We start from the raw sequence: 54,057 nt of genomic DNA on the forward strand, positions 1-54,057 counted from the left end.
AACAACGGCTACAACGTCGTGAACATCGGCATCAAGCAGCCGGTCTCGGCGATCCTCGAAGCCGCCGAGGAACACCGCGCCGACGTCATCGGGATGTCCGGGCTCCTGGTCAAGTCCACCGTGATCATGAAGGAGAACCTCCAGGAGCTCAACCAGCGCAAGCTGGCCGCCGACTACCCGGTCATCCTCGGCGGGGCCGCCCTCACCCGGGCGTACGTGGAGCAGGACCTCCACGAGATCTACGAGGGTGAGGTCCGCTACGCCCGCGACGCCTTCGAGGGCCTGCGCCTCATGGACGCCCTCATCGCCGTCAAGCGCGGCGTCCCCGGCGCCACCCTCCCCGAACTCAAGCAACGCCGCGTCGCCAAGCGGGACACGCCCGTCCTCCAGGTCGACGAGCCGGAGGAGCCGGGCGGCCGGTCCGACGTCTCCGTGGACAACCCCGTCCCCACCCCGCCGTTCTGGGGCACCCGCGTGGTCAAGGGCATCCCGCTCAAGGACTACGCCTCCTGGCTCGACGAGGGCGCCCTGTTCAAGGGCCAGTGGGGCCTCAAGCAGGCCCGCGCCGGTGGAGCGACGTACGAGGAGCTCGTCGAGAGCGAGGGCCGCCCCCGCCTGCGCGGCCTCCTGGAGAAGCTGCACACCGAGAACCTCCTCGAAGCCGCTGTCGTCTACGGCTACTTCCCCTGCGTCTCCAAGGGCGAGGACCTGATCATCCTCGACGAGCAGGGCAACGAGCGGACCCGCTTCACCTTCCCGCGCCAGCGCCGCGGCCGCCGCCTGTGCCTCGCCGACTTCTTCCGCCCCGAGGAGTCGGGGGAGACCGACGTCGTCGGCCTCCAGGTCGTCACCGTCGGTTCCCGGATCGGCGAGGCCACGGCCAAGCTGTTCCAGGCCAACGCCTACCGCGAGTACATGGAGCTGCACGGCCTCTCCGTCCAGCTCGCCGAGGCCATGGCCGAGTACTGGCACGCCCGCGTCCGCTCCGAGCTCGGATTCGGCGGCGAGGACCCGGCCCAGGTCGAGGACATGTTCGACCTCAAGTACCGCGGCGCCCGCTTCTCCCTGGGCTACGGAGCCTGCCCCGACCTGGAGGACCGCGCCAAGATCGCCGACCTCCTCCAGCCGGAGCGGATCGGCGTCCACCTCTCGGAGGAGTTCCAGCTCCACCCCGAGCAGTCCACCGACGCCATCGTCATCCACCACCCCGAAGCGAAGTATTTCAACGCGCGCTGAGACGGACCGGCGTACACTGGACGGTCCCATACAGGCCGGTCACCTGATCCCCGGGGCATGTCCCCACGGGCGAGGTGACCGGCCTTATCGTCCCCTGAGAGAGGGTGTGCGCATTGACCAGCACCGTTCCTGCCACCGTCACCCGTACGGCCGACGGGCACGCCCTGCAGGCGGTGCTGCTGGACATGGACGGCACCCTCGTCGACACCGAGGGATTCTGGTGGGAGATCGAGGCCGAGATCTTCGGTGAGCTCGGGCACCGGCTCGACGACGCGTGGCGGGACGTCGTCGTCGGCGGCCCCATGAGCCGCAGCGCCGCCTTCCTCATCGAATCCACCGGCGCCACCATCGACCTCGCCGAACTCAGCGTGCTCCTCAACGAGCGCTTCGAGGCACGGATCGCCGGACAGGTCCCGCTGATGCCCGGAGCCGAACGGCTGCTGAGCGAGCTCTCCCGGAACAACATCCCCACCGCCCTGGTCTCCGCCTCGCACCGCCGCGTCATCGACCAGGTCCTGCTCACCCTCGGCCGCGACCGGTTCACCATGACCGTCGCCGGGGACGAGGTGCCCCGCACCAAGCCGCACCCCGACCCGTACCTGTTCGCCGCGAACGCCCTCGGCGCGCACCCCTCGCGCTGCGCCGTCGTCGAGGACACCGCCACCGGCGTCGCCGCCGCCGAAGCCGCCGGATGCCGGGTCGTGGCCATCCCCTCCGTCGGTCGGATCGAACCGGCGCCCGGCCGGACGATCGTCCGCTCGCTGGAGGACGTCGACCTGAGCTTCCTGCGTTCCCTCATCACTCCGATGAACTGAGTACGCACGCTCCGTACCGAACGGAATGAGGCGGGGCGGGGGTCCTGACGGAGGATCTTCCGCGCCCAGCCCCGGAGGCCGAAATTCCATCCCCCAGGGAAGCGTTGCGCAGGGTGACCTTGGTCACCCGCCAGGTGCCCGCAGGGCCCCCCGGCAAGCCCCGACGCCTCCCCATGTGTCCGGATTGATCAGCTCCTGCCCACATCTGCGAACTCTCCCGCATGAGCTGTCAGTCCGCACCCATCACCGTGCGATTACGCCCCAACTCCTGCCAGTTCCAGCCATCCCGTCCCAGGCCACTAATGTCGACGCGGGCACTACGCCGCACCTCAGCCGTACCGAACACACACCCCTGTGACCGGTATGCGCGTGGACCGATCGTCAAACACCGGCCCGATCGTTCCGCCCTGAACGGGCGACCGCCGCGCAGTGCCCTCTACGCCGCTTTGAGCAAGTGCCGGGTGAGGGAGTACTTCCAGAATGAACCGCAAGACCATGGTGCTGACGGCCGCCGCCGGACTGCTCACCCCCACGCTGGCCGCCTGCGGCACAGCGACCGGAGGAGCGGGATCCGGAGCGATCGTCGTCGGCACCACCGACCGGTTCGAGGCTGCCGACTACGCCCCCGCCCCCTTCGACCCCGCATACGCCTACGACGCCGGCGCCTGGAACATCCTGCGCCAGACCGTCCAGACGCTGATGCACACCCCGCGCGGCGGCGGCGAGCCCGTCCCCGAAGCTGCCTCCGACTGCCGCTTCACCGACACCGCCAACGAGAGCTACCGCTGCACCCTGCGCCCCGGCCTGAAGTTCGCGAGCGGCGACCCCCTCACCGCCAAGGACGTCAAGTACTCCATCGACCGCGTCCTCGCGATCAAGGACGAGAACGGCCCCTCCTCGCTGCTCTCCACCCTCGACAGCATCGAGACCAAGGGCACCGACACCGTCGTCTTCCACCTGAAGACCCCGGACGCGACCTTCCCGTACAAGCTCTCCACCCCCGCCGCGGGCATCGTCAGCGAGAAGCAGTACGAGGCCAAGAAGCTCCGCCCCGGCTTCACCGTCGACGGCTCCGGCCCGTACACGATGAAGGCCGAGGTCAAGGACAACCACCTCGTCCGCGCCGTCTTCACCAAGAACCCCCACTACAAGGGCGACATCAAGCTCCAGAACGACAAGGTCGAACTGCGCACCTTCGCCGACTCCGCCGCCATGGGCAAGTCCCTCACCGGCGGATCCATCGACGTCGTCTCCCGCACCCTGTCGCCCGCCCAGATCACCGAGCTCTCGGCCAAGCCCCCCAAGGGCGTCAAGCTGGTCCCGATGCCCGGCCTGGAAATCCGCTACCTCGGCTTCAACACCGAGGCCCCGGTCGTCAAGGACAAGGCCGTGCGCCAGGCCCTCGCCGCCGCCGTCGACCGCAACAACGTCATCTCCAAGGTCTACGGCAAGTCCGCGCAGCCCCTGTACTCGCTGGTCCCCACCACCGTCACCGGGCACGTCAACTCGTTCTTCAACAAGTACGGCGAGGCCAACACCCCCAAGGCAGCGGCCCTCCTCAAGGACGCCGGGATCAAGACCCCGGTCAAGCTGACCCTGAACTACACCTCCGACCACTACGGCGACGGCACCGCCGCCGAGTTCGAGGCCCTCAAGACCCAGCTCAACTCCACCGGGCTGTTCGACATCAGCGTCCAGGGCAACGAGTGGACCGACTTCCGGCCCGCCCAGAAGAAGGGCGACTACCCCGCCTACGGGCTCGGCTGGTTCCCCGACTACCCGGACGCCGACAACTTCCTCGCCCCGTTCCTGGAGCAGGACAACTTCCTGGGCACGCCGTACGCGAACACCGCGGTGCGCACCAGGCTCATCCCCGACGCCCGGCGCGCGATCGACCGTAACGTCGCCGCCCCCGCGATCACGGAGATGCAGGACATCGTGGCCGAGGACGTACCCGTCCTGCCCCTGTGGCAGGGCAAGCAGTACGTCGCCGCCCGCGATGGAATCACCGGAGTGGAGTGGTCCGTCAACGCCATCTCCGACCTCCAGCTGTGGGAGCTCGGCCGAGGTGTCAGCGGCTGAGACCGGCAACAACCGGCAGCGGGAGTCGCAGGCCGGCGCAACGTTCAGACCAGACTGTGAAGGACTTTCGCGTGAACCGACGTAACCAGTGGTTGGCGGCCCCGCTCGGCGCAGCCACCGCCGCCGCGCTGCTCAGCGGTTGCGGTTCGACCGACGGCTCGAACGCCGGCAGCGGCAAGGGCGTCGTGATGGGCATATCCGACAAGGTGAAGTCCACCGACCCCGCCTCCGGCTACGACCCGGGCTCCTGGCTGCTCTTCAACAACGTCTTCCAGTCGCTGCTGAGCTTCCCCAAGGGCGGCACCACGCCCGAGCCCGACGCCGCCCAGGCCTGCAACTTCGAGGGCGGCGACAGCAAGGTGTTCAAGTGCACCCTGCGCAGCGGCCTGAAGTTCAGCAACGGCAACAGCCTCACCTCGAAGGACGTCAAGTTCTCCTTCGAGCGCACGCTGAAGATCAACGACGCCAACGGCCCCGCCGTCATGCTCGCGTCGATCGGCTCCATCGAGGCCCCCGACGAGAAGACCATCGTCTTCCGCCTCAAGAACTCCGACGCGACCTTCCCCAGCAAGATCGCCTCCGGCGCCGGCGCCATCGTCGACAGCCGCGAGTACCCGGCCGACAAGCTCCGCGGCGACAACAAGGCCATCGGCTCCGGCGTCTACAAGCTCGACTCCTTCAGCGAGAAGAGCGCGAGCTTCTCCGTCAACGAGTCCTACAGCGGCAAGGCCAAGGCCAAGAACAGCGGCGTCACGCTCAAGTTCTTCAACGGCGACCAGGCCGGCCTCAAGACGGTCCTGGAAAGCGGGGACGTCGACTTCGCCTTCCGCGGCCTCGCCGCCAAGGACATCGCCGGCCTCGCCGCCACCAAGACCGGCGACCAGAAGGTCGACGTCGTCCAGGGCACCGGCGCCGAGGTCGAGCACATGGTCTTCAACGTCAACGACCCCGTCGTCGGCAAGCTGCCCGTGCGCAAGGCCATCGCCTACCTCGTCGACCGCGAGGCGCTCGTCAAGGACGTGTACGCGGGCACCGCCGTCCCGCTCTACTCGATCGTCCCCGCCGGCATCGCCGGACACACCACCCCGTTCTTCGACCGCTACGGCGGCAGCCCGCAGCCCGAGAAGGCCAAGGCCGTCCTGAAGGCCGCCAACATCACGGGCAAGGTCAAGGTCACCCTCTACTCGACCCCCTCGCGCTACGGCCCCTCCACCGACCAGCAGTTCCAGGTCATCGCCAAGCAGCTCAACGACAGCGGCCTCTTCGACGCCGAGATGAAGTCCGTCGAGTACGAGCAGTACGAGAAGGACATCCAGGCCGGCAAGTACGGCATCTACGTGAAGGGCTGGGTGCCGGACTACCCGGACGCCGACAACTTCACCCAGCCGTTCTTCGGCCCGGACAACGTCCTGCACAACAACTACGACAACAAGGAGATCAGCGGGACCATCATCCCGTCGACCTCCGCGAAGTCCGACCGCACCGCGGCCAACATGGACTACAACCGGCTCCAGGACATCGTCGCCGACGAGGTCCCGATCCTCCCGCTCTGGCAGGGCAAGCAGTACGCCGTCACCCGCCAGAACGTCACCGGCCTCCAGTGGTCCCTCGACGCCTCGACCGTCTTCCGCTTCTGGGAGATCAGCAAGGGCTGAGCCCCGCACACGGCAACGGGCCGGCAGCCGCGTGGAGCGGCTGCCGGCCCGTCGCCGTACGTCCGGCAGCGGCCGGAAAATCAGGGGAAAGCGGGGACGGCGGCGGAAAGCGGGGACGGCTACGGAGTGGCGCCCGGCCGCACCAGCCCCGACTCGTACGCGTACACCGCGGCCTGGACCCGGTCGCGCAGCCTCAGCTTCGTCAACACGTGACCCACGTGCGTCTTCACCGTCGTCTCGCTCACGAACAGGTCCGCCGCGATCTCCGCGTTCGACAACCCCCGGGCCACCAACTTCAGCACCTCCACCTCGCGCTCCGTCAGCGTCCCCAGCGTGTCCGGCACGCTGTCCTCACCCGACGGCAGGTGCCCCGCGTACTTGTCCAACAACCGCCGCGTGATGCTCGGCGCCAGCATCGCCTCACCCGCCGCGACCACCCGGATCGCCTGCACCAACTCGGTCGCCGGCGCGTCCTTCAGCAGGAACCCGCTCGCCCCCGCCCGCAACGCCTCCACCACGTACTCGTCCAGGTCGAACGTGGTCAGCACCAACACCTTCGCCGGCCCGTCCCGCCCCGGACCCGTGATCTGGCGCGTCGCCTCGACCCCGTCCATCCGCGGCATCCGGATGTCCATCAGCACCACATCGGGCTGCAGCGCCCGCACCTGGTCCAACGCCTGCAGACCGTCCCCGGCCTCGCCCACCACCACCAGCTCCCGCTCGGCCTCCAGAATCATCCGGAACCCGGTGCGCAGCAGTGGCTGGTCGTCGACCAGCAGGACGCGGATGGCCACGGAGGTACCTCGAATTCGTCGGGCGGCTACGGCGGACATCGCCCATTCTGCCCTGACGGCAAGATCAGGATTCCGCCGGGCGATCCACCACGACCTCCACCGGCTCCCCGGCCGGCCTCGGCACCACCGTCAACGGATACACCGGGGGAGTCCCCCCGAACTCCGGACACACCGACTGATGATCACACCAGCCGCACAGCTTCGTCGGCCGCGGCCGCCACTCACCCGTCTCCGTGGCCTCCCGGATCGCCTCCCACAACGCGTGCAGCTTGCGCTCCACCCGCTCCAGGTCCGCGACCACCGGATCGTAGGTCAACACGTCCCCACTGCCCAGGTACACCAACTGCAGCCGCCGCGGCACCACCTGCTTCAGCCGCCACACCACCAGCGCGTAGAACTTCATCTGGAACAAAGCACCCTCGGCGTACTGCGGCCGCGGCGCCTTCCCCGTCTTGTAATCGACGATCCGCACCTCACCCGACGGCGCCACGTCCACCCGGTCGATGATCCCCCGCAACCGCAGCCCCGACTCCAGCTCCGTCTCCACGAAGAACTCCCGCTCCACCGGCTCCAGCCGCGTCGGGTCCTCCAACGTGAACCAGCGCTCCACCAGCGCCTCGGCCTCCGTCAGCCAACGCGCCAGCCCGGCCCCCTCGTCCCCCTCCGGGAACAGCTCCGCCAGCTCCGGCTTCGCCTCCAGCAACCGGTCCCACTGCCCCGGGATCAACGCCTTCGCCCGCGGCGCCGTCCGCTCCTGCGCCGGATGATCGAACAACCGCTCCAGCACCGCGTGCACCAACGTCCCCCGCGTCGCCGCCGCACTCGGCTTCTCCGGCAGCTTGTCGATCACCCGGAACCGGTACAGCAGAGGACACTGCATGAAATCGCCGGCCCGCGAGGGCGACAGGGAACTGGGCGCCGCGGCGACCGGCGCCACGCCGACCTCGGAAGCACCTGGCACGGCACCGGGACTCGTCGTCATGCCCCAAACCCTACGGTCCACCGCCGACAGCACGCGCATACCATCGACGCAAAGCCCCCTCGCACTGCATGATCGGAGCATCACACCCCGCTACACCAGCACCTGAACCACACTGGAAACCCAAGCACCGAACGAAGGAAAGCCGTGGCAGACACCGACGAAACCGGCGAGCGCGCAGCCAAGCGCTCCGACCCGGGCGGCGGCATCCTCATGGGCCGCCCCTTCGGAGTGCCCGTCTACGTCTCCCCCAGCTGGTTCCTCGTCGCCGCCCTCATCACCTGGGTCTTCGGCGACCAGCTCGACCAGATCCTCCCCGACCTCGGACCCGTCCGCTACCTCGTCTCCCTCTTCTTCGCCGTCGCCTTCTACGCCTCCGTCCTCGTCCACGAGCTCGCCCACACCATCGCCGCGCTCCGCTACAAACTCCCCGTGCGCCGCATCCAGCTCCAGTTCTTCGGCGGAGTCTCCGAGATCGAGAAGGAGTCCGAGACACCCGGCCGCGAATTCGTCCTCGCCTTCGTCGGCCCCCTCCTCTCCCTCGCCCTCGCCGGGATCTTCTACCTCGGCATGAAGGCCGTCGACCCCGCCACCGTCCCCGGCGTCCTCCTCGCCGGCCTCATGATCTCCAACCTCCTCGTCGCCGCCTTCAACCTCCTCCCCGGCCTCCCCCTCGACGGCGGCCGCATGCTCCGCGCCGTCATCTGGGGCATCACCGGCAAACCCATGGCCGGCACCATCGCCGCCGCCTGGGTCGGACGCGGACTCGCCGTCGCCGTCCTCCTCGGCCTCCCCCTCCTCACCCACACGGGCGTCCTCGGCAACCGCACCGACGAGATCGGCGGCATGAACACCGTCATGGACGCGCTCCTCGCCGCGATCCTGGCCGCCATCATCTGGACCGGCGCCGGCAACAGCCTCCGCATGGCCCGCCTGCGCCAACACCTCCCCGAACTCCGCGCCCGCGCCCTCACCCGACGCGCCATCCCCGTCGAGAACGCCACCCCCCTCTCCGAAGCCCTCCGCCGCGCCAACGAAGCCGGAGCCCGCGCCCTCGTCGTCGTCGACGGCCTCGGAGACCCCATCGCCATCGTCCGCGAGACCGCCATCGCCTCCGTCCCCGAACACCGCCGCCCATGGGTCGCCGTCAGCACCCTCGCCCAGGACCTCACCGACGGCATGAAGGTTTCCGCGGAACTCACCGGCGAAGAACTCCTCGACCACCTCCGCGCCACCCCCGCCACCGAATACCTCGTCCTCGAAACCGGCGGCACCATCTACGGCGTCCTGTCCACCCTCGACGTCGAGAAGGCCTTCGTGAAGGCCATGGCGCGGCCCCAGTCCTGAAGCCAATACACTGGTCACATGTCCGAACCGACCGGTGCCGCCCGCCGACGCGGGCCCTTCGAGGTCGGGGACCAGGTTCAGCTCACCGACCCCAAGGGCCGCCACTACACGTTCACGCTCGAAGCCGGGAAGAATTTCCACACCCACAAGGGTTCCTTCCCGCACGACGAGCTGATCGGCGCCCCCGAGGGCAGCGTTGTCCGTACCACGGGCAACGTCGCATACCTCGCGCTGCGTCCCCTGCTCCCCGACTATGTCCTGTCCATGCCCCGCGGCGCCGCCGTGGTCTACCCCAAGGACGCGGGCCAGATCCTGGCCTTCGCCGACATCTTCCCCGGCGCCCGCGTCGTGGAAGCAGGAGTGGGCTCCGGCTCCCTGAGCAGCTTCCTGCTGCGCGCCATCGGCGACCAGGGCATGCTCCACAGCTACGAGCGCCGCGCGGACTTCGCCGAGATCGCCACCGCCAACGTCGAGCGCTACTTCGGCGGCCCCCACCCCGCGTGGCAGCTGACCGTCGGCGACCTCCAGGACAACCTGTCCGACACCGACGTCGACCGCGTCATCCTCGACATGCTCGCCCCCTGGGAATGCCTGGAGGCCGTCTCCAAGGCCCTCGTCCCCGGCGGCATCCTGTGCTGCTACGTGGCCACCACCACCCAGCTCTCGCGCACCGTCGAGTCCATCCGCGAATTCGGCTGCTACGCCGAACCGCAGCCCTGGGAATCGATGATCCGCAACTGGCACGTCGAAGGCCTCGCGGTCCGCCCCGACCACCGGATGATCGGCCACACCGGCTTCCTCGTCACCGCCCGCCGCCTCGCCGACGGCGTCGAGCCCCCGCTGCGCCGCCGCCGCCCCTCCAAGGGCGCCTACGGCGAGGACTACGACGGCCCCGGCAGCGACCGCTCCGCATAACGGCCCCACCCGGACCGGCCCGCCCACCGGGCCCGCCCAACACGAAGGCGCTGCGGCGCAGTTCCCCCGACCGACCGGGAACTGCGCCGCAGCGCCTTTTCGTTAGCCACGCACACCCTCCCCGCGCCCCGGCCCGAACCGCCCGGACCCAGCCGTTCCACCCCCCGTGTGACATGTGGCACGATGCTGGCTCCCCGTCACCCTTCGCACAGGAGACACCCCGCGTGCCGCACAGCCCCACCACGCCGGCGCCCACCCCGCAAGCCCCGGCGCACCACCGCGCCCGGCCCGCCCACTGGGCCGCCACGGCCACGGCCATCGCCGCCGTCATAGCCGGCGCGGGCCTCGTCCAGCCCGAACCCGCCACCGGAGCCACCCCGCCACCCAGCACCCGCAACGACCCACGAGCCACCGCCCCCGACGCACGGGCGGTCACCTACCCCCTCGACTGCAAGGGGCTGCCCCAGACCGTCACCGCCACCGCCCAAGGCGACCTCGACGGCGACGGACACCCCGAAACCGTGGCCGCCGTCCGCTGCCAGGCCGGCTCCGGCACCCCGCCCCACGCCCTCTACGTCCTCATCCAGGACCCCGCACCCGGCTCCACGCCCCGCGTCGTCGCCACCCTGCTCGACACCGACCGCCGACGGACCGCCACCGACCTCGCCATCCGTGACGGCTCCGTCACAGCACGTCTCCTCGGCTACTCCTCGCCGGACGTACCGCGCTCCGACCCCGACGTGAGCCAGCTCGCCAAGTGGCGCTGGACCGCCGGGAAATTCCGCCAGGAGCTGACGGACTCGTCCGCCGGAAGTGTTTGAACCGTCACTCCGCGTCCGGACCGAACACCTCGACCCTGTCCGAAACGCGCCTTACGTGGATGCAGTCACCCGGACATTCCTTCGCCGAATCCACCACGTCCTGGAGCAGCGTCAACGGAACCGGAGTCGTCGCCCCCGCCTCCTGCAGCAGCTCGTCCTCGGGGCTCTTCACGTACGCCAGACCATCAATGTCCAGCTCGAACACCTCAGGTGCGTACTGCACGCAGATCCCGTCCCCGGTGCACAGATCCTGGTCGATCCAGACCTCGAGCGGCTGCCCGGTCCCACCGACACCCTCCGCCGGGGCCTCCTGCTGCACGGTCATATCTCCTGCCGTTCCCTGCTCCGAGTGATCCACCCCGGCCACGACTTGAGACAAGTCGCGCGAGCCCTGACGGGTGTTGAACAGTTCGACCTTACAACCGGCTGCTTTCCGATGTTGATGGGTGGGTATTTCCTTGGCGTGAGGGAGTACGCAAGGGTGAAGATCGGACACACCTCTACCGTCTTTGTGATCTAGGGGTTTCAATCACCACCAGCCCAGGTAGGGTCAGGAAGCGTCCAGCTCCCCTTGGAGGAGGTGAGGACCGTGGCAGCCCACGACGACGACATCAACCGCGGCATCCGGCCCGGGCGAGGGTCTGAGGACCCCGCCGGCCAGGTTGCCTATCTCGAGCAGGAAATCGCCGTCCTGCGACGTAAGCTCGCCGACTCTCCGCGTCACACGAGGATTCTCGAAGAGCGGATCGTCGAGCTCCAGACAAATCTGGCAGGCGTCTCCGCGCAGAACGAACGACTCGCGAATACCCTCCGCGAGGCCCGCGACCAGATCGTGGCCCTCAAGGAGGAAGTCGACCGGCTCGCACAGCCGCCGGCCGGCTTCGGTGTCTTCCTCCAGGCGAACGAGGACGGCACCGTCGACATCTTCACCGGCGGCCGCAAGCTCCGCGTGAACGTGAGCCCCAGCGTCGAACCGGAAGACCTCCGGCGCGGCCAGGAGGTCATGCTCAACGAAGCGCTCAACGTGGTCGAGGCCATGGCGTACGAGCGAGCCGGGGACATCGTCACCCTCAAGGAGATCCTTGAGGACGGCGAGCGCGCCCTGGTGGTCGGGCACACCGACGAGGAAAGGGTGGTGAGGCTCGCCGAGCCGCTCCTGGACGTCACCATCCGCCCCGGCGACTCCCTACTGCTCGAACCCCGCTCCGGCTACGTCTACGAGATCGTCCCGAAGAGCGAGGTCGAGGACCTCGTCCTCGAAGAGGTCCCGGACATCGACTACGACAAGATCGGCGGCCTGGGCGACCAGATCGAGCTGATCCGCGACGCGGTCGAGCTCCCCTACCTCTACCCCGACCTCTTCAAGGAGCACGAACTCCGGCCCCCGAAGGGCATCCTGCTCTACGGCCCTCCCGGCTGCGGCAAGACGCTCATCGCCAAGGCCGTGGCCAACTCCCTTGCCAAGAAGGTCGCCGAGGTGACCGGCCAGCCCACCGGGAAGTCCTACTTCCTGAACATCAAGGGCCCCGAACTCCTCAACAAGTACGTCGGCGAAACCGAGCGGCACATCCGCCTCGTCTTCCAGCGCGCCAGGGAAAAGGCCAGCGAGGGCACCCCCGTCATCGTCTTCTTCGACGAGATGGAATCCCTCTTCCGCACCCGCGGATCCGGCGTCAGCTCGGACGTGGAGAACACCATCGTCCCCCAGCTGCTCGCCGAGATCGACGGCGTGGAAGGCCTGGAGAACGTCATCGTCATCGGCGCCTCCAACCGCGAGGACATGATCGACCCGGCCATCCTGCGCCCCGGCCGGCTCGACGTGAAGATCAAGATCGAGCGCCCCGGCGCCGAGGCCGCCAAGGACATCTTCGCGAAGTACCTCAAGGCCTCGCTGCCCCTGCACACGGACGACCTGTCCGAACACCAGGGCTCCACGGCCGAAACAGTGCACAGCATGATCCAGACCGTCGTCGAGCAGATGTACGCCGAAACCGAGGAGAACCGCTTCCTCGAGGTCACGTACGCCAACGGCGACAAGGAAGTCCTCTACTTCAAGGACTTCAACTCGGGCGCGATGATCCAGAACATCGTCGACCGCGCGAAGAAGATGGCCATCAAGGCCTTCCTCGAACAGAACCAGAAGGGCCTCCGCGTCTCCCACCTCCTCCAGGCCTGCGTGGACGAGTTCAAGGAGAACGAGGACCTGCCCAACACCACCAACCCCGACGACTGGGCCCGAATCTCCGGCAAGAAGGGCGAGCGGATCGTATTCATCCGCACACTCGTCACCGGAAAGCAAGGCGCGGACACGGGACGCTCCATCGACACGGTGGCGAATACCGGTCAGTACCTCTGACAAAAAGGGGCGGCTGCGGATGCCCTCACCGGGCAACCGCAGCCGCCCGTTTTACCACCCGCCCTTTTCGGCCGGTGACAGGGCGAATCCAATGACTGAAATGATCTCCCCACCAGCGCGCAGTGGTTCTAGGCTCTTCCGTACCGCCGGTCGCGCAGTGCGGGGACGGGCACCGCACACGACGCACCGGAGCACCAGCGGTACTTGAGCGCCGCTCCCGAACGGGAGCGCCGCCGGGCAAGGAGGGCCGCATGACCGTACGGCGAGTAATGGGGATCGAAACGGAGTACGGGATCTCCGTTCCGGGACACCCGAACGCCAATGCCATGCTCACCTCGTCCCAGATCGTCAACGCCTACGCGGCGGCGATGCACCGGGCGCGACGCGCCCGCTGGGACTTCGAGGAGGAGAATCCGCTGCGGGACGCCCGCGGCTTCGACCTCGCCCGCGAGGCCGCCGACAACAGCCAGCTGACCGACGAGGACATCGGCCTCGCCAACGTCATCCTCACCAACGGCGCACGACTCTACGTCGACCATGCGCACCCCGAGTACAGCTCACCGGAGATCACCAACCCGCTCGACGCCGTGCTCTGGGACAAGGCCGGCGAACGGATCATGGCCGAGGCGGCCGAACGGGCCGCCCAGCTGCCCGGCGCCCAGCCGATCCACCTCTACAAGAACAACACCGACAACAAGGGCGCCTCCTACGGCACGCACGAGAACTACCTGATGAAGCGGGAAACCCCCTTCTCGGAGATCGTGCGCCACCTGACCCCCTTCTTCGTCTCCCGCCAGGTCGTCACCGGCGCCGGCCGCGTCGGCATCGGCCAGGACGGCCGCGAGCACGGCTTCCAGATCAGCCAGCGCGCGGACTACTTCGAGGTCGAGGTAGGACTGGAGACCACCCTCAAGCGCCCGATCATCAACACGCGCGACGAACCCCACTCGGACGCGGAGAAGTACCGCCGCCTCCACGTGATCATCGGGGACGCCAACCTCTCCGAGATCTCCACGTACCTCAAGCTCGGCACGACCGCGCTCGTCCTGTCCATGATCGAGGACGGGTTCATCAACGTCGACCTGGCCGTGGACCAGCCCGTGCGCACCCTGCACCACGTCTCCCACGACCCCGACCTCCAATACCTCATCACGCTGCGCAGCGGCCGCACGCTGACCGCCGTACAACTCCAGATGGAGTACTTCGAGCTGGCCAGGAAGTACGTGGAGGAGCGGTTCGGCTCCGACGCGGACGACCAGACCAAGGACGTCCTCGCTCGGTGGGAGGACGTGCTGGGCCGGCTGGAGACCGACCCGATGAGCCTGTCGGGCGAGCTGGACTGGATCGCGAAGCGGGAGATCCTGGAGGGCTACCGGAGGCGCGACGGGCTGGAGTGGGACGCGGCGCGGCTGCACCTGGTCGACCTCCAGTACGCCGACGTACGGCCCGAGAAGGGCCTGTACAACCGGCTGGTCGCCCGCGGGAAGATGAAGCGCCTCCTGGAGGAGCCGGCGGTCGAGCGGGCCGAGAGCAAGCCCCCGGAAGACACCCGGGCCTACTTCCGGGGCCGGTGCCTGGAGCAGTACGCGGACGACGTGGCCGCCGCCTCCTGGGACTCGGTGATCTTTGACCTCCCGGGCCGTGACTCCCTCCAGCGGGTCCCGACCATGGAACCCCTGCGGGGGACCCGCAACCACGTCAAGGAGCTCCTGGACCGGTGTCGCACGGCCGAGGACCTGGTGCGGGTGCTTTCGGGGCAGTGAAGCGCGCCGAGGGGGCCTGAAAGGGCCCCCGGCCGGGAATCATGAAGGAAAGCCGGACGTTGTTCCGGACCACTTGGACAACTACGGGGACGAATTCCGAGCCCTCCTTGTAGGGTCCGGCGTAGGGTCTGATCTTGAGAGATCCCGAATCCCGGGGTCTCTCCACGTGAGCGTGCGAACCGAGCGGGGTGAGGTAGTCATGGCGACCAAGGACACCGGCGGCGGACAGCAGAAGGCGACGCGCTCGACCGAGGAGGTCGAGGAGGCCGCGGCCGAGGAATCGACCGACCTCAAGGAGCGCCAGGAAAAGCTCTCCGACGACGTCGACTCCGTACTTGACGAGATCGACGACGTCTTGGAGGAGAACGCCGAGGATTTCGTGAGGTCATTCGTGCAAAAGGGTGGCCAGTAGGGGTCGATGACATTCATTCGCCTTCGAATCGAAGGAGAGTCCCGGGTGGGGGATGGACGGGGCAGAGGCATCGAAGCGGTGTTCGCGTTGCAAGTCGCCGAAGCCTCGATCTGATTTCGCGGCCAATCGCGCGATGTGGGACGGCCTGCAGGCATATTGCCGAGCCTGTCAGGCGGACCAGCATCGCGAGCGGCAAGAGGCGAGGGGGCGGACGGTACGGGTCAAGGTGGCCGTACCGTCCGGCCACAAGCATTGTCCGCAATGCAAGGAGATCAAACCTCACTCGGAATGGGAGTCAAACAAATCCTCCTCCGACGGGTGGGCCAGTTACTGCCGGCTCTGCAGGGCTCAGCGAAACCGTGCCTCCTACTTCAAGCGCAAGTACGGAATCACGGAGGCCGAGCGCGAGGAGATGATCGCGGCTCAGGGCGGTCTCTGCCTGCTCTGTCGAGAAGGACCTGCCGAGCACGTTGATCACGATCATCAGACGGGTAAGGTCCGAGGCGTACTGTGCTTCAGCTGCAACGCAGCCCTGGGGCAGTTCAAGGATCGGCCGGACGTCATACGGCGTGCAGCCGCTTACGTGGAAGGAAACCTGTGGAACCCAACACTCGTAGCACAGGGCGTCTACCGGCAGCCTTCCTGACGCCGGGGTCGTCGTCCTTCATGGACTTCCTGGGCGCGCACTCGCCCGACATGCTGCCGGGGAACCGCAAGCTCCCCGAGGGTGTCGTCGAGGCGCCGCACGGGACGACCATCGTGGCCACCACCTTCCCCGGCGGGGTCGTCCTCGCCGGTGACCGGCGGGCGACCATGGGGAACATGATCGCGCAGCGGGACATCGAGAAGGTGTTCCCGGCCGACGAGTACTCCGCGGTGGGCATCGCCGGCACGGCCGGCCTGGCCGTGGAGATGGTCAAGCTGTTCCAGCTGGAGCTGGAGCACTTCGAGAAGGTGGAGGGGACGACCCTCTCGCTGGAGGGCAAGGCCAACCGGCTGTCGACCATGATCCGGAGCAATCTGGGCATGGCGATGCAGGGGCTGGCCGTCGTTCCGCTGTTCGCCGGGTACGACGAGGCCAAGGAGAAGGGCCGCATCTTCTCCTACGACGTGACCGGCGGCCGCTCGGAGGAGCACGGTTACGCCGCCACCGGTTCTGGCTCGATCTTCGCCCGCGGTTCCATGAAGAAGCTCTACCGTCCGGACCTGACGGAGGAGCAGGCCACCACGCTGGTCGTGCAGGCGCTGTACGACGCCGCCGACGACGACTCGGCGACCGGTGGGCCGGACCTGTACCGCCACATCTACCCGATCGTCACCGTCATCACGGACGAGGGGTTCCGCAGGTTGACCGACGACGAGTCGCAGGAGCTCGCCCGTACGGTCACCAACCGTCGGCTGGAGCAGCCCGACGGCCCGCGCGCCGCCCTGCTCTGACCATCCGCCGCCCCGTAGGAGCCCAGAAGAAAGGGACGGACAGCCGGTGTCGACTCCGTTCTATGTGTCACCCCAGCAGGCCATGGCCGACCGGGCGGAATACGCCCGGAAGGGCATCGCCCGCGGTCGCAGCCTTGTCGTGCTGCAGTACGCCGACGGCATCGTGTTCGTCGGCGAGAACCCGTCCCGTGCGCTGCACAAGTTCAGCGAGATCTACGACCGGATCGGCTTCGCGGCCGCCGGCAAGTACAACGAGTACGAGAACCTGCGGATCGGTGGTGTGCGGTACGCGGATCTGCGCGGGTACACCTACGACCGTGACGATGTGACGGCCCGTGGGCTGGCGAACGTCTACGCGCAGACGCTCGGCACGATCTTCTCCAGTGCGGGTGAGAAGCCGTACGAGGTGGAGCTGGTCGTCGCCGAGGTGGGTGCGACGGCCGCCGGGGACCAGATCTACCGGTTGCCGCACGACGGTTCGATCGTGGACGAGCACGGCTCGGTCGCGGTCGGCGGCAACGCCGAGCAGATCAGTACGTTCCTGGACCAGCGGCACCGGGACGCGATGACGCTGTCGGAGGCGTTGAAGCTGGCGGTGCAGGCGCTGTCGAGTCAGGCGAACGGTGCCGACAAGACGATTCCGGCTGAGCGGCTGGAGGTCGCGGTGCTGGACCGGACGCGGGCGCAGCAGCGGAAGTTCAAGCGGATCCGGGGTCGGCAGTTGGCGCGGTTGCTGGAGGCGGATGTTCCGGCGGCGGCTCAGGCGGATGCCGTGTCGAACGACGAGGCGCCGGAGGACGACGCCGAGTAGGAGCGGTCGAGCTGGTTCCGTGGTGCGTGGAGCCCCGGTGTGCCCGTGAGGGTGTGCCGGGGCTTCGTCGTGTCCGGGGGTGGGGTCAGGGGGTGGGGGCGGGGCCGGAGGAGTCGCGGACGACGAGGTGGACGGGGATGTCGGGGGCGGTCCACGGGGTGCCGTCGAGGGCGGCGAGGAGGGCTGTCATGCCTTGTTCTCCGACGCGTTCGGCGGGGAGGGCGACGGTGGTGAGTTCGGGTTCGACGGCGGTGGCGAGGGCGAGGTCGTCGAAGCCGGTGACGGAGATGTCTTCGGGGATGCGCAGGCCGAGGCGGCGGGCTGCCTTGCAGGCGCCGGCGGCGAGGATGTCGTCGTCGCAGACGATGGCGGTGGGGCGGGGTCCGGGGGTGGAGAGGGCGGTTTCGATGGCTCGGCGGCCGCCGTCGACGGTGAGGGGTGCTCTGACGGTGCGCAGTTCGGCGGTGGGGGTGAGGAGGGTGGTGAGGGCTTCGGCGCGGATGTGGAAGGTCCAGGAGTCGACGGCGGAGGCGAGGTGGAGGAAGCGGCGGTGGCCGTGGTGGAGGAGGTGGTGGGCGACCTGGTTCATGCCGTCGGCCATGGCGAGGTTGATGTGGGCGGCGGCGCTCGCGGAGGAGGGGTCGCTGTCGAGCATGACAAGAGGGAGGTCGTCGCCGCCGATGGCGTCGAGGGCGGCGGCTGCCATGGAGGAGGCGATGACTCCGTCGAGTGCGGCGCGGGCGGAGGCGAAGGGGTCGCGGGCGGGGCCGGTGCCGTCGGGGGAGGGGTAGAGGACGACGCCGAAGCCGTGTTCGGCGGCGATGCGGGCGGCGCCGGTGTAGACGCGGGCGAAGAATTCGTTGGTGAGGGCGGGGACGACGAGGAGGGCGGTGCGGGTGCTGCCGAGGCGGAGGTTGCGGGCGGCGAGGTTGGGGCGGTAGCCGAGGTCGGCGGCGGTTTCGCGGACGTGTGCGGCGGTGCGTTCGGAGACGCGGCCGCGCCATTTATCGCCGAGGACGAGGGAGACGGTGGCCTGGGAGACCCCGGCGGCGGCGGCGACGTCCCGGCTGGTGGGTCTCGTCACAGGGGGCTCCTGAAGTGCGAGGTGGGAGGTGGTGCGGGGGGTCCGTGGGCTGGACCGTGCGACTGCGGCCATGGTACGTATGACGTCGTCACGTTATACGTATTACTCCGGCTGGGTCCGGGCGGAAGGGGGCGGACATGGCCGCGGGGTACATGGAGCTGCTCAGGACCCGGCATGCCGCGAGGTTGCTGGTGGGCACGTTGGTGGGGCGGCTGCCGAACGGCATCGCGTCGATCGCGCTCGTGATGTTCGTGCGGGCGGAGGGCGGCAGCTACAGCCTGGCGGGGGCGTTGGCGGCGGCGTACGGGGTGGCCAATGCCGTCGGCCAGCCGTTGCTCGGTCGGGCGGTGGACCTGTACGGGCAGCCCCGGGTGCAGCTTCCGGCGGCGGTGGTGTCGGCGTTGGGCATGGTGTGGTTGGCGTCCGCCGGGATCGGGTCGGCGGCCGTCGCCTATGCGGCGGTGGTGGTGGCGGGGTTGTTCACGCCGCCGCTGGAGGGTGGTCTGCGGGCTCTTTGGCCGAGCGTGCTCGGTGGCAAGGAGGGGCGGGTGCACGCCGCGTACGCGATGGACGCGGTGGCGCAGGAGGTGATGTTCACGGTCGGGCCGCTGCTGGTGACGGTGTTCGTCTCGTTGTGGTCGCCGGCGGTGGCGTTGGTGGCGCTGAACGTGCTGGGTGTGTTGGGCGCGCTGTCGGTGGTGGTGTCGGAGCCGTCGCGTGCGTGGCGTTCCGAGCCGCGGGAGGCGCACTGGTTGGGGGCGCTGCGTTCGCGGGGTCTGTTGGCGTTGTTGGGCGCGTTCTTCTTCGTGGGTACGGCGCTGGGTTCGATCACGGTGGCCGCGGTCGCCTATTCGGACGAGCACGGTGGCGCGGCGGTGTACGGCTGGATGATGGCCGCGTTGGGTCTGGGTGCGTTGGTGGGTGGTGTGACCTACGGTGCGCGTCAGTGGGCGGGGGCGCCGGAGCGGCGGTTGCAGCTGTTGGTGGCGTTGTTGGCGGTGTGTTATCTGCCGCTGATGTTGACCGTGGGGCCGGTGGGGATGACGGCGTTGTCCGCGTTGGCGGGTGTGTTCCTGGCGCCGGCGATCGCGTGTGCGTTCATCGTGGTGGATCGGCACGCTCCGGTGGGGACGGTGACGGAGGCGTTCTCGTGGCTGGTGACCTTCTTCGGGGTGGGTGCGGCGATGGGTACGGCGGCCGCGGGTCCGGCGGTGGAACTGGGCGGGATCACGGCCGGTTTCGCCGTGGCGGGCGGTGCCGGGGTGGCGGCGCTGTTGGTGCTGACGCTGACTCAGCGGGTGCTGGCCTCGCCGGGGCGCGTTCGGGCGGTGGCCGGGTCGGTGGAGGGCGTTGTCGGGGGTGTCGTGGAGGGGGTCGAAGGGGTGTCCGCCGGGGGGCCGTCGGAGCCGTTCGTGAAAAACTGATCGGAACGCCGCTCTCGAACCCGGTTTCAGAAGAGGGCAGAAGGCGTAATGTTCAGTCATGGACCGCCGCATTTTCGGGCTGGAGAACGAGTACGGCGTCACGTGCACGTTCAGGGGACAGCGCCGACTGTCTCCTGACGAAGTGGCGCGCTACCTCTTCCGCCGTGTTGTGTCATGGGGCCGCAGCAGCAATGTCTTCCTGCGGAACGGCGCCCGCCTGTACCTCGACGTGGGATCGCATCCGGAATATGCAACACCGGAATGCGACAACCTGATCGAACTGGTCACCCACGACAAGGCAGGCGAGCGCATTCTCGAAGGCCTGCTCGTCGACGCAGAACGCCGCCTGCACGAGGAGGGAATCGCGGGCGACGTATACCTCTTCAAGAACAACACCGACTCGGCGGGCAATTCGTACGGTTGCCACGAGAACTACCTGGTGGCCCGGCACGGAGAATTCTCCCGCCTGGCGGACATCCTGATTCCCTTCCTCGTCACGCGCCAGCTGATCTGTGGTGCGGGCAAGGTGTTGCAGACCCCTCGGGGCGCGGTCTACTGCGTCAGTCAGCGGGCCGAGCACATCTGGGAGGGCGTCAGCTCGGCCACCACCCGTTCCCGGCCGATCATCAACACCCGCGACGAGCCGCACGCGGACGCCGAGCGTTACCGGCGGCTGCACGTGATCGTCGGGGACTCGAACATGTCCGAGACGACGATGCTCCTCAAGGTCGGTGCCACCGATCTGGTGCTGCGCATGATCGAGGCGGGCACGGTGATGCGGGACCTGACCCTGGAGAACCCGATCCGGGCGATCCGTGAGGTCAGTCATGACATCACGGGGCAGCGCAAGGTGCGGCTGGCCAGTGGTCGGGAGGCCTCGGCGCTGGAGATCCAGCGGGAGTACTACGAGAAGGCCCTGGACTTCGCGGAGCGTCGGGGGATCCGTACCGGGGTCGTGGAGCAGGTCCTGGAGCTGTGGGGTCGGACGCTCGACGCGATCGACGCCGAGGACCTGGACCGGATCGGCACGGAGATCGACTGGGTCATGAAGTACCAGCTGATCGAGCGGTACCGGGCCAAGCACAACATGACCATGTCGAACCCGAGGGTCGCCCAGATAGACCTCGCGTATCACGACATCCACCGGCGGCGGGGGCTGTACTACCTGCTGGAGCGCAAGGGGCAGGCGGCGCGGATCTGCAACGACCTGAAGATCTTCGAGGGCAAGTCGGTGCCCCCGCAGACGACTCGGGCGAGGCTGCGCGGCGACTTCATCCGTCGGGCGCAGGAGCAGCGGCGTGACTTCACGGTGGACTGGGTGCACCTGAAGCTCAATGACCAGGCGCAGCGAACGGTGCTGTGCAAGGACCCGTTCCGGTCGGTCGACGACCGGGTGGAGAAGCTGATCGCCGGGATGTAGACAAAGTAAAGTGTGACATCTCACTGATCTTGGCCAGGGCCCCGTACGGATCTCGTACGGGGCCCTCGTCACGGCTTAGAGTGGCGGGCGACCGCCAGCCGTCTGAGATCTGAGGAACACGTGCGCCGACTTGCCGGCCTTCTTGTCGTACCGATGCTGCTGCTCACCACGGCGGCTTGCGGGGACGACAGCGGCTCCGACTCCGCCGAGACCACGAACGGGGTGCCCGCGATCACGAAGGGCGCCAAGTTCGGGGAGACCCCCACCCTGGCCCAGGGCAAGGGCACGCCTCCCAAGGAATTGAAGGTGGAGGTCATCAGCGAGGGCAAGGGCCCGGTGCTGAAGAAGGGCGACATCGCCCAGGTCAACTACTCCGGCCAGGTGTGGGACGGCAAGGAGCCGTTCGACGCCAGCTTCGGCAAGGGCAAGACCTTCGACGTGAACATCGGCGCGGGCGCCGTCATCAAGGGCTGGGACCAGGGCCTGGAGGGTCAGAAGGTCGGCAGTCGCATCGAGCTGGTGATCCCTCCGGAGCTCGGCTACGGGGCGCAGGGTTCCGGCGAGAAGATCAAGCCGAACGCGACGCTGGTCTTCGTCGTGGACATCGTCAAGGGTGCCTCCGTCCCCGCCTCGGCGAAGGGCAAGGAAGTCGCGCAGGACAACAAGGACCTGCCGAAGGTCGGTACCAACACGGACGGCAAGGAAGTCTCCGTGACCGTCCCGAAGGACGTCGCGCCGCCCGCGAAGCTGGTTTCCAGCTACGTGATCGAGGGTGACGGCCCGGTCGTCAAGGACACCGACAGCGTCGTCGTCAAGTTCAACGGCAAGACCTGGAAGGACGACAAGTCCTTCGAAAGCACGTACGCCACCGATTCGACGGTGACGTGGCCGATGTCCGAGCTCTCGGTCAAGGGTCTGAAGGAAGGCCTGGTGGGCAAGAAGACCGGCAGCCGGATCCTGCTGGTCATCCCGCCGGCCGACGGCTTCGGCGACAAGGAGCAGGGCACCATTCCGGCCAATTCGACGCTGGTCTTCAGCCTCGACATCCTCGCGGTGATGTAAGACTGTTCCGGTTGACCGGTTCGTACGTATGAGGAGCAGTTCCGTGAGTGACAAGCTGGAGAAGCCCGAGATCGACTTCCCCGAGGGCGAGGTCCCCAAGGACCTCTTGTCCGAGGACATCTGGCTGGGCGACGGCGCCGAGGCCAAGGCCGGCGACATGGTCGCCGTCCACTACGTGGGCGTGGCATTCTCCACCGGCGAGGAGTTCGACGCCTCCTGGAACCGCGGCTCCGCGCTGCAGTTCAAGCTCGGCGTCGGCCAGGTCATCTCCGGCTGGGACCAGGGCGTCCAGGGCATGAAGGTCGGCGGCCGTCGCAAGCTGACGATCCCCGCGAACCTCGCCTACGGCGACCGCGGCGCGGGCAACGCGATCGCCCCGGGCGAGGCGCTGATCTTCGTCTGCGACCTGGTCAAGGTCGGCTGATCCGGACTTCCGTGATCCGAGCACGGGCCCCCGCCGTCAGGCGGGGGCCCTCGCTTTTGCCCGGGCCCGCCGGGACGGTACGGTCAACGGTCAACGAGTGTGTGCGGAAATACGGGGGGATGGCGTCGATGGCGATTGCCAAGGCCGAGCGGCTGATGAATCTGGCGCTGTGTCTGCTGGGGACCCGTCGTCCGCTCAGCAAGCGCGAGCTGCGCGGCTCCATCGAGGCCTACCTGGAGGCGGGCAACGACGAGTCCTTCAACCGCATGTTCGAGCGGGACAAGGACGACCTGCGTGAACTCGGCCTCGTCATCGAGACGGTGGAGAACATCGAGGGCGAGACCGGCTACCTGGCCCGCCGGGACAGCAACCGGCTGCCGCCCGTCTCCCTGGACGCCGAGGAGGCCGCGGCCCTCGGACTCGCCGCCAAGGTCTGGCAGCAGGCCCGCCTCGCGGGCGCGGCCAGCGGGGCCCTGCAGAAGCTGCGTGCGGGCGGGATGCCGGAGGCCGGTGACCCGTACGAGGGCCAGCACAGCGCCATCGAACCGCGCATCCCGGTCCACGAGGCGGCCTTCGAGCCGCTGATGTTGGCCTGTCGGGACCGGCGGCCCGTGGTCTTCGAGTACCGCAGGTCCAACGCCGCCCGCCCCGAGCCGCGGCAGGTCGAACCGTGGGCGCTGGAGTGCTGGCGCGGCCACTGGTACCTGGCCGGCTACGACCGGGACCGCGGCGCGGAGCGGGTGTTCCGGCTCTCCCGGATCACCGGCAAGGTCCGATCCCGGGCCGGGAAGTACACCGCCGAGGTGCCCGACGTGGTGACCGTACGGGAGACCGTGGCGAGTTGGGCCGGGGAGGGGGCCGAGCGCTCCGCGCTGATCCGGCTGCGGGCCGGCGCCGGATACCCGCTGCGGGCCAAGGCGACCGCGGTGCGGGAGGGCGGGGACGGCTGGGACGAGCTGGAGATCCCCTACGGGCACGGGCTGGACGCCTGGCTCGTGGAGTTCGGCCCGGACGTGGTCGTGGTGGAGCCCGCCGACCTGCGCGCCGACGTGGTGGACCGGCTGCGCGCCGTCGCCCGGGGCTGAGCACCACCCGCCCGGGCCGACCGTGCCCCGGCGGCCCGAACATCGCTAGCAACGCCCTGAGGGGGAGACGTACCAGCATGGCTGCCAACGCCATCGACCAGACCCGCCGGATGCTGTCCCTGGTGACCTACCTGCGCGAGCGCCCCGGGGCGCACGTCGCCGACGTCGCCCGCGCCTTCGGGATCACCGAGGACGAGCTGATCTCGGACCTCGACGTGCTGCCCATGTGCGGGACCAGCTTCCGCGGCGGGGACCTGCTCGACATCGACACCGACGGCGAGCGCATCTGGTGGCGCAACCCCGACGCCTCGGGGGAGTCCACCGCCGAACCCCTGCGGCTGGCCGCCGACGAGGCGACGGCGCTGCTGGTCGCGGCCCGCGCCGTGGCCACCCTGCCCGGGCTGCGCGAGAGCGACCGCGACGCCCTGCTGCGGGCCACCGCCAAGCTGGAGGCCGCCGCGGGTGAGGTGGCGAGCGCCAGCTCCCGGCTGTCGGTGACCTTCGAGTCGGAGGGCGGGGTCTTCGCCGACGTCGACCGGGCCATCGCCGAGCGGCGCAGGCTGTGGCTGCGCTACTACTCGCCCGCGCGGGACGAGCTGACCGAGCGCGTCGTCGACCCGATCCGCCTCTTCGCCGTCGGGCACACCTACCTGGAGGGTTGGTGCCACCTCTCGGAGGCCCGCCGTACCTTCCGGCTGGACAGGGTGGCCGAGATCCGGCTCCTCGACGAACGCTCCGAGCCGCCCGCGATCGAGCCCCGGGACCTGTCGGTGGGGCTGGTCCAGCCCGCGGCCGAGGACCCGGAGGTGGTGGTCGAGGTCGGCCCCGGCGGCCGCTGGGTCGCCGAGTACTACCCGCACGACAGCGCCGAGGAGCAGCCCGACGGCGGCCTGCGGATCACGCTGCGCAGTCCCGACCCGGCCTCGCTGCGCCGCCTCGCGCTGCGCCTGGGCCGTGACGGGCGGATCGTGTCGCCGGCGGACCTGGCGCGGAGCGCGAGCAAGGCCGCGACGGAAGCCCTCGCCGGGTACGGGGAACAGGTCTAGGGAGCGGGGGAGCGATGGCAGCGACATCCGGACCCGCGTCGGGCCGGACCTCCGGTGCGCCGGAGCCGGTCGCCGGCGGCGGCGCCGGGCCGGTCACCTTCAAGGCCGCCTGTCCCGAGTGCCGGGCCCGGTTCGAGCTCGCGGCCGGCGCGCTGCGGCTGGCCATCGGCGGCAGCAGGCGTACCACCTTCTACTCCTTCACTTGTCCCGAGTGCGCGGTCCAGGTCCGCAAACCCGCCGGTGAGCGCATCGTGGAGCTCCTCACCGGCGGTGGCGTGAGCACCCTGCGCAGCGTTCGTGGCAGGGGATAGGCTCCTCCCATGCTGTGGCCGATGCTCGCAATTGCCCTGGGCTTCCTCGGGGTGGCCGTCCTTTCCGTACTGGCCGTACGGGTCTTCGTCGAGGTCCGGCGGCTCGCCGGTCAGGTGGACGAGGCCAGCCGCCGGATCACCGAAGCCTCGGGCGACCTGGAGCGGGCCGCCGCCGACCTGGCCAGGGCGGGCGGAGCGGTACGTCCGTAGTGCGGCGGGCGCGGGCGGCCGGTCGGCGTACGCCCCCGCCCGTACTCCGGTGTCCGCACGCCCATGGAAAAGGTGGAGTGGGAGCCGTACCGTCTGAGTCGCGCACCAGCGTGGATACCCCTGGGGATTGCCGGGCGTTAACCCTCGGGGGTTACGATCGATGTCAGAGCGGTGGCGGATCTTGATCCGAAATCAGCTCAGGCCACCACAACCAGCCGTTTCGGTGAGAAGGAAGACACACATGATCGGCAATCTGAAGCCCCTTGAGATCCTTCTGATCATCGCTGTCATCGTGCTGCTGTTCGGCGCCAAGAAGCTCCCCGAGATGGCCCGCTCGCTGGGCAAGTCGGCCCGCATCCTCAAGAGTGAGGCCAAGGCCATGAAGAAGGACGGCGAGGCCGAGGACGCAGCGACCGCCGCCACGGTCGCCGACCAGGCCCCGCAGCAGACCACGGCCCCGCGCACGATCCAGGCCGCCCCCGGTGACGTCACCAGCGCCCGCCCCGTCAGCGAGCCCAACCACACCGCCAAGAGCTGACACGGGCGGTCACCACCGCCACGCGCCAGTCATCTGCAACGAGACAAGGGACGTGGGTTGCTCAAGTCTGCCCGCAAGCAGGAGAAAGCGGACAAGGACGCCGAAGGGCGGATGCCTCTTGTCGAGCACCTGCGTGAGCTGAGAAACCGTCTGCTGAAGTCGGTCCTGGCGATCCTCGTGATCACCGTCGTGGCGGCCTTCTTCTACAAGGACCTCATCGACTTCATGCTGAAGCCGATGCTGGACTCCGTCGGCTGTACCGACGGCGTCGTCTCGCAGCGCAACGGCCGCCCCTGCGCCGACATGACCGTCAACGGCCTCATCGCGCCGTTCTCGATCGCCCTCAAGGTCTCGCTCGCCGCCGGTGTGGTGCTCTCCGCTCCGGTGTGGCTCTACCAGCTGTGGGCGTTCACCGCCCCCGGTCTGCACGGCCACGAGAAGAAGTACGCGATGAGCTTCGTCGCGATCGGCGCACCCCTGTTCGGCGCGGGCGCCGTCCTCGCGTACAAGATCCTCCCGCAGACCGCCACGATCCTCCTGGAATTCACCCCCGATCACGCGCGCAACCTGCTGCCGGTCGACGACTACCTCGACCTGGTCACGCGCATGGTCGTCGTCTTCGGCCTGGCCTTCGAGCTGCCGTTGCTGCTGATCCTGCTGAACATCACCGGGGTCCTCACCGGCAAGCGGCTGGCGAGCTGGTGGCGGGCCATGGTCCTCGGCATCACCGTCTTCGCCGCCTTCGCGACCCCGACCGGTGACCCGCTCACCATGCTGTCGCTGGCCGCCCCGATCGTCGGGCTCTACTTCGTCGCGCTCGCCGTCTGTCTGGTCAATGACCGCCGACGCGCCCGCAACAACCCCGACGCGGGCCTCGACGACGACGAGGCCGCCGAACTGGACCTCACCCCGGCGCCCGTCGGCGCCATGGAACCCGTCGCCGCCCCGTCCACGCTGCCCGAACAGGCCGACGGCGGACGCCAGCGGATCAACGGTTACGACGACGCGACCTGACGGATGGATTGCGCCGGGTGACCGCCGAGATCACCCTCTTCGTCAATCCCACCGCCGGACGCGGCCGGGGCGCGCGGGCCGCGCAGCCGGCCGCTTCGGCGCTCCGGGCGGCCGGCCATGAGGTCAGGACCGTCGTCGGCACCGACGCGGCCGACGCGCTCGCACGACTGCGCGCCGCGGTCCGCGACGGCACCGGGGCGGTGATCGCGGTCGGCGGCGACGGGCTGGTCTCCCTCGCCCTCCAGGCCCTGGCCGGCACGGACGTCCCCCTCGGGGTGGTCGCCGCCGGCACCGGCAACGACTTCGCCCGCGCGCTGGGCCTGCCCGTACGGGAACCCGGGCGGGCGGCACGGCAAGCGGCCGAGGCCCTCAAGGAGGGCCGGATCCGGGAGACCGACCTCGGCCGCGTTCGCGGCGGCTGGTTCGGGACCGTGCTGTGCTCCGGCTTCGACTCCCGCGTCAACGACCGCGGCAACCGGATGCGGCTGCCGCTCGGCAGGTTCCGCTACGACCTGGCCCTCGCGCTGGAACTGGCCGCGTTCCGGCCCGCGCCCTACCGGATCACCCTCGACGACGGGCCGCCCATCGAGACCGGGGCCGCGCTGGTCGCCGTCGGCAACGGGTCCTCGTACGGCGGCGGGATGCGCATCTGCGCGGACGCCGTCACCGACGACGGCCTCCTCGACGTCACGGTCGTCGGGAACTGCAGCCGCCGGACCCTGCTCCGGGTGTTCCCGCAGGTCTACAAGGGCGCGCACCTCGACCATCCGCGGGTGAGCGTCCACCGGGCCGCCAAGGTCACCCTGGAGGCGGCCGGGCTCGGCGCCTACGCGGACGGCGAGCCCCTCGGAGCCCTCCCGGTGACCGCCGAGTGCGTCCCCGGGGCCCTGCGGCTGCTCGCGTAAATGATCGCGACTGTTGTCGGAGGCGACGGGTAGGCTCGATACCAAGATGACCGAAGAACTCTCTCCCGCCGAGCGGTACGCCGCTGCCCGGATCCGCGCCGCCGAAGAAGCCACCTCACTGGCACCCTTCCGCGAGATGTACGAATTCGACCTGGATCCGTACCAGGTCGAGGCCTGCAAGGCACTGGAGGCGGGCAAGGGCGTCCTGGTGGCCGCCCCGACCGGCTCGGGCAAGACCATCGTCGGCGAGTTCGCCGTGCACCTGGCCCTCCAACAGGGCCGCAAGTGCTTCTACACGACGCCCATCAAGGCCCTGTCGAACCAGAAGTACGCCGACCTCGTCAAGCGCTACGGCGCCGACAAGGTGGGCCTGCTGACGGGTGACAACAGCGTCAACGCCGACGCCCCCGTGGTCGTGATGACCACCGAGGTGCTCCGCAACATGCTCTACGCGGGCTCGCAGGCGCTGCGCGGCCTCGGCTACGTCGTGATGGACGAGGTGCACTACCTCTCCGACCGGTTCCGCGGAGCCGTCTGGGAGGAAGTGATCATCCACCTCCCCGAGTCGGTGACCCTGGTCTCCCTCTCCGCGACCGTCTCCAACGCCGAGGAGTTCGGCGACTGGCTCGACACCGTGCGCGGCGACACCGAGGTCATCGTCTCCGAGGAGCGGCCCGTACCGCTGTGGCAGCACGTCATGGCGGGGCGTCGGGTCTACGACCTCTTCGAGGAGGAGTCCGACCACGGAGGCCGCGGCTCCGGCCGCCGCGAGGTCAACCCCGACCTGCTGCGGATGGCCCGTGAGGAGAACAGCCGCACCTACAACCCCAAGGACCGCCGGCGCGGCAAGATGGTCCGCGAGGCCGACCGCGAGCGCGAACGCCGCTCCCGCAGCCGGATCTGGACCCCCGCCCGCCCCGAGGTCATCGGGCGGCTGGAGAACGACAACCTGCTGCCGGCCATCAACTTCATCTTCAGCAGGGCGGGTTGCGAGGCCGCCGTCCAACAGTGCCTGTACGCGGGCCTGCGGCTCAACGACGACTCCGCGCGGCTGAAGGTCCGTGAGATCGTCGAGGAGCGGACCGCCTCGATCCCCACCGAGGACCTGCACGTCCTCGGCTACTACGAGTGGCTCGAAGGCCTGGAGAGGGGCATCGCCGCGCACCACGCGGGCATGCTGCCCACCTTCAAGGAGGTCGTCGAGGAACTCTTCGTACGCGGCCTCGTCAAGGCCGTCTTCGCCACCGAGACCCTCGCCCTGGGCATCAACATGCCCGCGCGCACGGTCATCCTGGAGAAGCTCGTCAAGTGGAACGGCGAGCAGCACGCCGACATCACCCCCGGCGAGTACACGCAGCTGACCGGCCGGGCCGGGCGGCGCGGCATCGACGTCGAGGGCCACGCGGTGGTGCTGTGGCAGCGCGGCATGGACCCGGTGGCACTGGCCGGCCTGGCCGGTACCCGTACGTATCCGCTGCGCTCCAGCTTCAAGCCCTCCTACAACATGGCCGTCAACCTGGTCAGCCAGTTCGGGCGGCACCGCTCGCGCGAACTGCTCGAAACCTCCTTCGCGCAGTTCCAGGCCGACCGGTCCGTCGTCGGCATCTCCAAGCAGGTGCAGCGCAACGAGGAGGGCCTGGAGGGCTACCAGGAGGGCATGACCTGCCACCTCGGGGACTTCGAGGAGTACGCGGGACTGCGCCGCGACCTCAAGGACCGCGAGACCGACCTGGCCAAGCAGGGCGCGGCGCAGCGCCGGGTGCAGGCGGCCGGTTCCCTGGAGCGGCTCAAGCCGGGCGACGTCATCCACGTGCCGACCGGCAAGTTCGCCGGGTTGGCGCTCGTCCTGGACCCGGGCGTGCCGGCCGGACGGGTCAACGGACACCGCGGGCACGAGTACACCGAGGGTCCGCGCCCGCTCGTCCTCACCGCCGAGCGGCAGGTCAAGAGGCTCGCCGCGATCGACTTCCCGGTCCCGGTCGAGGCCATCGACCGGATGCGGATCCCGAAGACGTTCAACCCCCGTTCGCCGCAGTCCCGCAGGGACCTGGCGTCCGCGCTGCGCGCCAAGGCGGGCCACCACGCCCCGGAACGGCACCGGCCGGGCCGGGCCGCGGCGGCCGACGACCGGGAGATCGCCCGGCTGCGGGCCGCGCTGCGGGCCCACCCCTGTCACGGCTGCGACGAGCGCGAGGACCACGCCCGTTGGGCCGAGCGCTACCACCGGCTCAAGCGCGACACCCAGCAGCTGGAGCGGCGCATCGAGGGCCGGACGAACACCATCGCCCGCACCTTCGACCGGATCCACGCGCTGCTCACCGAGCTGGACTACCTGCGCGAGGACGAGGTGACCGTGCACGGCAAGCGGCTCGCCCGTCTCTACGGCGAGCTGGACCTGCTGGCCTCGGAGTGCCTGCGCGAAGGCGTGTGGGAAGGGCTGAGTCCGGCCGAACTGGCGGCCTGCGTATCGGCGTTGGTCTTCGAATCGCGGCAGGCCGACGACGCGGTGGCGCCGAAGGTGCCGGGCGGCGCGGCGAAGGCGGCGCTGGGCGAGATGGTCCGCATCTGGGGTCGGCTCGACGCGCTGGAGGAGGAACACCGCATCAACCAGGCGGAGGGCGTGGGCCAGCGGGAGCCGGACCTCGGCTTCGCGTGGGCGGCGTACCAGTGGGCCTCCGACAAGAGCCTGGACGAGGTGCTGCGCGAGGCCGAGATGCCGGCGGGCGACTTCGTCCGCTGGTGCAAGCAGGTCATCGACGTCCTCGGGCAGATCGCGGCTGCGGCGCCGTCGTCCTCCGCTCCGCCGTCCTCGGCCGGCGGGAGCACGGTGGCGCGAAATGCCCGTAAGGCCGTGGACGGACTGCTTCGGGGCGTAGTGGCCTACAGTTCGGTCGGCTAGGCGCTTTTGGGGCTTCCTCCTAGACCCGTCATGGCCGGATCTCATCTCTTGCCATGATCGATTCGTCGTGTCCTGTGCGACGATCGGCGCATGAGTGCGGGAACGGACGAAGGACCGAGACGGGTCGGTCGGCCACGCGCCGACCAGTTGAGACCGGATACCGGCCGGCCGCCGCGCGAGGAACTCCTGTGCGCGGCGGCCGAGCTGTTCACGGTGCGGGGGTACGGGGCCACCACCACGCGGGCGGTCGCCGAACGGGCCGGAATGCGGCAGGCCACGATGTACCACTACTTCAGTGGCAAGGAGGAACTCCTCGCCGAACTCCTGGAGTCCACGGTCGCACCCTCACTGGTGCTCTCCCGGCGGCTCCTCACCGAGACGGGCCGGCCGGCGGCCCGGCGGCTGTGGGAGCTGTGCCGCTCGGACGTCCTGCTGCTGTGCGGGGGACCGCACAACCTGGGCGCCCTCTACCTGCTCCCCGAGCTGCGCGGGCAGCGCTTCGGGCAGTTCCGGCGCATGCGGGCCGAACTGCGCGACACCTACCGGACCTTGCTCAAGGGAACTTCCGTCGGCGCCGAACTGGCCGGGGACAAGGCCGGCCTGACGCTGCGCAACGATCTCGTCTTCGGGCTGATCGAGGGCGTCATGCTGATCCACCGCTCCGACCCGGCCCGCCCGCCCGCCGCGTTCGCGGAGGCCGCCGCCGACGCCGCGCTGCGCATCGCGGGTGTGGCGGAACCGCCCTAAGGCCTGTCGTCAAAGGGACGTAGGGCCCGTTTCCCAGCCGGGGCGGTCGGACCAGGCCCTGAGGGTGAGGCCGGTCTCCAGGTGGTGGGCGAGGCCCGTCACCGGGTCGGTGAAGGCGAGGGTCCGCGCCAGCAGCTGGAGCGGACGGCGGTAGTCGGCCGGCTCGACGGGCTCCGCGACCACCGGGTAGACGGGGTCGCCGAGGATGGGCAGGCCGAGGGAGTTCATGTGCACCCGCAGTTGGTGGGTGCGGCCGGTGTGCGGGGTCAGCCGGTAGCGGCCCAGGCCGCCCCGGACGTCGGTCAGCTCGACCAGGCTCTCCGCGTTGGGCTCCGCGCCCGGGACCTCGGTCGCCGCCATGACGCCCCGGACCTTCTCGATGTGGCTGCGGACCGTGCGGGGCAGCTCCACCGCCGGGTCGTGGACCGCGAGGGCCTCGTACTCCTTGCGGACCTGCCGGTTCTGGAACAACAGCTGGTAGGCGCCGCGGTCCTCGGGGCGGATGCTGAACATGACCAGCCCCGCCGTCATCCGGTCCAGCCGGTGCGCCGGGCTCAGCGTCGGCAGGTCCAGTTCCTGGCGCAGCCGGGCCAGGGCGGTCTGGAAGACGTGGCTGCCGCGCGGGGTGGTCGCCAGGAAGTGCGGCTTGTCCACCACCAGCAGGTGTTGGTCCCGGTACACGACACGGATCGGGAACGGCACCGGCGGTTCCGCGGGCATGTCCCGGTGGAAGAAGATCCAGCCGCCCGGCTCGTACGGGTCCTCAGGGCGCAGCACCCGGCCGCCCGGGCCCACGACCCGGCCCGCCGAGAGGAGCCGGGCCATCGACTCGGCGCCGCGGGTGCCGGCGTAGCGCTCGGCCAGGTACGCGCCGAGGGTCGGCCACCTGTCCTCCGGGTCGGGAGGCAGCCGTAGCCGGACCGGGTCGATGCCGGAGAGCTGGGGCAGGGGCGAGGGCGGCACGTGGGATCTGCGGGTCATCAGGGACCAGGGTAGGCGGCTACTCTCGGGTGAAGGTGCCCAGGTGGTTCTCGTCCAGGTACTCGACGCGGACCGTGCCGTCGGAGAAGGTGACCCCGGTGCGGCCGACGGCGTTCTCGCCGGAGGTCACGAAGCTGAAGGTGTCCCCGTCGTAGTGGGTCAGCGGGAAGCGCTTGGGGCCGGGACCGAGGGAGAGGGTGAGGCCCTTGCCGTTGCCCCGGTCCTTGCCGTCGGAGGTGACGGTGAGCGGGCCGTAGAACGCGTTGTCGTACGTGCCGGTGTACGCGCCGGAGTCCTGCGCCGGGCGGGCGCCCGCCGGCGGTCGCGCGTAGTCGGTGCGGGAGCGGTTCGCGTCCTCCGCCCGCGCGTAGAGGGAGGCGGTCAGCGCCAGCCAGTCGGTGCTCGGCCTGCCGTGCTCGGCGGTGTCGAAGAAGTCGAGGGCGACGGCGTCGGCGAGGCCGACGGGAGCGCCGTTGGTCAGGACGACGATGCCGAGCTGCTCCAGGGGGAGCAGGGTGACGTTGGAGTTCGCGCCGAGGTCGAAGGCCCCGGAGTGGCTCAGGCGCAGCCGGCCCGCCTGGTCGTAGCTCACGTTCCAGCCGAGGCCGTAGAACTGCGGGGTGCCCTGGGGGGTCCGGTCCTGCGCGACGATCTCGGGGAGGTGGGTGCGGGCGAGGGCGTCGGCCGGGATGACGCGCTTGCCGTCGAGGGTGCCGCCGGAGAGCTGGAGGCGTAGCCAGCGGGCCATGTCGCGGGCCGTGGAACTGACCCCGCCGGCCGGGGCCTGGGCGTCGGCGTCCCGGACGAAGCGCGGGCTCCAGGTGCCGTCGGGGTTCTTGACGTGGCCGTACGCGCGGTCGGGGGCGTTCGCGTAGGCGGAGAACTCGGTGCTGGTACGGGTCATTCCGGCGGGCTTGAACAGGGTGTCGTCGCTGAGCTTCTGCCAGCCGGCGCCGTGGTCGCGGGCGACGGCCTCGGCGGCGGCGGTGAGCCCGAAGTTGGTGTAGGCGTAACTCGCGCGGAAGGGGGTCAGGGGCTCGAAGCGGAGGTGGTCCAGGATGTACGGCTGCTCGTGGCCTAGGTCCTCCAGGAGGTCCCCGGCGTGGTCGGGGAGGCCGCTGCGGTGCGAGAACAGGTCGGCGGCCGAGACGTGGGCGGTGACCCAGGGGTCCTTGAGGGCGAAGCCGGGCAGGGTCCGGCCGAGGGGCGTGTCCCACGCGTCGGGGGAGGAGAGCGCGCCGGCGACGACGGTGGAGGAGATCGGCTTCGAGAGGGAGGCCAGTTGGAAGACCGTGTCCGCATCGACGGCGCCGCCCTCGCCGGTCCTGCGGACGCCGTAGCCCTGGAGGTGGACCACCTTGTCCCGGTGGACCACGACCACCGAGACGCCGGGAACACCGGTGCTGCGCATGCCGTCCCTGACCGTCGTGTCGAGGCGGGCGAGCGCGCCCGCGACGTCGGTGTCGGTGAGGAGCGGCTTGGGGGGAGGGGGCGGCGTCGGGGCCGCCGGGGCCGCTGCCGCGGAACCCGTCGCGACGAGGACGAACGCGGCCCCGGCCAGCCCGGCCGCGCGGAGCGTACGCATGCGGACATTGTCCCGCCGAACGGGCGGTCCCGCCCTCCGGCGGCTGCGGGGGGCGGGATGGGGTCGGCCCGGGGCTTGCCCGGCGGAGCTTGAGGATCCGGGGTGGGGAAAGGTTCCCTCAGGCGGCGGCGCGGGGGCGGAGGTCCTGTTCGGCCTCCACCGAGGCGTTCCAGTCCCGCTTGATCGCGCGCCAGCCCTCGTCCGTCTCGCCCTGGCGCCAGTAGCCCGAGATCGACAGGCGCTCCCGCGGGACGCCGCGGTCCAGGCGCAGGTGGCGGCGGAGTTCCTTCACGAAGCCGGCCTCGCCGTGGACGAAGGCCTGCACGTCGCCGGAGGGGAACACGAAGGAGGTGACGGCCTCCACGAGGGCCGCGCCCACCGGGCGGTCGCCGCGGTGCAGCCACACCGGCACCACGCCGTCCGGGGTGGCGAACTTCTGCTCGTCGGCCGGACCGTCGATCTCCACGAAGGCGTGGACCCGCGCACCCACCGGCATCCGCTCCATCGCGGCCGCGATCGCCGGCAGGGCGCTCTCGTCACCGGCCAGGAGGTGCCAGCCGGCCAGCGGGTCGGGTGCGTACGCGCCACCGGGGCCGAGGAAGTGGACCAGCTCGCCGGGCTGGACGCGGGCCGCCCACGGTCCGGCCAGGCCCTCGTCGCCGTGGACGACGAAGTCCAGGGTCAGCTCCAGGTGCGCCGGGTCCCAGTGGCGGACCGTGTACGCGCGCTGGCGCGGCCAGAACTCGCGGTGGTGGGTGGAGCGGATCCGCTCCAGGTCCCAGGGCTCCGCGTACCGCACGCCTTCGGGCGCGAACAGCAGTTTCACGTAGTGGTCGGTGTACACACCCGCATCGAAGCCCGACAGTCCGTCACCGCCCAGCACGATCCTGACCATGTGCGGCGTCAGCCGCTCGGTGCGTACGACCACTGCGGTGCCGACAGTGCGGGCGCGTCCTTCTGCCACGGCGTCTCCCTGAACTCCCCTGAAACTTAGGATTACCTAAGTTAGCACCTCATGAGAGCAGCGCGCTGCTCAGGCGCGAGATCGCTCCGCCCAGACCCCACCGATGGGCGAGCGCGTCGACCACCTCGGGCTGCGCCGGAACCCTTGGCAGCGCCGGGTCGAAGGCCGGGAGCGGGACGTCCGAGGCCACCTGCACGACCTTCGGCGCCACCGCCAGATACGGCCGGGATTCATCCAGCCGCTTACGCTGTGTGGGGGTCAACTTCGACTTCGGGTCGTCGATCGCGGCGATGACCCCGGCCAGGTCCCCGTAGGCGTCCAGCAGCTTGGCGGCGGTCTTCTCGCCGACACCGGGAACGCCCGGCAGACCGTCGCTCGGGTCGCCGCGCAGCAGCGCCAGGTCCGCGTACCCGGCGCCGTCCACGCCGTACTTCTCGCGCAGCCACGCCTCGTCGGTCACCTGGAGCATCCCCACGCCCTTGAGCGGGTACAGGACGCGGCGCCGCCGTGCGTCGTCGACCAGCTGGTAGAGGTCCCGGTCGCCGGTGACGATGTCCACCGGCCCGGTCGCGCGGGCGGTCAGCGTGCCGATCACGTCGTCCGCCTCGTACCCGGCGACGCCGACGCGGGCGATGCCGAACGCGTCCAGCGCCGCCTCGATGATCGGCACCTGGGGGGCGAGGGTGTCCGGGGTCTCCTCCACGTCGGGACCGGATTCCGTCTCCTGCGCGACGCGGTGCGCCTTGTAGGAGGGGATCAGCTCCACCCTCCAGTGCGGCCGCCAGTCCGCGTCCATGCAGGCCACAAGGTCGTCGGGGTGGTGGTCCTGGACCAGCCGGCCGATGAAGTCGAGCAGCCCGCGGACGGCGTTGACCGGGGTGCCGTCGGGGGCCTTCACGGAGTCCGGAACGCCGAAGTAGGCGCGGTAGTAGAGGGAAGCGGTGTCGAGGAGCATCAGGCGTCGTGTCGTCACGCAGACGATGATGCCGCACCCGACCCGGCACCCCGCGGGTCACCCGTGGTGATCGTTTCGTCACTCCAACAGTTGTCCCGCCGCGCGCGTCCGCGATCTTTCCCGGAGGGTGTGACCACTGGCAGGACGTTCTGCCCGCCCGGCCCCCCCCCGTACGAGGAGTTTCGGACGCCCATGCACGTCGTCACCGCTCTCCCGGTCGAGCGCCCGGCCGCCGTCGAACCCGATTCCCCCGCTTGCCGTCGCCGAGTCAGCCCGTCGCCGTGGAGCGGGAGTTGGGCGTCGGGGCGGTTCGCCCGCTGACGGTCCGAGTCTGCGTCGGCCGCCGGGAGGGGGCTCGCCGGGCCGCCTCGTCGCGTCCGTCGGGCCGTCGGGCCGTCGGTCCGTCAGCCCGCCTGTCCGTCCGGCTGTCCGCATGCGCCCGTCCGCCCGTGTCGGCCCCTCGCCCCCCGCCCCCGGCGGGGGCCGGCCGGGGCACGGGTGTCGTTCCCCCTCGGCGCCGCCGTCGCGCCTTCCCCCGTCACTCACCCAGGAGCCCCCATGGACGCAGCCCCGCCCTTCGGCCCCGCCCGCAGATCCGTCCTGGTGGCCGGGGCCGCCACCGCCGCGCTCACCGCGTGCCCCTGGGCCGCGGAGGCGGCCGCCCCCGTCACCGCGGCCCTCCCCGGCGACCCGGCCGGCGCCGTTCCCGCCGGACGGGCCGCGGCCGGGGCCGCCGTCGAACTGCCGCTGCGCGGCGACCGCGACACCCAGGGCGACGTCCTGGCGGGGTCCCGCAAGGACCACGCCTGCCTGCTGCTGCTGCACTTCCGCGGCGCGGGGATGGCCCGCCGCTGGCTCGGCCGACTGCTGCCCGAGATCTCCACCACCGAGGAGATGGCCCGCTTCAACGCGGCCTTCAGCGCCGCGCGGGTGAAGTCCGGCGGCACCGACCCCTCCTCCCTGTCGGCACTGTGGACGAGCCTGTCCCTCACCCACCCCGGCCTGCGCCTGCTCGCCGGGCGCGACCCCTTCCCCGCCCTGCCCGCCGGCGGCACCGCCGAGGCGTTCAGCCAGGGCGCCGCCCGCCGCGCCGAGGCGCTCGGGGACACCGGGCCCAGCGCCCCCGACTCCTGGCTGTTCGGCGCCGAGGAACCCGGCCGGGCCGTCCACGCCGTCCTCGGCCTGGCCGCCGACGATCCCGGCCGGCTCGCCGAGGCCGTCGCCCGGCACCGGGACGCGGTCCGGGCGGCCGGCGGATCGGTCGTGTTCCGGCAGGACGGGGCGACCCTGACCGGGGCCCTGCGCGGGCACGAGCACTTCGGGTTCGCCGACGGGATCAGCCAGCCCGGCGTACGGGGCTTCGACGAGCCCGACCCGGCCGGCGCGGCCACCGTGCTCGGGAAGCCCGGCACCCGGATCGTGCCGGCCGGTGAGTTCGTCGTCGGGCAGGAGAAGGTGGGGCGGCGACCCGCCGGACTGCCCGCCTGGGCCACCGGGGGGTCCTTCCAGGTGGTCCGCCGGCTCGCCCAGGACGTGCCCGGCTGGTGGGACCAGGCCGGAGAACGGCTCGCGGAACTGAAGAAGGCCGGTGCCGCGCCGCCCGAGGCGACCTCGACCTGGCTCGCCGCCCGCATGGTGGGCCGCTGGCCCGGCGGCACCCCCATCGCGGGTTGCCCCGCCGCCGAGAAGCCCGGCCCGCCCGGACGCGACCCCGACGCCGACCTCACGTACGGGGACGACCCGCAGGGCTGGCTCACGCCGCTCTTCGCGCACATCCGCAAGGGCAACCCGCGCGACGGCCTCGTCACCGTTCCCGGCCGTCCCCCGCTGGCCGCCGCCGAACTGGACGGGCGCCGCATCATCCGCCGCGGCATCCCGTACGGACCCGCCTACGACCCCGCGGCGCCGCAGGGCGGCGCCGGCGGCCCGGACAGCCCGCGCGGCCTGCTGTTCATCGGCTACCAGGCCGACCTCGTCCAGCAGTTCGAGTTCGTCGCCAAGCGGTGGATCAACGACGTCGACTTCCCGCCCGGCCGCAACCCCCGCGTCGGGGCCGACCCCGTGCTCGGCCCCGAGTCGCCGGTCGCCTTCGAGACCCCCTCCGACAGCGGCGGCCGGGCCACCACCCTCAAGTTCGGCCGCTTCGTCCGTACCGAGGGCGCCCTCTACGCCTTCACGCCCTCCCTCACCACCCTGCGCCGCCTCGTCGACGGCGGCCTCGACGCCTCCATCGAGGTCCACCCCGGCACCGTCCTGCGGGTCGGGGACGTCCTCGACGCGGGCGACGCCCGCCTCGCGTTCGGCGCCGACGGGGACCTCGTCCTGCTGGACCGCGACGGAGGTCGCCCCTGGAGCACGGGCACCGCGGGGACCGGCCACGACGCGCACTTCTCCCGCGACGGGGAGCTGAGCGTGCGCGACGACGCCGCCCGCACCGTGTGGAGCAGCGGCACCGCCGGCCACCCGGGCGCCCGGCTGCTGGTCCGCCCGGAAGGCGACGTCGTGATCGTCGACGGCGACCGAGTGCTGTGGCGGGCCCCCGACGGCGACGCGGGGTGACCGGGAGGATACGGGATGCTGCCGGGGGCCGGGCCCCGTACGCCCTTGCACGCGAATCCGGGGCCGGTTGCTGCGTAAGGTGCTTACAGCACACCGATGTGCGATGAGGACAGGGGAGGGCAGCCCCGAAATGAACGACAAGGAAGACGGAAACATCGCGGACGGCACGGGCGGCGGGAACCTCGGGAACGGTCCCGCCGCCGGAAGCGACAAGGAGAAGGACTCCAAGGAACCGCTGCGGGTGGGAGTGGCCGTCCGCAAGCGGCGCCGTGCCCTGCACCTGACCCTCGCCGCCGTGTCGGCGCGCAGCGGTCTGTCGGTGCCCTTCCTGAGTCAGATAGAGAACGAGCGCGCCCGCCCCAGCATGCGGTCCCTGGAGCGGGTCGCCGATGCCCTGGAGACGACCGCGGTCGAGCTGCTGGCCGCCTCCGACACCGCGCGCACCGTGGACCTCGTGCGCGCCGGCGACGAATCGGGCCTCACCCCGGTGCCCGGCGTACGGCCGCTCGTTCGCGGACACCACCAGCTGCACGCGCTGGAGTTCACCGGGGAGCAGGACGCCGGACGCGAGTACCAGCACCGCAACGACGAGCTGATGTACGTGATCTCCGGTGCCTGCCAGGTGGAGGCAGAGGGGCGGGCGTACCGGCTGGAGAGCGGTGACGCCCTGTTCCTGTCGGGCGGCGTGCGCCACCGCTGGCGGGCCACCGGCGAGGACACCCGGATCCTGGTGGTCGCGGTCGGAGACCACATCCACGCCACGTCCGAGCCCCCGTCACCGGGGCACTGATCCCGTGCGCGTCGTCTCGCTCGTGCCCTCGCTGACCGAGGCCGTCGCGGTCAGCGCGCCCGGCCTGCTCGTCGGGGTGACCGACTGGTGCACGCATCCGGCGGACCTCGGGGGCGCCGTGCGGATCGGGGGGACGAAGAACCCGGACGTACGGGCGGTCCTGGGGCTGCGCCCCGACCTGGTCATCGCCAACGAGGAGGAGAACCGGGCCCCCGACCTGGCGGCGCTGCGCGAGGCCGGGGCGGAGGTGCTGGTCACCGAGGTACGGGACCTCCCGCAGGCGCTGTCCGAACTGGACCGGGTCCTCGTGGGGGCGCTGGGGCTGGAGCGGCCCGGGTGGCTGACGGACGCCGCGGAGGCCTGGGCGAGGGCCGAGCCGGTGGGCGAGCTCACCGCGGTCGTGCCGATCTGGCGCAGGCCCTGGATGGTGCTGGGTCGGGACACCTTCGCCGGGGACCTGCTGGCCCGCCTCGGTGTGCGCAACGTCCACGCCGGGCACGCCGAGCGGTATCGGAGGATGCCGGCGGAGGCGGCCGCGCACGGATGCGACCTGGTGGTCCTGCCCGACGAGCCCTACCGGTTCACCGCCGGGGACGGGCCGGAGGCGTTCCCCGGCCTGCCCGCCGCGCTGGTCAGCGGCCGCCACCTGACCTGGTACGGGCCCTCGCTGGCCGAGGCGCCGGCGGTCCTGGCGGCGGCCCTGGGGACGGCGCTGGGCTGAGTGCCGGCCGCGTTCGCGCGGGGCGGGGGGTCAACGCGGTGCGGCGAGCAGCCGGCCGCCGAACAGGCCGCGCAGGGTGTGTCCGGCGGCGAGCAGCCAGGCGACGAGCAGACCGGCGAAGAGGGCCGCGGCCAGCCAGGAGAAGGCGGTCAGGCCGGTGTGGCGGGCCAGGCCGGCGGCGCCGGTGACGCAGGTGCCCATGGGGAAGGTCAGCGCCCACCAGGTCATCGCGAACGGCATCCCGGCGCGGGCGGCGCGGACCAGCATCGCCGACGCGAGGGCGAGCCACAGCAGGGCGAAGCCCATGACGGGGACCCCGTAGACGACCGCGAAGGCGCCGAACGCTCCGGCGTACGGGCCCTGGACGGCCCCCGGAGCCACGTCGGCGAGCTGGTTGACGGCGGTGACGGACTGGCCGAGGGGACCCAGGACGAGGAACAGGGCGGGGGTCAGCGCCAGCGGCAGCGGGCCGCTGACGATCAGCCGACCGAGGATCAGGGGGAGCAGCATCAGGGTCGCCAGCAGGCTGACGCCGAACATGGCGTAGCAGGCGAGCAGCATCGCCTCGCGGGGCTGGCCCGCGGGCAGGTGCGGTATCAGCAGCGGGCCCACGGCGGCGGAAACCATCGGGGCGACCACGGGCAGCAGCCAGACGGGAGTGGCCTGGGACGCGCGGACCTCGTGCCTGACCACCATCAGGTAGGGCACGACCACGGCCATGACCAGGGCGATCACGGTCCCGGTGGAGAACAGCACGATGTCGGCGGCGAGCGCGGCGCGCTCCCCGATCAGGTCCCTGCCGACGGTCATGGTGCCCGCGCCGACGGCCAGCAGGGCCATCGACAGGCAGCCGTAGAAGGGTGCGACGGCCGGATCGAGCAGGTGGGCGCGGGCCTGGTCGCGGTGGTGGAGCCAGTGCCCGCCGCGGGCGGCGAGGAGGACGACCAGGGCGACGGCGGACAGCGCCCACATGAGTTGGCAGACCGTGCGCTGGCCGGGCAGCTGGTAGGGGAGGGACGCGCCGGCGTTGGCGATGATGGCCGTACCCATGACGGAGGCGTACCAGTTGGGGCCGAGGTGACGCAGCGCCGGGGCCTTGTGGGTCCGGGGCGCGGTCGCGGAGCGGGTGCTGGTGGTGCGGCTGCTGCCGGTGGTGCCGGTGGTGCCGGTGGCGCGGGTCGGCGCGAGGGTGGTGGCCATGGGTCCAGCCTCGTCCCGGTGGCCGGGGGCGGGCAGAGGCCGCGTTCCTATGAGGCCATAAACTGATGTTATGGGTAACGACGAGTGGGTTCCGCTGGCGCACCGCGTACCGGACCTGGGCGCGCTGGAACTGCTGCTCGCGGTGGCACGCGTCGGCAGCCTGAGCGGCGCGGCGCGGCGGCTGGGCATCACCCAGCCCGCCGCGAGCAGCCGGATCCGGGCGATGGAGACCCGGCTGGGCGTGGCGCTCGTCGACCGGTCCCCGCGCGGGTCGACCCTCACGGCCGAGGGCGCGCTGGTGACGGACTGGGCCCGACGCGTGGTGGAGGCGGCCGAGGCCTTCGACGCGGGGGCGCAGGCGCTACGGGGCCGCCGGGACTCGCGGCTGCGGGTGGCGGCCAGCATGACCATCGCGGAGTACCTGCTGCCGGGGTGGCTGATCGCCCTGCGCGGGGAGCGGCCCGGGACGGCGGTGTCGCTGCACGCCGGGAACTCGGCGGACGTCGCGCAGCGGGTCCTCGCGCACGACGCGGACCTCGGCTTCGTGGAGGGACTGTTCGTCGCGGAGGGGCTGGACTCGGCGGTCATCGCGCAGGACCGGCTCGTCGTCGCGGTGGCCCCCTCGCACCCCTGGGCGCGGCGCACCCGGGCGGTGGCGGCGGCCGAGCTGGCGCAGACCCCGCTGATCCTGCGGGAGCGGGGCTCGGGCACCCGGCAGGTGCTCGACGCGGCGCTGGCGGGGTGCGGGGGGCTGGCCGAGCCCCTGCTGGAGCTGGCGTCGACCACGGCCGTGAAGGCGGCGGCCGTGAGCGGCGCCGGGCCGTGCGTGCTGTCGGAGCTCGCGCTCGGGGACGAGCTGGCCGGACGCCGACTGGTGGCCGTGCCCGTCGCCGGCGCCGACCTGGGCCGGGCCCTGCGCGCGGTGTGGCCCACAGGCAACCGCCCGGCGGGCCCGGCCCGGGACCTCTTGTCCCTGACCCGGGCCCGACCCCAGGGCGTGTCGTGAAGCGGTGCCGCGCCCGAAGGGCGCGGCACCGGACGTCGCGGGCCGGGCGAGACCTTCACAACCGCCCTGGTCCCGACCCCCGGTGCCGTCACGGCACCGGGGCGCCGCGCAGAAGTCCCGCCCGTCCCGCGGCTACCGGGTCGTGGCCCCCGTGAGGGCGTACGGGGAGCGGGCGGCGGCCGCTTCGATCAGGGCCGCCATCACCCGGGTGTCCTTGTCGCGCTCCGGATGCCACTGCACGCCGACCACCCACGGGGCGGGGTCGGGGAGTTCGATCGCCTCCACCGTGCCGTCCAGGGCGTACGCGGAGACGACCAGGTCCCGGCCCAGCCGGTCCACCGCCTGGTGGTGGTAGGTGGGTACGTCCGCCTCCTCCGGGACCAGCGCCGCGTAGCGGGTGCCGGCGACCGGTCGGACCGGGTGCCATCCGGCGACGCCCGGGGTGTGGGCGTGGCCGTCGATGTGCTGGACCAGGGTTCCGCCCAGGACGACGTTCAGCGCCTGCATGCCCCGGCAGATGCCCAGCACCGGGGTGCCGGAGTCCAGGGCCGCCGCGAGCAGGGCCAGTTCCCACGCGTCGCGGACCGTCGCCGGGGCGCCGGTGCGGGGGTCGCGCGGGGCACCGTAGTGCACGGGGTCCACGTCGGGGCCGCCCGCGACGACCAGGCCGTCCACCCGCTCCAGGACCTCCGCCGCCCGCCCCGGGTCGTCCGGCGGCAGCAGCACGGCCGCGCCGCCCGCCGCCTGGACGAGCGCGTGGTAGTCGGCGGGGACGAGGGACGTGGGCAGGTCCCACACGCCGTAGCGGGTGGACTCCTCCACGTACGTGGTGATGCCGATGAGCGGCCTGGGCACGGGCTTACCTCCGGTGGTGGTGCCGAACGGTGGGGCTCAGAGGTGGGACGGGTGGGCTCGGGAGCCGACGGGGCTCAGGATTTCAGTCCCGGGTCAACTCCGCCTCGGCTTCCGCCAGCGCGGCGAACTCCTCCTCCGGAGCCGACGCGACCAGTCGGTGGCGGCTGTAGAAGGCGAAGTAGGCGAGGGCGACGGCGTAGACGGCGAGCGCGATGAACGCCGCGTCCTTGTCCACCAGGAAGGTGGCGACCAGGGCCGACAGGGCCAGCACGAACGCGACGGACGAGGTCAGCACGCCGCCCGGGGTCCGGTACGGGCGCTCCAGGCCCGGCTCCCGGCGGCGCAGCACGATGTGCGAGAGGGCCATCAGGGCGTACGAGATCGTCGCGCCGAACACCGCGATGTTCAGCATGCGGGCGCCGTTGCCGGTGGCCGCCGCGAGGGCGAACCCGATCGCGCCGGGAATCACCAGGCCGAGGTACGGAGCCTTGCGCTTCGAGGTGAGCGACAGGAAGCGCGGCAGGTACCCGGCCCGGGAGAGGGCGAACAGCTGGCGGGAACCGGCGTAGATGAGGGAGAAGAAGGAGGCGACCAGGCCCGCCAGCCCCGCGTAGTTCACGAACCGGCTCAGCGCGGTCGGTCCGCCGTCCCCTTCCAGCGCCACGACCAGCGGGTTGCCGGCGGTCCGCACGGCGTCGGAGCCCTGTGCGCCGGTGGCGGCGAAGAAGGTGATCAGGGCGAGCAGGGCGAGGATGCCCATGGAGATGGCGAGGGCCTTCGGCATCGAGCGGACCGGGTCCTTGGCCTCCTCGGCGGCCAGCGGCACGCCCTCGACGCCGAGGAAGAACCACATGCCGAACGGGAAGGCCGCCCAGATGCCGAGGACGCCGAACGGCAGCCAGGAGTTCGCGCCGAACGCGCTCGTGTCGACCGCGATGTCGTCGAGCGAGGACGCGTCGAACTCGGTGAGCGCGCCGATCGCGAAGATCAGCAACGCGGCCACGGCGATGGCGGTGACGACGAGGCTGAAGCGCAGCGCCTCGCCCACGCCCCACAGGTGGACGCCGATGAAGACGACGAAGCAGCCGAGGTAGACCGGCCAACTGGAGGTCAGGCCGAACAGGCCCAGTGACTCGACGTAGTCGCCGATGAAGATGACGATCGCCGCCGGGGCCAGTATGTATTCGATCAGGATGGCGGTGCCGGTCAGGAAGCCGCCCCACGGGCCCAGGGCCCGCCGGGCGAAGCCGTAGCCGCCGCCCGCCGTCGGCAGGATCGTGGACAGTTCCGCGAGGGAGAACACCAGGCAGGCGTACATGACGCCCATCAGCACGGTGGCGATGGCGAGGCCGCCGAAGCCGCCCTTGTCGAGACCGACGTTCCAGCCGGAGAAGTCCCCGGAGACCACGTAGGCGACGCCGAGTCCGGTCAGCAGCAGCCAGCCGGCGCTGCCCCGGCGCAGGGTGCGGCGTTGCAGGTACTCGGCGTCCGCGCCGCCGGGGGAGCCGCCGCCGGGGGAGCCCGAGCCGGGGGAGCCGGACCCGGCTGGTGTCTTGACGGGCACGGGTGCGATGTCGTCGGCCATGTGCGCTCCTGCCTAGGGCAATGGTTGTGAGGCGTACCTTTGCGTCAGGGGAGTGGAGCGCGCAAGACCCCTGCGTTAAACAGGGGTTACGAAAACCTCCCGGTCACTCCTGGTCACGGCGCGTGCGCGCGGGCCCTGACCCCCACGCGAGCCGTCCGTCGCTCACGCGAGGAACCCGCGCAGCAGGGCCGCCGTGCCGCAGCAGTGCTCGCGCATCGTCTCGCGCGCCCCGTCCGCGTCGCCCTCCAGGACCGCCTCGACCAGGGCCGAGTGCTGCTGCTGCGAGTGCTCCAGGTTTCGCACCAGCAGGGGTATGCAGTCCAGCAGGTCGTTCACGCTCGCGCGGACGGCCGCGTACTGGGCCGTCAGCGTGGCGGAGCCGGCCAGTTCGCACAGGGTCAGGTGGAAGAGGGTGTCCTGGCGGCGGTAGTCGGGCAGCGGGGCGTCGTGGGTGGCGGCCAGGGCGCGCAGCAGCCGCTCGGAGCCCTCCTCGGTCAGCCCCTGCGAGGCGCACAGTCCGGCCGCGCCGACCTCCAGCACCTCGCGGAACCTCAGGACGTCCTCGATGTCCACCCCCGCGACCCGTCTGCGCAGCTCCTCCTCGGCGCCGCCCGCCGGGGTGTCGGGGCGGGCCAGGACGAAGGTTCCGCCGTACCGGCCGCGCCGCGCCTCGACCAGGCCCTGGTCCTGGAGCACCTTCAGCACCTCCCGCAGGGTGACCCGGCTGATCCCCATCCGCTCGGCCAGTTCCCGCTCCGGCGGTAGCCGTTCGCCGCCCGGCACCAGGCCCAGTCGGACGACCTGGAGGATCTGCTCCAGCGCCTCCTCGAAACCGTTGCCCGCCCGGACCTGCCGCAGCACCGGATTCAGCCGCGCGATCGAGCCACCCTCGCTCGCCGTGTCGGTCATCTCGGCTCCTCCCCTTCCCAAGCAATGGTTCTATTCAATACCTTAGGCCTCCTCGGCTCACCGAAGGAGAGATTCCAGTGGTAGACCGCAAGCCGCCGCTCGCGCCCGAGGAGCTCCGCTCCCTCGTCGCCAGCGGTGAGATCGACACCGTCGTCCTGGCCTTCCCCGACATGCAGGGACGACTCCAGGGCAAGCGGTTCGCCGCACAGTTCTTCCTCGACGAGGTCCTCGCCCACGGCACCGAGGGCTGCAACTACCTCCTCGCCGTCGACACCGACATGAACACCGTCGACGGATACGAGATGTCCTCCTGGGACCGGGGCTACGGCGACTTCGCCATGCACCCCGACCTCGCCACCCTGCGCCGCATCCCCTGGAACCCCGGCAGTGCCTTCATCCTCGCCGACCTGGCCTGGAGCGACGGCACACCCGTCGTCGCCGCGCCCCGGCAGATCCTGCGCCATCAGCTGGAGCGCCTCGCCGAACTGGGCTACACCGCGATGGTCGGCACCGAGCTGGAGTTCATGGTCTTCCAGGACACCTACGAACAGGCCTGGAACGCCAACTACCGCGCTCTGACCCCCGTCAACCAGTACAACATCGACTACTCCGTCCTCGGCACCGGCCGCGTCGAACCCCTCCTGCGCCGCATCCGCAACGAGATGCAGGCCGCCGGACTCGTCGTCGAGTCCGCCAAGGGCGAGTGCAACCTCGGCCAGCACGAGATCGCCTTCCGCTACGACGAGGCGCTCACCACCTGCGACCAGCACGCCGTCTACAAGACCGGAGCCAAGGAGATCGCCGCCCAGGAGGGCGTCTCGCTCACCTTCATGGCCAAGTACGACGAGCGCGAGGGCAACTCCTGCCACATCCACCTCTCCCTGGCCGACGCCGACGGGCACAACGCGATGGCCGGTGACGGGGAGGGCGCCGAACGCGGGATGTCACCCGTGATGCGGCACTTCCTGGCCGGCCAACTGGCCGCGCTGCGCGACTTCTCCCTTCTCTACGCCCCGAACATCAACTCGTACAAGCGTTTCCGCCCGGGATCCTTCGCCCCGACCGCGGTCGCCTGGGGCGTGGACAACCGGACCTGCGCCCTGCGCGTGGTCGGCCACGGCCGCTCCATGCGCTTCGAGAACCGCCTCCCCGGCGGCGACGTCAACCCCTACCTCGCCGTCGCCGGCCTGGTCGCGGCCGGCCTCTACGGCATCGAGAACCGCCTGGAACTCCCCGAGTCCTGTCCGGGCAACGCCTACACCGCCGACTACGCGCACGTCCCCGCCACCCTCCGGGAGGCCGCGGAACTCTGGGAGAACAGCGAGATCGCCAAGGCCGCCTTCGGCCCCGAAGTCGTGGCCCACTACCGGAACATGGCCCGCGTCGAACTCGACGCCTACGACTCCGCCGTCACCGACTGGGAACTGCGCCGCTCCTTCGAACGCCTGTAACCGGCCGCGGGCGACACCACACCCCGTACACCGCCCGCACACCGCACCCCGCAGACCGCACCGACCGTTCCGAAGAACCAGAGAGGCACCACGTGTCCGAAGTGCTGGCCCCTGTCCAGTTGACAGTGCTGAACCCGGCCACCGAGGAAGTCGTCGCCACCGTCCCGGCCGCCACACGGGACGACGTCGACGCCGCCGTCGCACGAGCCGCCGCCGCCCAGCGCGGCTGGGCCGCCGCCGCACCCGCGGACCGGGCCAGGCTCCTGCGCCGCTTCGCCGCGGTCGTCGACGCGCACGTCGAGGAACTCGCCCTCCTGGAGGTCCGCGAGGCCGGCCACACCATCGGCAACGCCCGCTGGGAGGCGGGCAACGTACGCGACCTCCTCGACTTCGCCGCCGGGGGAGTCGAGCGCCTCTCCGGCCGACAGATCCCGGTCGCGGGCGGCATCGACGTCACCTTCCTCGAACCCCTCGGCGTCATCGGCGTGATCGCCCCCTGGAACTTCCCCATGCCGATCGCCGCCTGGGGGCTGGCCCCCGCCCTGGCCGCGGGCAACGCCGTCATCCTCAAGCCCGCCGAGACCACCCCGCTCACTGCCCTGCGCCTCGCCGAACTCGCCCTCCAAGCCGGGATCCCCGAGCACCTCTTCCAGGTGCTCCCCGGCCACGGGGCCGTCGCAGGCGACGCCCTCGTCGAACACCCCGGCGTCGCGAAGATCGTCTTCACCGGCTCCACCGGCGTCGGCAAGCGGATCATGTCCAAGTGCGCCGACCGGGTGAAGCGGGTCACCCTCGAACTCGGTGGCAAGAGCCCCAACATCGTGTTCGCCGACGCCGACCTCGAAGCCGCCGCGGCCGCCGCCCCCATGGCCTTCCTCGACAACACCGGCCAGGACTGCTGCGCCCGCACCCGGATCCTCGTCCAACGCCGCGTGTACGACCGGTTCCTCTCGCTCGTCACCCCCGGCATCGAATCGGTGGTCGTCGGCGACCCCCTCGACGAGAAGACGCAGATGGGCCCGCTCATCTCCCGCGCCCAGCTCGACCGCGTCCGCTCCTACGTCACCGACGACCTCACCGCCGTCCGCGGCACCGCCCCCGACGGCCCCGGCTTCTGGTACCCGCCCACCCTCGTCACCGACGCCGCTCCCACCGCGCCCGTCGCCGTGGAAGAGGTCTTCGGGCCGGTTGCCGTGGTCCTGCCCTTCGAGGACGAGGAGGACGCCGTCCGCCTGGCCAACGCGACCGACTACGGCCTTTCGGGCTCCCTGTGGACCCGAGACGTCGGCCGCGCCCTGCGCGTCTCGCGCGCCGTCGCCGCGGGCAACCTCTCCGTCAACTCCCACAGCAGCGTCCGCTACTGGACCCCCTTCGGCGGCTACAAACAGTCCGGACTCGGCCGCGAGCTCGGCCCGGACGCCCTCACCGCTTTCACCGAAACCAAGAACGTCTTCATCAGCACGGAGGCCTGAGAAACATGACCAGCCAGACCAACGAAGAGATCGTCTGCCGCCGCCTGGTCGGCCGGACCGCCGTCATCACCGGGGCCGGCAGCGGCATCGGCCTGGCCACCGCCCGCCGCCTCGCCTCCGAGGGCGCCAACGTCGTCTGCGCCGACATCGACCCGGTCGCCGGCAAGGCCGCCGCAGAGGAGGTCGGCGGCACCTTCGTCCAGGTGGACGTCACCGACAAGGAACAGGTCGACGCCCTCTTCAAGACGGCCCACGACACCTACGGCTCCGTCGACATCGCCTTCAACAACGCGGGCATCTCGCCCCCGGACGACGACTCCATCCTCACCACCGAGCTCGACGCCTGGCGCCGCGTCCAGGACGTCAACCTCACCTCCGTCTACCTGTGCTGCAAGGCCGCCCTGCCCTACATGCGGCGCCAGGGCCGCGGCTCCATCATCAACACCGCGTCCTTCGTGGCCATCATGGGCGCCGCCACCTCCCAGATCTCCTACACCGCCTCCAAGGGCGGCGTCCTCGCCATGACCCGCGAACTCGGCGTGCAGTTCGCCCGCGAGGGCATCCGCGTCAACGCCCTCTGCCCGGGGCCGGTCAACACCCCGCTCCTCCAGGAACTGTTCGCCAAGGACCCCGAGCGCGCCGCCCGCCGCCTCGTGCACATCCCGCTCGGCCGGTTCGCCGAACCCACCGAGATCGCCGCCGCCGTGGCCTTCCTCGCCAGCGACGACTCCTCCTTCGTCAACGCCACCGACTTCCTCGTCGACGGAGGCATCTCCGGGGCGTACGTCACCCCCCTGTAGCCGGGCCGGACGCCCCGCGCGTCCACCCGTACCGCACCATCCCGACAGCCGGGCGTCGCACGACGCCCGGCTGTCGTGTTCCCCGGCCCCGACGACGTCCGGACGTGGCCGGGGCCACCCTCCACCGGTATCAGGAGCGTCCACCCAATGACCAGAACCGGCACCACCCGGCGCCTCCAAGCCCTCCTCGCCGCCGCCACGGCCGTCTGCGGCCTCCTCGCCGCCGGGCCCGCCGCCCACGCGGCCCGCCCCGCCGCGCACTGCTCCACCCCGAAGCTCGCGGCCGGTTGGTACGGCGACAACCGCGCCCGCCTCCAGGAACTCATCGACCACCACGGCTCCTGCGACCCGCACCGGCCCGGCCGCACCAAGCCCGTCGCCGTCTTCGACTGGGACAACACCGTCGTCAAGAACGACGTCGGCGACGCCACCATGTTCTGGCTGCTGCGCAACGGCAGGATCCGCCAACCCGCCCGCGGCGACTGGTCCACCACCAGCCGCCACCTCACCCCGGCCGCCGCCCGAGCCCTCGCCGACGCCTGCGGCCCCCTCGCCCGCCCCGGCAGCCCCCTGCCCACCGGCACCCCCCGCGGTGCGGCCTGCGCCGACGAGGTCAAGGCCGTCTACGGCACCGCCGCGACCCGCGCCGGCGTCGCCGCGTTCGCCGGCTGGGACCGCCGCACCACCGAACCCGCCTACGCCTGGCTGCCCCAACTCATGCAGGGCTGGACCGCCCGACAGGTACGCGGCTTCGCCGCCGCCGCCCGCACCGAGAACCTCGCCGCGCCCGTCGGCGCCGAGCAGCGGGTCGGCACCGGCACGGCCACCGGCTGGGTCCGCTACTACGACCAGCAGAAGGACCTCATCGCCACGCTCCGGCGGGCCGGCTTCGACGTCTGGATCAGCTCGGCCTCCCCGCAACCCGTCGTCGAGGTCTGGGCACGGGGCGTCGGCATACCCGCCGACCGCGTCATCGGCGTCCGCAACACCACCACCCGCGGCGGCGAGCTCACCCCGCACCTCCAGGGCTGCGGCTCCGTACGCGACGGAGCCGACACGATGATCACCTACATCGACGGCAAGCGCTGCTGGATCAACCAGGAGGTCCTCGGGATCCGCGGCGCGGCCGCCGAGCAGGTCCAGCCCGCCGCCCGCCGCCAGGTCTTCGCCGCCGGGGACTCCGACACCGACATCTCCTTCCTGCGCGACGCGACCGCCCTGCGCCTGGTGGTCAACCGCAACAAGAACGAGATCATGTGCCGGGCCTACGACAACAGCGACGGCAAGTGGATCGTCACCCCGATGTTCATCGAGCCGAAGCCCCGCAGGAGCAGCTCCTACCCCTGCTCCACGACGGGCTGGACCGACCGCGACGGGACCCCCGGGCCCGTCCTCCGGGGCGACACGAGCGTCATCCCCGACCAGCCGGACACGGTCTTCCAGCCCTGACCGGCCGTCGCCCCGCGCGCTACAGGAAGGTGCGGCCCTCGCCCCGGTACGTCGGGGCGGTGGCCGTCACCCGGTCGCCCTCGACCAGGTGCAGGGCGTCGAACCGCTCGCACAGCTCACCGGCCTTGGCGTGGCGGAACCACACCCGGTCCCCGATCAACAGATCGTCCGCCGGACTCCCCAACAGCGGCGTCTGCACCTCGCCCGCCCCCTCCTGCGGGTCGTAGCGCAGCCCCTCCGGCAGGTACGGAACGGGCAGCCGGTCCGCACCGGGCGCCCCCGAGGCCGGATAGCCCCCGCCGAGCACCGTCACCACGCCCACCCCGGGCCTGCGCACCACCGGCTGCGCGAACAGGGCCGCGGGCCGGCCGCGGAACGACGTGTAGTTGTCGAAGAGCCGCGGTACGTAGAGCCCCGATCCGGCGGCGATCTCCGTCACCGCCTCCTCGGCGGCCGTCTGCCCCACGCTGCCGGTGCCCCCGCCGTTGACGAACTCCAGGTCCGGCACCTCCGCGCGGACAGCCCGTACGGCCTCGGCCCGCCGGGCCGCCAGCTCCTTGCGGGCGGCGCCCTGCATCAGCCGGATCATCCGCGAGCGCACCGGCCGCCCGACGAGCGCGTCCCCGACGCCCGCGACGTGCCCCTCGTAGCCCATCAGCCCCACCACCCGGAACCCGGGCCGCGCCACCACCGCCCGCGCCAGAGCGGCCAGTTGCTCCGGCTCCCGCAGCGGTGAGCGCCGCGCCCCGATCCGTACCCGGCCGCCGAGCAGGTGCAGCGCCGTGTCCAGCTCCAGGCAGACCCGGATCTCCTGCGTCCCGCCGTCCCGTGCCCGGTCGATCAGCTCCAGCTGCGCCGGGTCGTCGACCATGACCGTCACCGCGGCGGCGAGCTTCGGGTCCCCGGAGAGCTCGGCGAAGGCGGCCCGGTCCGCGGAGGGGTAGGCGAGCAGGACGTCCTCGAACCCCGACCGGGCCAACCACAGCGACTCGGCGAGCGTGTACGACATGATCCCGGCGAACCCGGGTCGGGCCAGGACCCGTTCGAGCAGTGCCCGACACCGCACCGACTTGCTGGCGACCCGGACCGGCTTCCCGCCGGCCCGGCGCACGAGATCGTCGGCGTTGGCGTCGAACGCGCCGAGGTCGACGATGGCCAGCGGCGCTTCGAGGTGCGCGGTCGCCCGGTCGTACCGGGCCCGGTCGGAAGTCATGCCCGGCAGCTTGCCAGATGCCCCTACCAGTGGGTAGGCCCTGGAGCCGGGCACCCGAGCCCCCGGTCACGGGTCCCGGGGGGCCCGCACTCGCCCCGGTCCCGTCGCCGCGCGCGCCCCGTAGAGTACGGGCAGGCAGCCGTACGGAACGGGGGGCGGAGCCGCCGGATGACCACGTCGACACCACGGACCGCGTTCCTCGGCGAACCCGATCCGCCCGCGCCCACCGAACGGCCCGCATCCGAGGGCCGCCCGCCCCGCCGCGCCGGTCGGACCGGCGCCGCCGTACTGAGCGCCCTCCTCGGCATCGGCCTGCTCGCCGGCGCCGCCGCCACCGCCTGGAGCGAACACCGCGACGCGCGGCGGCCCTTGCCGCCGGACGCCGCCTATCGGCAGGCCGCCTCGCTCTGGCGGTCCGCCCCCGTGGACAGCCTGCTTCCGCCGCGGGTGGACGCCGCCGACACCGGCCCCGGCGGAGCCGACCGCAGCTGGACCCGGACCGCCCTCGCGCCCGACGCCGACTGCGGGACCGCCCTCGCCGCCGACTGGCGGGCAGCGCTCGCCGCCGCCGGGTGCACGCGCGTGCTCCGCGCCACCTACACCGACTCCACCCGCAGTTCACTGGTCACCGTCGGCCTGGTGTTCACCCCCGCGGACTCCGTCACCATGGACGGGCTCCGCGGCCGGCTGCCCGCCCCGCCCGCCTACGCGTACGCCGACGCCCGCCGCGCCGCCTGGAGCACGACCGTCGTCGCCGGGGTCCCGGCCCTCGTCTACACCGTCTCGGCCTTCGCCGACGGCCGCGCCATGGACGCGCCCGTCCCCGCCGAGGAGGCGGCCCACCCGAGCGCCTCCGGAATCGTCACCGAGGCGGGCCTCGGACACGACGCCAAGGCCCTCGCCGCCCGCTTCGAACGCACGCTGTCCGCCCTCGGCGCCCCACCCGCCCCCTCGGCGGCACCGACGGCGGAGGACGCCCGATGATGACCGAACCGCGCCCCGCAGTCGCCCGCAGGGCGCCCGTCCGGCTGCCCGCCCGCACCGCCGGGGCCCTCGCCCTGGCCGCCCTGCTCTCCCTCACCGCAGCGCACCCGGCGGCCGCCGACACCATCCGCGACCGCCAGTGGGGCCTGCTGGCCCTGCGCGCCGAGGAGGCCTGGGGCACCACCCAGGGCGACGGCGTCACCGTCGCCGTCCTCGACACCGGCGTCGACGCCACCCACCCCGACCTCACCGGACAGGTCCTCGACGGCGCCGACCTGGTCGGCATGGGCGCCGGCCGCGGCGACCGTTCCTGGGCCCGGCACGGCACCGCTATGGCGAGCATCATCGCGGGCCGCGGCCACGGCCCCCACCGCGGGCAGGGCGTGCTCGGCGTGGCCCCCCAGGCGAAGATCCTCCCGGTCCGGGTGATCCTGGAGGAGGGCGACCCCGGCCGCGAGGAGGCCCGCGACGTCAAGGCCGGCGCGCTCGCCGAAGGCATCCGCTGGGCCGCCGACCACGGGGCCGACGTGATCAACCTGTCGCTCGGCGACGACAGCGACTCCGCCCACCACGAGGCCGCCGAGGACGAGGCCGTCCAGTACGCCCTCGGCAAGGGCGTGGTCGTCGTCGCCTCCGCGGGCAACGGCGGCGAACGCGGCGACCACACCTCCTACCCCGCCGCCTACCCCGGGGTGATCACCGTCGCCGCCGTCGACCGGCAGGGCCGCAAGGCACCCTTCTCCACCCGGCACTGGTACGCCACCGTCAGCGCCCCCGGCGTCGACGTGGTCATCGCCGACCCCGACCGCTCCTACTACGAGGGCTGGGGCACCAGCGCCGCCGCGGCCTTCGTCTCCGGCGCCGTGGCGCTCGTCAAGGCCGCCCACCCCGACCTGTCCCCGGCGCAGGTCAAGAAGCTGCTGGAGGACACCGCCGCCGACGGCCCGGCCGGCGGCCGCGACGACGCCCGCGGCCACGGCACCGTC

Annotated in this window: 49 protein-coding genes; 36 read left to right on the forward strand and 13 right to left on the reverse strand. The window is 71.3% G+C overall.

Going from position 1 to position 54,057, the window contains the following annotated elements:
- From NOD94_RS17400 to NOD94_RS17415, 4 genes are all read left to right on the forward strand, one after another.
- Positions 1–1,236 (forward strand): vitamin B12 dependent-methionine synthase activation domain-containing protein (locus tag NOD94_RS17400; RefSeq protein WP_281206864.1); only part of this gene is annotated, 1,236 nt, incomplete at its 5' end.
- A gap of 113 nt (positions 1,237–1,349) precedes the next feature.
- On the forward strand, positions 1,350–2,051 hold the full coding sequence (locus NOD94_RS17405; protein WP_281206865.1) for an HAD family phosphatase: 702 nt from the start codon (positions 1,350–1,352) through the stop codon (positions 2,049–2,051).
- Positions 2,052–2,531: 480 nt separating this feature from the next.
- Positions 2,532–4,133 carry an ABC transporter substrate-binding protein gene (locus tag NOD94_RS17410; RefSeq protein WP_281206866.1) on the forward strand — a complete coding sequence of 534 codons (1,602 nt, stop codon included), beginning with the start codon at positions 2,532–2,534 and terminating at the stop codon, positions 4,131–4,133.
- Positions 4,134–4,204: 71 nt separating this feature from the next.
- Positions 4,205–5,788, forward strand: a complete 1,584-nt coding sequence (locus NOD94_RS17415; protein ID WP_281206867.1) for an ABC transporter substrate-binding protein — start codon at positions 4,205–4,207, stop codon at positions 5,786–5,788.
- Positions 5,789–5,907: 119 nt separating this feature from the next.
- Here NOD94_RS17415 and NOD94_RS17420 read toward each other — a convergent pair whose 3' ends face one another.
- Positions 5,908–6,582: a response regulator transcription factor gene (locus NOD94_RS17420; RefSeq protein WP_281206868.1), complete on the reverse strand. Its 675-nt coding sequence runs from the start codon at positions 6,580–6,582 to the stop codon at positions 5,908–5,910.
- Positions 6,583–6,646: 64 nt separating this feature from the next.
- Entirely contained in the window at positions 6,647–7,564 is a 918-nt protein-coding gene (locus tag NOD94_RS17425; RefSeq protein ID WP_281206910.1) for a RecB family exonuclease, read from the reverse strand.
- A 210-nt stretch (positions 7,565–7,774) separates the two neighbouring features.
- On the opposite strand from NOD94_RS17425, the gene NOD94_RS17430 reads away from it, so the two are divergent.
- The 3 genes from NOD94_RS17430 to NOD94_RS17440 all read left to right on the forward strand — a co-directional run bounded on the left by NOD94_RS17430 (position 7,775) and on the right by NOD94_RS17440 (position 10,644).
- Positions 7,775–8,908, forward strand: coding sequence for a site-2 protease family protein (locus tag NOD94_RS17430; RefSeq protein WP_281206911.1), 1,134 nt, complete (start codon positions 7,775–7,777; stop codon positions 8,906–8,908).
- Between the two features lie 18 nt (positions 8,909–8,926).
- A complete protein-coding gene (locus tag NOD94_RS17435) occupies positions 8,927–9,823 on the forward strand; it encodes a tRNA (adenine-N1)-methyltransferase (RefSeq protein ID WP_281206869.1) in 897 nt (298 codons plus the stop codon).
- Positions 9,824–10,047: 224 nt separating this feature from the next.
- A complete protein-coding gene (locus tag NOD94_RS17440) occupies positions 10,048–10,644 on the forward strand; it encodes a hypothetical protein (protein WP_281206870.1) in 597 nt (198 codons plus the stop codon).
- Positions 10,645–10,648: 4 nt separating this feature from the next.
- Here NOD94_RS17440 and NOD94_RS17445 read toward each other — a convergent pair whose 3' ends face one another.
- Positions 10,649–10,969 (reverse strand): ferredoxin, encoded by a 321-nt coding sequence (locus NOD94_RS17445; protein ID WP_281206871.1) that lies wholly within the window; start codon positions 10,967–10,969, stop codon positions 10,649–10,651.
- 264 nt (positions 10,970–11,233) lie between these two features.
- On the opposite strand from NOD94_RS17445, the gene arc reads away from it, so the two are divergent.
- From arc to prcA, 6 genes are all read left to right on the forward strand, one after another.
- Positions 11,234–13,000 carry a proteasome ATPase gene (arc, locus tag NOD94_RS17450; protein WP_281206872.1) on the forward strand — a complete coding sequence of 589 codons (1,767 nt, stop codon included), beginning with the start codon at positions 11,234–11,236 and terminating at the stop codon, positions 12,998–13,000.
- 251 nt (positions 13,001–13,251) lie between these two features.
- Complete coding sequence (gene dop, locus NOD94_RS17455) at positions 13,252–14,763, forward strand: depupylase/deamidase Dop (RefSeq protein ID WP_281206873.1); 1,512 nt, start codon at positions 13,252–13,254, stop codon at positions 14,761–14,763.
- A 199-nt stretch (positions 14,764–14,962) separates the two neighbouring features.
- A complete protein-coding gene (locus NOD94_RS17460; protein WP_281206874.1) occupies positions 14,963–15,175 on the forward strand; it encodes a ubiquitin-like protein Pup in 213 nt (70 codons plus the stop codon).
- A gap of 133 nt (positions 15,176–15,308) precedes the next feature.
- Complete coding sequence (locus tag NOD94_RS17465; protein ID WP_348652337.1) at positions 15,309–15,821, forward strand: endonuclease VII domain-containing protein; 513 nt, start codon at positions 15,309–15,311, stop codon at positions 15,819–15,821.
- On the forward strand, positions 15,773–16,612 hold the full coding sequence (gene prcB / locus NOD94_RS17470; protein WP_281206876.1) for a proteasome subunit beta: 840 nt from the start codon (positions 15,773–15,775) through the stop codon (positions 16,610–16,612). Before NOD94_RS17465 ends, prcB begins: the two co-directional genes overlap by 49 nt.
- A gap of 46 nt (positions 16,613–16,658) precedes the next feature.
- Entirely contained in the window at positions 16,659–17,423 is a 765-nt protein-coding gene (gene prcA, locus NOD94_RS17475) for a proteasome subunit alpha (RefSeq protein WP_281206877.1), read from the forward strand.
- An 85-nt stretch (positions 17,424–17,508) separates the two neighbouring features.
- On the opposite strand, the gene NOD94_RS17480 is transcribed toward prcA, so the two are convergent.
- Positions 17,509–18,507, reverse strand: coding sequence for a LacI family DNA-binding transcriptional regulator (locus NOD94_RS17480; protein ID WP_281206878.1), 999 nt, complete (start codon positions 18,505–18,507; stop codon positions 17,509–17,511).
- A gap of 137 nt (positions 18,508–18,644) precedes the next feature.
- Between NOD94_RS17480 and NOD94_RS17485 the strand changes: the two genes are divergently transcribed.
- The 13 genes from NOD94_RS17485 to NOD94_RS17545 all read left to right on the forward strand — a co-directional run bounded on the left by NOD94_RS17485 (position 18,645) and on the right by NOD94_RS17545 (position 31,592).
- Positions 18,645–19,931, forward strand: coding sequence for an MFS transporter (locus NOD94_RS17485; RefSeq protein WP_281206879.1), 1,287 nt, complete (start codon positions 18,645–18,647; stop codon positions 19,929–19,931).
- Positions 19,932–19,989: 58 nt separating this feature from the next.
- Entirely contained in the window at positions 19,990–21,351 is a 1,362-nt protein-coding gene (gene pafA, locus NOD94_RS17490) for a Pup--protein ligase (protein ID WP_281206880.1), read from the forward strand.
- 120 nt (positions 21,352–21,471) lie between these two features.
- The gene (locus tag NOD94_RS17495) at positions 21,472–22,413 is read left to right on the forward strand and encodes an FKBP-type peptidyl-prolyl cis-trans isomerase (RefSeq protein ID WP_281206881.1); all 942 of its coding nucleotides are present in this window, start codon (positions 21,472–21,474) and stop codon (positions 22,411–22,413) included.
- 28 nt (positions 22,414–22,441) lie between these two features.
- Positions 22,442–22,837, forward strand: coding sequence for an FKBP-type peptidyl-prolyl cis-trans isomerase (locus tag NOD94_RS17500; protein ID WP_281206882.1), 396 nt, complete (start codon positions 22,442–22,444; stop codon positions 22,835–22,837).
- 128 nt (positions 22,838–22,965) lie between these two features.
- The gene (locus tag NOD94_RS17505) at positions 22,966–23,922 is read left to right on the forward strand and encodes a WYL domain-containing protein (RefSeq protein ID WP_281206883.1); all 957 of its coding nucleotides are present in this window, start codon (positions 22,966–22,968) and stop codon (positions 23,920–23,922) included.
- A 77-nt stretch (positions 23,923–23,999) separates the two neighbouring features.
- On the forward strand, positions 24,000–24,968 hold the full coding sequence (locus NOD94_RS17510) for a WYL domain-containing protein (protein ID WP_281206884.1): 969 nt from the start codon (positions 24,000–24,002) through the stop codon (positions 24,966–24,968).
- A 14-nt stretch (positions 24,969–24,982) separates the two neighbouring features.
- Positions 24,983–25,279, forward strand: coding sequence for a hypothetical protein (locus NOD94_RS17515; RefSeq protein ID WP_281206885.1), 297 nt, complete (start codon positions 24,983–24,985; stop codon positions 25,277–25,279).
- Positions 25,280–25,288: 9 nt separating this feature from the next.
- Positions 25,289–25,489, forward strand: a complete 201-nt coding sequence (locus NOD94_RS17520) for a hypothetical protein (protein WP_281206886.1) — start codon at positions 25,289–25,291, stop codon at positions 25,487–25,489.
- A 241-nt stretch (positions 25,490–25,730) separates the two neighbouring features.
- Positions 25,731–26,027, forward strand: coding sequence for a Sec-independent protein translocase subunit TatA (gene tatA, locus NOD94_RS17525; protein ID WP_281206887.1), 297 nt, complete (start codon positions 25,731–25,733; stop codon positions 26,025–26,027).
- A gap of 57 nt (positions 26,028–26,084) precedes the next feature.
- A complete protein-coding gene (tatC, locus tag NOD94_RS17530; protein ID WP_281206888.1) occupies positions 26,085–27,041 on the forward strand; it encodes a twin-arginine translocase subunit TatC in 957 nt (318 codons plus the stop codon).
- Between the two features lie 17 nt (positions 27,042–27,058).
- On the forward strand, positions 27,059–27,946 hold the full coding sequence (locus NOD94_RS17535) for a diacylglycerol kinase (protein WP_281206889.1): 888 nt from the start codon (positions 27,059–27,061) through the stop codon (positions 27,944–27,946).
- Between the two features lie 46 nt (positions 27,947–27,992).
- The gene (locus tag NOD94_RS17540) at positions 27,993–30,845 is read left to right on the forward strand and encodes a DEAD/DEAH box helicase (RefSeq protein WP_281206890.1); all 2,853 of its coding nucleotides are present in this window, start codon (positions 27,993–27,995) and stop codon (positions 30,843–30,845) included.
- A gap of 90 nt (positions 30,846–30,935) precedes the next feature.
- Positions 30,936–31,592, forward strand: coding sequence for a TetR/AcrR family transcriptional regulator (locus tag NOD94_RS17545; RefSeq protein WP_281206891.1), 657 nt, complete (start codon positions 30,936–30,938; stop codon positions 31,590–31,592).
- A 9-nt stretch (positions 31,593–31,601) separates the two neighbouring features.
- On the opposite strand, the gene NOD94_RS17550 is transcribed toward NOD94_RS17545, so the two are convergent.
- The 4 genes from NOD94_RS17550 to NOD94_RS17565 all read right to left on the reverse strand — a co-directional run bounded on the left by NOD94_RS17550 (position 31,602) and on the right by NOD94_RS17565 (position 36,077).
- Positions 31,602–32,573 (reverse strand): pseudouridine synthase, encoded by a 972-nt coding sequence (locus NOD94_RS17550; RefSeq protein ID WP_281206892.1) that lies wholly within the window; start codon positions 32,571–32,573, stop codon positions 31,602–31,604.
- 19 nt (positions 32,574–32,592) lie between these two features.
- A complete protein-coding gene (locus NOD94_RS17555) occupies positions 32,593–34,158 on the reverse strand; it encodes a serine hydrolase (RefSeq protein WP_281206893.1) in 1,566 nt (521 codons plus the stop codon).
- Positions 34,159–34,276: 118 nt separating this feature from the next.
- A complete protein-coding gene (locus NOD94_RS17560; RefSeq protein WP_281206894.1) occupies positions 34,277–35,122 on the reverse strand; it encodes a siderophore-interacting protein in 846 nt (281 codons plus the stop codon).
- Positions 35,123–35,171: 49 nt separating this feature from the next.
- A complete protein-coding gene (locus tag NOD94_RS17565) occupies positions 35,172–36,077 on the reverse strand; it encodes a 5'-3' exonuclease (RefSeq protein ID WP_281206912.1) in 906 nt (301 codons plus the stop codon).
- 558 nt (positions 36,078–36,635) lie between these two features.
- Between NOD94_RS17565 and NOD94_RS17570 the strand changes: the two genes are divergently transcribed.
- The 3 genes from NOD94_RS17570 (at position 36,636) to NOD94_RS17580 (ending at position 40,147) form a co-directional block, all read left to right on the forward strand.
- Entirely contained in the window at positions 36,636–38,636 is a 2,001-nt protein-coding gene (locus NOD94_RS17570; protein WP_281206895.1) for a peroxidase, read from the forward strand.
- Positions 38,637–38,877: 241 nt separating this feature from the next.
- The gene (locus NOD94_RS17575; RefSeq protein ID WP_281206913.1) at positions 38,878–39,426 is read left to right on the forward strand and encodes an XRE family transcriptional regulator; all 549 of its coding nucleotides are present in this window, start codon (positions 38,878–38,880) and stop codon (positions 39,424–39,426) included.
- Positions 39,427–39,430: 4 nt separating this feature from the next.
- Complete coding sequence (locus NOD94_RS17580) at positions 39,431–40,147, forward strand: helical backbone metal receptor (RefSeq protein ID WP_281206896.1); 717 nt, start codon at positions 39,431–39,433, stop codon at positions 40,145–40,147.
- Positions 40,148–40,177: 30 nt separating this feature from the next.
- On the opposite strand, the gene NOD94_RS17585 is transcribed toward NOD94_RS17580, so the two are convergent.
- Positions 40,178–41,197, reverse strand: a complete 1,020-nt coding sequence (locus tag NOD94_RS17585; RefSeq protein ID WP_281206914.1) for a TDT family transporter — start codon at positions 41,195–41,197, stop codon at positions 40,178–40,180.
- A 220-nt stretch (positions 41,198–41,417) separates the two neighbouring features.
- On the opposite strand from NOD94_RS17585, the gene NOD94_RS17590 reads away from it, so the two are divergent.
- Positions 41,418–42,353 carry a LysR family transcriptional regulator gene (locus tag NOD94_RS17590; RefSeq protein ID WP_281206897.1) on the forward strand — a complete coding sequence of 312 codons (936 nt, stop codon included), beginning with the start codon at positions 41,418–41,420 and terminating at the stop codon, positions 42,351–42,353.
- A gap of 132 nt (positions 42,354–42,485) precedes the next feature.
- On the opposite strand, the gene NOD94_RS17595 is transcribed toward NOD94_RS17590, so the two are convergent.
- The 3 genes from NOD94_RS17595 to NOD94_RS17605 form a co-directional block, all read right to left on the reverse strand.
- Complete coding sequence (locus tag NOD94_RS17595; RefSeq protein ID WP_281206898.1) at positions 42,486–43,208, reverse strand: gamma-glutamyl-gamma-aminobutyrate hydrolase family protein; 723 nt, start codon at positions 43,206–43,208, stop codon at positions 42,486–42,488.
- A gap of 82 nt (positions 43,209–43,290) precedes the next feature.
- Positions 43,291–44,793, reverse strand: coding sequence for an ethanolamine permease (eat, locus tag NOD94_RS17600; protein ID WP_281206900.1), 1,503 nt, complete (start codon positions 44,791–44,793; stop codon positions 43,291–43,293).
- Positions 44,794–44,955: 162 nt separating this feature from the next.
- Positions 44,956–45,702: an FCD domain-containing protein gene (locus NOD94_RS17605; protein ID WP_281206901.1), complete on the reverse strand. Its 747-nt coding sequence runs from the start codon at positions 45,700–45,702 to the stop codon at positions 44,956–44,958.
- A gap of 77 nt (positions 45,703–45,779) precedes the next feature.
- On the opposite strand from NOD94_RS17605, the gene NOD94_RS17610 reads away from it, so the two are divergent.
- The 4 genes from NOD94_RS17610 to NOD94_RS17625 all read left to right on the forward strand — a co-directional run bounded on the left by NOD94_RS17610 (position 45,780) and on the right by NOD94_RS17625 (position 50,874).
- Positions 45,780–47,153: a glutamine synthetase family protein gene (locus NOD94_RS17610; protein ID WP_281206902.1), complete on the forward strand. Its 1,374-nt coding sequence runs from the start codon at positions 45,780–45,782 to the stop codon at positions 47,151–47,153.
- A gap of 92 nt (positions 47,154–47,245) precedes the next feature.
- Entirely contained in the window at positions 47,246–48,625 is a 1,380-nt protein-coding gene (locus NOD94_RS17615; RefSeq protein ID WP_281206904.1) for an aldehyde dehydrogenase family protein, read from the forward strand.
- A gap of 5 nt (positions 48,626–48,630) precedes the next feature.
- Positions 48,631–49,425, forward strand: coding sequence for a 3-oxoacyl-ACP reductase (locus NOD94_RS17620; protein WP_281206906.1), 795 nt, complete (start codon positions 48,631–48,633; stop codon positions 49,423–49,425).
- A 147-nt stretch (positions 49,426–49,572) separates the two neighbouring features.
- Positions 49,573–50,874, forward strand: coding sequence for a haloacid dehalogenase-like hydrolase (locus tag NOD94_RS17625; RefSeq protein ID WP_281206907.1), 1,302 nt, complete (start codon positions 49,573–49,575; stop codon positions 50,872–50,874).
- 19 nt (positions 50,875–50,893) lie between these two features.
- Here NOD94_RS17625 and NOD94_RS17630 read toward each other — a convergent pair whose 3' ends face one another.
- Positions 50,894–52,087 (reverse strand): amino acid deaminase/aldolase, encoded by a 1,194-nt coding sequence (locus NOD94_RS17630; RefSeq protein WP_281206908.1) that lies wholly within the window; start codon positions 52,085–52,087, stop codon positions 50,894–50,896.
- Between the two features lie 168 nt (positions 52,088–52,255).
- Between NOD94_RS17630 and NOD94_RS17635 the strand changes: the two genes are divergently transcribed.
- Both NOD94_RS17635 and mycP read left to right on the forward strand, forming a co-directional pair.
- Positions 52,256–53,071 (forward strand): hypothetical protein, encoded by an 816-nt coding sequence (locus NOD94_RS17635; protein WP_281206909.1) that lies wholly within the window; start codon positions 52,256–52,258, stop codon positions 53,069–53,071.
- A partial coding sequence (gene mycP / locus NOD94_RS17640) for a type VII secretion-associated serine protease mycosin (protein WP_281206915.1) occupies positions 53,071–54,057 on the forward strand: 987 nt, incomplete at its 3' end. The genes NOD94_RS17635 and mycP, both read left to right, overlap by 1 nt.

The sequence above is a fragment of the Streptomyces sp. Isolate_45 genome (genome assembly GCF_024721315.2).
Taxonomy (GTDB): Bacteria; Actinomycetota; Actinomycetes; order Streptomycetales; family Streptomycetaceae; genus Streptomyces.

Excerpts from the sequence above, each read along its gene's own strand:
- NOD94_RS17410 (WP_281206866.1), top strand. The coding sequence starts at position 2,532 with ATGAACCGCAAGACCATGGTGCTGACGGCCGCCGCCGGACTGCTCACC.
- NOD94_RS17425 (WP_281206910.1), bottom strand. The coding sequence starts at position 7,564 with ATGACGACGAGTCCCGGTGCCGTGCCAGGTGCTTCCGAGGTCGGCGTG.
- NOD94_RS17430 (WP_281206911.1), top strand. The coding sequence starts at position 7,775 with ATGGGCCGCCCCTTCGGAGTGCCCGTCTACGTCTCCCCCAGCTGGTTC.
- NOD94_RS17435 (WP_281206869.1), top strand. The coding sequence starts at position 8,927 with ATGTCCGAACCGACCGGTGCCGCCCGCCGACGCGGGCCCTTCGAGGTC.
- NOD94_RS17445 (WP_281206871.1), bottom strand. The coding sequence starts at position 10,969 with ATGACCGTGCAGCAGGAGGCCCCGGCGGAGGGTGTCGGTGGGACCGGG.
- dop (WP_281206873.1), top strand. The coding sequence starts at position 13,252 with ATGACCGTACGGCGAGTAATGGGGATCGAAACGGAGTACGGGATCTCC.
- NOD94_RS17460 (WP_281206874.1), top strand. The coding sequence starts at position 14,963 with ATGGCGACCAAGGACACCGGCGGCGGACAGCAGAAGGCGACGCGCTCG.
- NOD94_RS17465 (WP_348652337.1), top strand. The coding sequence starts at position 15,309 with ATGTGGGACGGCCTGCAGGCATATTGCCGAGCCTGTCAGGCGGACCAG.
- NOD94_RS17485 (WP_281206879.1), top strand. The coding sequence starts at position 18,645 with ATGGCCGCGGGGTACATGGAGCTGCTCAGGACCCGGCATGCCGCGAGG.
- pafA (WP_281206880.1), top strand. The coding sequence starts at position 19,990 with ATGGACCGCCGCATTTTCGGGCTGGAGAACGAGTACGGCGTCACGTGC.
- NOD94_RS17500 (WP_281206882.1), top strand. The coding sequence starts at position 22,442 with ATGAGGAGCAGTTCCGTGAGTGACAAGCTGGAGAAGCCCGAGATCGAC.
- NOD94_RS17505 (WP_281206883.1), top strand. The coding sequence starts at position 22,966 with ATGGCGATTGCCAAGGCCGAGCGGCTGATGAATCTGGCGCTGTGTCTG.
- NOD94_RS17510 (WP_281206884.1), top strand. The coding sequence starts at position 24,000 with ATGGCTGCCAACGCCATCGACCAGACCCGCCGGATGCTGTCCCTGGTG.
- NOD94_RS17515 (WP_281206885.1), top strand. The coding sequence starts at position 24,983 with ATGGCAGCGACATCCGGACCCGCGTCGGGCCGGACCTCCGGTGCGCCG.
- NOD94_RS17520 (WP_281206886.1), top strand. The coding sequence starts at position 25,289 with ATGCTGTGGCCGATGCTCGCAATTGCCCTGGGCTTCCTCGGGGTGGCC.
- tatA (WP_281206887.1), top strand. The coding sequence starts at position 25,731 with ATGATCGGCAATCTGAAGCCCCTTGAGATCCTTCTGATCATCGCTGTC.
- NOD94_RS17540 (WP_281206890.1), top strand. The coding sequence starts at position 27,993 with ATGACCGAAGAACTCTCTCCCGCCGAGCGGTACGCCGCTGCCCGGATC.
- NOD94_RS17545 (WP_281206891.1), top strand. The coding sequence starts at position 30,936 with ATGAGTGCGGGAACGGACGAAGGACCGAGACGGGTCGGTCGGCCACGC.
- NOD94_RS17550 (WP_281206892.1), bottom strand. The coding sequence starts at position 32,573 with ATGACCCGCAGATCCCACGTGCCGCCCTCGCCCCTGCCCCAGCTCTCC.
- NOD94_RS17555 (WP_281206893.1), bottom strand. The coding sequence starts at position 34,158 with ATGCGTACGCTCCGCGCGGCCGGGCTGGCCGGGGCCGCGTTCGTCCTC.
- NOD94_RS17565 (WP_281206912.1), bottom strand. The coding sequence starts at position 36,077 with ATGCTCCTCGACACCGCTTCCCTCTACTACCGCGCCTACTTCGGCGTT.
- NOD94_RS17570 (WP_281206895.1), top strand. The coding sequence starts at position 36,636 with ATGGACGCAGCCCCGCCCTTCGGCCCCGCCCGCAGATCCGTCCTGGTG.
- NOD94_RS17585 (WP_281206914.1), bottom strand. The coding sequence starts at position 41,197 with ATGGGTACGGCCATCATCGCCAACGCCGGCGCGTCCCTCCCCTACCAG.
- NOD94_RS17590 (WP_281206897.1), top strand. The coding sequence starts at position 41,418 with ATGGGTAACGACGAGTGGGTTCCGCTGGCGCACCGCGTACCGGACCTG.
- eat (WP_281206900.1), bottom strand. The coding sequence starts at position 44,793 with ATGGCCGACGACATCGCACCCGTGCCCGTCAAGACACCAGCCGGGTCC.
- NOD94_RS17605 (WP_281206901.1), bottom strand. The coding sequence starts at position 45,702 with ATGACCGACACGGCGAGCGAGGGTGGCTCGATCGCGCGGCTGAATCCG.
- NOD94_RS17620 (WP_281206906.1), top strand. The coding sequence starts at position 48,631 with ATGACCAGCCAGACCAACGAAGAGATCGTCTGCCGCCGCCTGGTCGGC.
- NOD94_RS17625 (WP_281206907.1), top strand. The coding sequence starts at position 49,573 with ATGACCAGAACCGGCACCACCCGGCGCCTCCAAGCCCTCCTCGCCGCC.
- NOD94_RS17630 (WP_281206908.1), bottom strand. The coding sequence starts at position 52,087 with ATGACTTCCGACCGGGCCCGGTACGACCGGGCGACCGCGCACCTCGAA.
- NOD94_RS17635 (WP_281206909.1), top strand. The coding sequence starts at position 52,256 with ATGACCACGTCGACACCACGGACCGCGTTCCTCGGCGAACCCGATCCG.